The 57,256-nt window shown below is 64.9% G+C and carries 53 protein-coding genes; 36 read left to right on the forward strand and 17 right to left on the reverse strand.

All coding sequences use genetic code 11. The features are described from left to right. The 5 genes from M9890_04395 to M9890_04415 form a co-directional block, all read left to right on the forward strand. Positions 1-516: lysylphosphatidylglycerol synthase domain-containing protein (locus tag M9890_04395; GenBank protein MCO5176201.1), on the forward strand; the 516-nt coding region annotated here is incomplete at its 5' end. Continuing rightward, positions 516-3,200 (forward strand): hypothetical protein, encoded by a 2,685-nt coding sequence (locus M9890_04400; GenBank protein ID MCO5176202.1) that lies wholly within the window; start codon positions 516-518, stop codon positions 3,198-3,200. The genes M9890_04395 and M9890_04400, both read left to right, overlap by 1 nt. A 1-nt stretch (position 3,201) precedes the next feature. Beyond that, on the forward strand, positions 3,202-4,014 hold the full coding sequence (locus tag M9890_04405) for a class I SAM-dependent methyltransferase (GenBank protein ID MCO5176203.1): 813 nt from the start codon (positions 3,202-3,204) through the stop codon (positions 4,012-4,014). Positions 4,015-4,030: 16 nt separating this feature from the next. Continuing rightward, the gene (locus tag M9890_04410) at positions 4,031-4,963 is read left to right on the forward strand and encodes an alpha/beta hydrolase (protein MCO5176204.1); all 933 of its coding nucleotides are present in this window, start codon (positions 4,031-4,033) and stop codon (positions 4,961-4,963) included. Beyond that, positions 4,960-5,778: a class I SAM-dependent methyltransferase gene (locus tag M9890_04415; protein MCO5176205.1), complete on the forward strand. Its 819-nt coding sequence runs from the start codon at positions 4,960-4,962 to the stop codon at positions 5,776-5,778. Before M9890_04410 ends, M9890_04415 begins: the two co-directional genes overlap by 4 nt. Here M9890_04415 and M9890_04420 read toward each other — a convergent pair. Together M9890_04420 and M9890_04425 are read right to left on the reverse strand one after the other, a co-directional pair. Continuing rightward, complete coding sequence (locus M9890_04420) at positions 5,775-6,524, reverse strand: PIG-L family deacetylase (GenBank protein ID MCO5176206.1); 750 nt, start codon at positions 6,522-6,524, stop codon at positions 5,775-5,777. The two genes, M9890_04415 and M9890_04420, sit on opposite strands and share 4 nt — an antisense overlap. 43 nt (positions 6,525-6,567) lie before the next feature. Next, positions 6,568-7,779, reverse strand: coding sequence for a hypothetical protein (locus M9890_04425; GenBank protein MCO5176207.1), 1,212 nt, complete (start codon positions 7,777-7,779; stop codon positions 6,568-6,570). Positions 7,780-8,046: 267 nt separating this feature from the next. Between M9890_04425 and M9890_04430 the strand changes: the two genes are divergently transcribed. From M9890_04430 to M9890_04450, 5 genes are all read left to right on the forward strand, one after another. Beyond that, entirely contained in the window at positions 8,047-10,164 is a 2,118-nt protein-coding gene (locus tag M9890_04430; protein MCO5176208.1) for a helicase-associated domain-containing protein, read from the forward strand. A gap of 164 nt (positions 10,165-10,328) precedes the next feature. Beyond that, positions 10,329-11,081 carry a DUF3386 domain-containing protein gene (locus M9890_04435; GenBank protein MCO5176209.1) on the forward strand — a complete coding sequence of 251 codons (753 nt, stop codon included), beginning with the start codon at positions 10,329-10,331 and terminating at the stop codon, positions 11,079-11,081. A 208-nt stretch (positions 11,082-11,289) separates the two neighbouring features. Continuing rightward, positions 11,290-12,423 (forward strand): ABC transporter substrate-binding protein, encoded by a 1,134-nt coding sequence (locus tag M9890_04440; GenBank protein MCO5176210.1) that lies wholly within the window; start codon positions 11,290-11,292, stop codon positions 12,421-12,423. Between the two features lie 4 nt (positions 12,424-12,427). After that, positions 12,428-13,549, forward strand: a complete 1,122-nt coding sequence (locus M9890_04445) for an iron ABC transporter permease (protein MCO5176211.1) — start codon at positions 12,428-12,430, stop codon at positions 13,547-13,549. A 3-nt stretch (positions 13,550-13,552) separates the two neighbouring features. After that, positions 13,553-14,407: a heme ABC transporter ATP-binding protein gene (locus M9890_04450; protein MCO5176212.1), complete on the forward strand. Its 855-nt coding sequence runs from the start codon at positions 13,553-13,555 to the stop codon at positions 14,405-14,407. On the opposite strand, the gene M9890_04455 is transcribed toward M9890_04450, so the two are convergent. From M9890_04455 to M9890_04465, 3 genes are all read right to left on the reverse strand, one after another. Continuing rightward, positions 14,404-15,390, reverse strand: coding sequence for an ABC transporter permease (locus M9890_04455; GenBank protein ID MCO5176213.1), 987 nt, complete (start codon positions 15,388-15,390; stop codon positions 14,404-14,406). The two genes, M9890_04450 and M9890_04455, sit on opposite strands and share 4 nt — an antisense overlap. Continuing rightward, positions 15,387-16,397 (reverse strand): ABC transporter permease, encoded by a 1,011-nt coding sequence (locus M9890_04460; protein ID MCO5176214.1) that lies wholly within the window; start codon positions 16,395-16,397, stop codon positions 15,387-15,389. Before M9890_04460 ends, M9890_04455 begins: the two co-directional genes overlap by 4 nt. A gap of 183 nt (positions 16,398-16,580) precedes the next feature. After that, the gene (locus M9890_04465) at positions 16,581-16,943 is read right to left on the reverse strand and encodes a RidA family protein (protein MCO5176215.1); all 363 of its coding nucleotides are present in this window, start codon (positions 16,941-16,943) and stop codon (positions 16,581-16,583) included. A 127-nt stretch (positions 16,944-17,070) separates the two neighbouring features. Between M9890_04465 and M9890_04470 the strand changes: the two genes are divergently transcribed. The 5 genes from M9890_04470 (at position 17,071) to purD (ending at position 21,995) form a co-directional block, all read left to right on the forward strand. Next, complete coding sequence (locus M9890_04470; GenBank protein MCO5176216.1) at positions 17,071-17,991, forward strand: hypothetical protein; 921 nt, start codon at positions 17,071-17,073, stop codon at positions 17,989-17,991. A gap of 77 nt (positions 17,992-18,068) precedes the next feature. Further along, positions 18,069-18,785, forward strand: coding sequence for a M48 family metallopeptidase (locus tag M9890_04475; GenBank protein ID MCO5176217.1), 717 nt, complete (start codon positions 18,069-18,071; stop codon positions 18,783-18,785). Between the two features lie 19 nt (positions 18,786-18,804). Next, a complete protein-coding gene (locus M9890_04480) occupies positions 18,805-19,017 on the forward strand; it encodes a hypothetical protein (GenBank protein ID MCO5176218.1) in 213 nt (70 codons plus the stop codon). Between the two features lie 102 nt (positions 19,018-19,119). Next, complete coding sequence (guaA, locus tag M9890_04485) at positions 19,120-20,715, forward strand: glutamine-hydrolyzing GMP synthase (protein ID MCO5176219.1); 1,596 nt, start codon at positions 19,120-19,122, stop codon at positions 20,713-20,715. Between the two features lie 8 nt (positions 20,716-20,723). After that, positions 20,724-21,995 carry a phosphoribosylamine--glycine ligase gene (gene purD / locus M9890_04490; protein ID MCO5176220.1) on the forward strand — a complete coding sequence of 424 codons (1,272 nt, stop codon included), beginning with the start codon at positions 20,724-20,726 and terminating at the stop codon, positions 21,993-21,995. On the opposite strand, the gene M9890_04495 is transcribed toward purD, so the two are convergent. Further along, positions 21,992-22,513 carry an NUDIX hydrolase gene (locus M9890_04495; GenBank protein MCO5176221.1) on the reverse strand — a complete coding sequence of 174 codons (522 nt, stop codon included), beginning with the start codon at positions 22,511-22,513 and terminating at the stop codon, positions 21,992-21,994. The two genes, purD and M9890_04495, sit on opposite strands and share 4 nt — an antisense overlap. Before the next feature lie 229 nt (positions 22,514-22,742). Here M9890_04495 and M9890_04500 point away from each other — a divergent pair, with 229 nt between their 5' ends. The 3 genes from M9890_04500 to M9890_04510 all read left to right on the forward strand — a co-directional run bounded on the left by M9890_04500 (position 22,743) and on the right by M9890_04510 (position 26,420). Beyond that, positions 22,743-25,157, forward strand: a complete 2,415-nt coding sequence (locus M9890_04500) for a VanW family protein (protein MCO5176222.1) — start codon at positions 22,743-22,745, stop codon at positions 25,155-25,157. A gap of 454 nt (positions 25,158-25,611) precedes the next feature. After that, positions 25,612-25,971: a hypothetical protein gene (locus M9890_04505; GenBank protein ID MCO5176223.1), complete on the forward strand. Its 360-nt coding sequence runs from the start codon at positions 25,612-25,614 to the stop codon at positions 25,969-25,971. Next, complete coding sequence (locus M9890_04510) at positions 25,971-26,420, forward strand: hypothetical protein (protein ID MCO5176224.1); 450 nt, start codon at positions 25,971-25,973, stop codon at positions 26,418-26,420. The genes M9890_04505 and M9890_04510 overlap by 1 nt, the downstream gene beginning before the upstream one ends. Position 26,421: 1 nt before the next feature. Here the strand turns inward: M9890_04510 and M9890_04515 are convergent, their stop codons facing one another. Then, on the reverse strand, positions 26,422-27,150 hold the full coding sequence (locus tag M9890_04515; GenBank protein ID MCO5176225.1) for a ubiquinone/menaquinone biosynthesis methyltransferase: 729 nt from the start codon (positions 27,148-27,150) through the stop codon (positions 26,422-26,424). A 26-nt stretch (positions 27,151-27,176) separates the two neighbouring features. Next, positions 27,177-28,070: a 1,4-dihydroxy-2-naphthoate polyprenyltransferase gene (locus M9890_04520; protein MCO5176226.1), complete on the reverse strand. Its 894-nt coding sequence runs from the start codon at positions 28,068-28,070 to the stop codon at positions 27,177-27,179. A 121-nt stretch (positions 28,071-28,191) separates the two neighbouring features. Here M9890_04520 and M9890_04525 point away from each other — a divergent pair, with 121 nt between their 5' ends. The 6 genes from M9890_04525 to M9890_04550 all read left to right on the forward strand — a co-directional run bounded on the left by M9890_04525 (position 28,192) and on the right by M9890_04550 (position 33,635). Continuing rightward, entirely contained in the window at positions 28,192-28,893 is a 702-nt protein-coding gene (locus M9890_04525) for a class I SAM-dependent methyltransferase (protein ID MCO5176227.1), read from the forward strand. Between the two features lie 153 nt (positions 28,894-29,046). Next, a complete protein-coding gene (locus M9890_04530) occupies positions 29,047-29,550 on the forward strand; it encodes a pyridoxamine 5'-phosphate oxidase family protein (protein MCO5176228.1) in 504 nt (167 codons plus the stop codon). Next, a complete protein-coding gene (locus tag M9890_04535) occupies positions 29,547-29,906 on the forward strand; it encodes a nuclear transport factor 2 family protein (GenBank protein MCO5176229.1) in 360 nt (119 codons plus the stop codon). Before M9890_04530 ends, M9890_04535 begins: the two co-directional genes overlap by 4 nt. A gap of 563 nt (positions 29,907-30,469) precedes the next feature. After that, positions 30,470-31,132, forward strand: coding sequence for a hypothetical protein (locus M9890_04540; protein ID MCO5176230.1), 663 nt, complete (start codon positions 30,470-30,472; stop codon positions 31,130-31,132). A gap of 181 nt (positions 31,133-31,313) precedes the next feature. Then, positions 31,314-31,751, forward strand: coding sequence for an OsmC family peroxiredoxin (locus M9890_04545; protein MCO5176231.1), 438 nt, complete (start codon positions 31,314-31,316; stop codon positions 31,749-31,751). Positions 31,752-31,898: 147 nt separating this feature from the next. Then, on the forward strand, positions 31,899-33,635 hold the full coding sequence (locus tag M9890_04550; GenBank protein MCO5176232.1) for a M14 family metallopeptidase: 1,737 nt from the start codon (positions 31,899-31,901) through the stop codon (positions 33,633-33,635). A 368-nt stretch (positions 33,636-34,003) separates the two neighbouring features. Here the strand turns inward: M9890_04550 and M9890_04555 are convergent, their stop codons facing one another. Further along, positions 34,004-34,930, reverse strand: a complete 927-nt coding sequence (locus M9890_04555; protein ID MCO5176233.1) for an LLM class flavin-dependent oxidoreductase — start codon at positions 34,928-34,930, stop codon at positions 34,004-34,006. Positions 34,931-35,022: 92 nt separating this feature from the next. Then, positions 35,023-35,535 (reverse strand): DinB family protein, encoded by a 513-nt coding sequence (locus tag M9890_04560; GenBank protein MCO5176234.1) that lies wholly within the window; start codon positions 35,533-35,535, stop codon positions 35,023-35,025. 184 nt (positions 35,536-35,719) lie between these two features. Between M9890_04560 and M9890_04565 the strand changes: the two genes are divergently transcribed. The 7 genes from M9890_04565 to M9890_04595 all read left to right on the forward strand — a co-directional run bounded on the left by M9890_04565 (position 35,720) and on the right by M9890_04595 (position 44,771). Next, entirely contained in the window at positions 35,720-36,760 is a 1,041-nt protein-coding gene (locus tag M9890_04565) for a cell wall metabolism sensor histidine kinase WalK (GenBank protein ID MCO5176235.1), read from the forward strand. Then, entirely contained in the window at positions 36,753-37,511 is a 759-nt protein-coding gene (locus tag M9890_04570; protein ID MCO5176236.1) for a response regulator transcription factor, read from the forward strand. Before M9890_04565 ends, M9890_04570 begins: the two co-directional genes overlap by 8 nt. A 298-nt stretch (positions 37,512-37,809) precedes the next feature. Continuing rightward, positions 37,810-39,120 (forward strand): Glu/Leu/Phe/Val dehydrogenase, encoded by a 1,311-nt coding sequence (locus M9890_04575; GenBank protein ID MCO5176237.1) that lies wholly within the window; start codon positions 37,810-37,812, stop codon positions 39,118-39,120. A gap of 2 nt (positions 39,121-39,122) precedes the next feature. After that, positions 39,123-39,656, forward strand: a complete 534-nt coding sequence (locus M9890_04580) for a hypothetical protein (protein ID MCO5176238.1) — start codon at positions 39,123-39,125, stop codon at positions 39,654-39,656. Positions 39,657-39,775: 119 nt separating this feature from the next. Next, on the forward strand, positions 39,776-40,948 hold the full coding sequence (locus tag M9890_04585; GenBank protein MCO5176239.1) for an FAD-binding oxidoreductase: 1,173 nt from the start codon (positions 39,776-39,778) through the stop codon (positions 40,946-40,948). Beyond that, complete coding sequence (locus tag M9890_04590; protein MCO5176240.1) at positions 40,945-42,243, forward strand: MFS transporter; 1,299 nt, start codon at positions 40,945-40,947, stop codon at positions 42,241-42,243. The genes M9890_04585 and M9890_04590 overlap by 4 nt, the downstream gene beginning before the upstream one ends. A gap of 425 nt (positions 42,244-42,668) precedes the next feature. Then, a complete protein-coding gene (locus M9890_04595) occupies positions 42,669-44,771 on the forward strand; it encodes a hypothetical protein (GenBank protein ID MCO5176241.1) in 2,103 nt (700 codons plus the stop codon). 180 nt (positions 44,772-44,951) lie between these two features. Here the strand turns inward: M9890_04595 and argF are convergent, their stop codons facing one another. The 4 genes from argF to M9890_04615 all read right to left on the reverse strand — a co-directional run bounded on the left by argF (position 44,952) and on the right by M9890_04615 (position 51,093). Then, complete coding sequence (gene argF / locus M9890_04600; GenBank protein MCO5176242.1) at positions 44,952-45,944, reverse strand: ornithine carbamoyltransferase; 993 nt, start codon at positions 45,942-45,944, stop codon at positions 44,952-44,954. A 473-nt stretch (positions 45,945-46,417) separates the two neighbouring features. Then, on the reverse strand, positions 46,418-49,270 hold the full coding sequence (locus tag M9890_04605; protein MCO5176243.1) for a S8 family serine peptidase: 2,853 nt from the start codon (positions 49,268-49,270) through the stop codon (positions 46,418-46,420). A gap of 281 nt (positions 49,271-49,551) precedes the next feature. Continuing rightward, positions 49,552-50,394, reverse strand: coding sequence for a hypothetical protein (locus M9890_04610; protein ID MCO5176244.1), 843 nt, complete (start codon positions 50,392-50,394; stop codon positions 49,552-49,554). A gap of 60 nt (positions 50,395-50,454) precedes the next feature. Further along, complete coding sequence (locus M9890_04615) at positions 50,455-51,093, reverse strand: ArsR family transcriptional regulator (protein ID MCO5176245.1); 639 nt, start codon at positions 51,091-51,093, stop codon at positions 50,455-50,457. Positions 51,094-51,302: 209 nt separating this feature from the next. Between M9890_04615 and M9890_04620 the strand changes: the two genes are divergently transcribed. The 4 genes from M9890_04620 to M9890_04635 all read left to right on the forward strand — a co-directional run bounded on the left by M9890_04620 (position 51,303) and on the right by M9890_04635 (position 52,665). Beyond that, positions 51,303-51,599 carry a hypothetical protein gene (locus M9890_04620; protein ID MCO5176246.1) on the forward strand — a complete coding sequence of 99 codons (297 nt, stop codon included), beginning with the start codon at positions 51,303-51,305 and terminating at the stop codon, positions 51,597-51,599. A gap of 71 nt (positions 51,600-51,670) precedes the next feature. Next, entirely contained in the window at positions 51,671-51,934 is a 264-nt protein-coding gene (locus M9890_04625) for a hypothetical protein (GenBank protein ID MCO5176247.1), read from the forward strand. After that, positions 51,931-52,284: a cupredoxin domain-containing protein gene (locus tag M9890_04630; GenBank protein MCO5176248.1), complete on the forward strand. Its 354-nt coding sequence runs from the start codon at positions 51,931-51,933 to the stop codon at positions 52,282-52,284. Before M9890_04625 ends, M9890_04630 begins: the two co-directional genes overlap by 4 nt. 63 nt (positions 52,285-52,347) lie before the next feature. Beyond that, entirely contained in the window at positions 52,348-52,665 is a 318-nt protein-coding gene (locus tag M9890_04635) for a hypothetical protein (protein MCO5176249.1), read from the forward strand. 53 nt (positions 52,666-52,718) lie between these two features. Here the strand turns inward: M9890_04635 and M9890_04640 are convergent, their stop codons facing one another. From M9890_04640 to M9890_04650, 3 genes are read right to left on the reverse strand one after another with little or no spacing between them, the layout of a single operon-like run. Continuing rightward, positions 52,719-54,149, reverse strand: a complete 1,431-nt coding sequence (locus tag M9890_04640; GenBank protein ID MCO5176250.1) for a hypothetical protein — start codon at positions 54,147-54,149, stop codon at positions 52,719-52,721. Positions 54,150-54,164: 15 nt separating this feature from the next. Next, positions 54,165-54,371 (reverse strand): tetratricopeptide repeat protein, encoded by a 207-nt coding sequence (locus M9890_04645; protein MCO5176251.1) that lies wholly within the window; start codon positions 54,369-54,371, stop codon positions 54,165-54,167. A gap of 33 nt (positions 54,372-54,404) precedes the next feature. Further along, positions 54,405-56,057 (reverse strand): tetratricopeptide repeat protein, encoded by a 1,653-nt coding sequence (locus tag M9890_04650; protein ID MCO5176252.1) that lies wholly within the window; start codon positions 56,055-56,057, stop codon positions 54,405-54,407. Positions 56,058-56,274: 217 nt separating this feature from the next. On the opposite strand from M9890_04650, the gene M9890_04655 reads away from it, so the two are divergent. After that, the coding region (locus M9890_04655) for an NAD(P)/FAD-dependent oxidoreductase (GenBank protein ID MCO5176253.1) at positions 56,275-57,256 on the forward strand (982 nt) is incomplete at its 3' end.

Below are 57,256 nucleotides of genomic sequence, written 5' to 3' on the forward strand. Positions count from 1 at the left end.
GCTCTTCTGGTGATCGGCCCCCAGCCATTCATGGACGCCTTCGCCGGCTACGGTCACACGGCGCGAATCGCGCTGATCGTCGGCGCGATTGCGCTGATCGCGATCGTTGTTCTCATCGGTCGCGAGCGCATGCGGCGTGGCATTGCGCGGATTCGTGAGGCATTCGCAGCCATCGGCTCGCGCATCGATCGACCGGCCGTCGCCTGGTGCACGGCGACGCTCTGGCTGTTGCAGGCAGCGGTGATCGCCAGCCTGCTCTGGGCGCTCGGCATGAGCCTGTCGCTGACGGCCGTTCTCTCGCTCTCGACGATCCCGCTCCTGCTCGGTCAGGTCGTGCCGCTTCCCGGTGGGCTGGGAGTCCGCGAGGCGGCGATGGTCGCACTGGCCGTGTCGGTCGGGATGAGCAGCGGCGAGCTACTTGGCTTCGCGATCTTGCAGCGCGTGCTGCTCGTTGTCGCGCTGCCGGTCGCACTGCTTGCGGTGCGCATCGCGCGGCGGATCGGAGTGGTTGCCTGATGCTGCGCCACCTGCCGACCGACACGGCGACCCGCAGGCTGCTGACGCTGTTCCTCATCGGCGGGGCGATTCGCCTGCTGGTGATGCCGTTCACGCTGCACTTCGATGCCTATCAGATCTACTCGCGGGCTGCGGAGGCGGCGTATCAAAACCAGTGGTTCGGCTTCACCAGCCAGTTCCTGATTCAGGAGTTGCACAACGTCTGGCTGCTGCTGATCCGTCCGTTCCTGCCGGACAGCGCCGACATCTGGTCACCGACTGCATCCACGCTGGGCGTCGGCGCGAGTCGGGCGGACTTCGAGCGTTTCCTGGCCTACGACCACCTGTTCCGACTCATCTTCCTGATGAAGCTGCCCTACGTCGTCGCCGACCTGACCTGCGCCTGGCTGCTGACGCGCCTCGTCGCCCCGGCTCGCCGGGTGGCCGTCGCCGCGTTCTGGCTGCTGAACCCGATCGTCATCTTCTCGTCGGCGATCTACGGGCGCCACGACAGCATCGCGATCCTGCTGGTGCTGCTGTCGCTGCACGTCGTGCGTGGCGGATCGGACGCGCGGCGGGTGGCGGGACTCGGGCTGCTCGGCGCTGCGACGCTGATGCGCTTCTTTCCGATCGTCATCGTGCCGTTCTTCCTGCTGGCGTTCCGGCGCTCACAGCGGCAGTTGCTGCTCTTCCTCGGACTGCTGGCCGGCATGGTCGGGCTGGTCGAGATCGCCGGGTTGGCTACCTCCGGCAAGAGCACGATTCTGACGGTGTTGAACACCTACGAGCATCTGCAGTACTGGTTCGATGCCGGCTTTTACCTGCGCTTCGACGACTGGATCCTGCTCTTCCCGGTCGTCTTCGCCATCTTCGTCTTCTGGGCGTCCGAGCGCGGCGTGACGGCAGACGAGTACCCGCGCTTCGCCGCAGTGGCTTACCTGCTTGTCTTTGCCCTGACGTTCTTTCACCCGCACTACGCCATCTGGCTGGTGCCGTTCCTGGCCCTGACGATCGCCTGGACGCCGCGCATGGTCGTCTATCACGCGATACAGGTCGTCTGCGTGCTGGTCTATTCGGCGCAATGGGGCGCGTGGACGACCTGGAATCTGCTGGAGCCACTGCTTGGGGATCGCGTCGCCAGCCTGCCTGATCCGGTCGAGGCGATCTCGGCGCAGATCGACCCGCGCATGTTCTTCGGCCTGTTTCGCTCGCTGCTGACTGCCGTGTCGCTCTGGATGGCCTGGCAGATTCTGCGCGGCCTGATACAAACATCAAACGGGCGCGGCAATGGCGTGCTGCGCCCGGACCCGGAGCGGATCGCGAAGCGGTCGCTGATCGTGCCGGGGGTGCTGCTGCCGCTGGTGCTCGTGACATCCGGCTGCACAACGCAGGTGACAGGATTCAGCAGCCCGGTCGCGCACGACTACAGCGGCCTCGCCTGGCAGCCGCTGACGCAGTCGGTGGAGCAGCCATTCCTGGCCGGGTCCGGCATCGCGGCGGCGGTGGCTGACGATCCGAAGACAACGCCGGCTGAGCTGCAGGCACGACAGGCGGCGCTGCCGGAGGACGTACGTTCCGGCGATCTGACTGAGATGCGCGTTGCTCTGCGCCTGGCCGAGGACACCGGAGGCGCGTGGCAAACCGGCGCGCAACTGGCGCTGCGCTACGCTCCGGAGCGTGACGAGCGCTTTCCGGAGCGCGATTTCAGCGCCTGGGACGCCGACGACATCTGGCTGCCTGGCGATGGCTTCACCGTCAGCCAGTCGTTCGTCGCGCCGTACGACGGGCTTGATGGCGTGACTATTCGCGTCGCCACGTTCGGCGGCGACCTCGCGGCGGGTCCGGCGACCGTTGGCGCTGTGGATGCTGAGTTGCGCGCGCTGCCGATCGACGGCTCGCTGCTCGCGACGTTGCCGGGCGGTACCTCAGTCGAGGCGCTCGGTTCTGCCGAAGGTTGGGCGCGAGTCCGGATCGATGATGGCCGCGAGGGCTTCGTCTCGCTCGCTGCGCTGGCGACGTATCAGCCGCCACTCAGCCAACCAGTAGGTTCGCTTCACGCCACGTTGCTGGATGCTGACGGCGCAGTGGTCAGTGAGACCGAGATTTCGGCCAGTGACCTGCATGACAACAGCCATCTGACGATCCGATTCAATCCGGTTGAGGAGTCGGCGAACCAGACGTTCAGCATTCGGCTGGATGTGCCGCCCGGCGTGACAGTCCGCGCGACCGAAACGGATGTCTACGCAGACGGCGAACGGTCCGACGCAGCGGGTGATCTCATCTTCCGACCGGAGTTCGTTGAGCCGCCGCCGCTGGTGCAGGTGTCGGTTGATGCGCTGCCGCGCCGCGACGGCTGGCTGGTACTAGACGACACGCCGTCCGTCCGAGCCGGTACGATCCTCGCGCTGATCGTCAAACCGGGCGCTGGCCCGGACGCGGACATTTTGCAGATTGGCATCACCGCCGACCGCGCGCCGTACGGCGGCTGGGTCGCGGATGGTGTCGATGGTGTCGGAGCGCTGGGCCTCCGGACGGTCTATGAGCGACCGATTGACGTCGGCGCGATCCTTGGCTCGGCGGGATCCGAGCTGCGCGCAGGAGCGCGTGCCGATCTGTTGTTTGCGGGCGTGTTCGTCCTGGCGTTGATTGGGCTAGCGGCGATGTCGACGCTGACCTTCCGTTCGTCCCTGAAGGGAGCGCGCTGACGTGGTTGTCGATCGATCCCGGCGGCGTTGCCTCCTCTGTGGAGTGTCTTTCGAGGGTCGCACGTTCCTCTGCCGCGCATGCTCCGACCGCTATCGTGGCCAGCCGGTGCCGCCCGAGGTGCGCAAGGCGTTCTACGAAGCGCTCGACCGTGAGTACCCGGCGCGCTCGAACACTTACGGCGCGTACAACGAGCCGACGGCGCTGCTGGCCGAGATCGAGCGGTTGCCGCGCGATGTCCGCATCCTTGAGCTCGGCGCAGGTGGCGGATTCCTGGCCTCCCGGCTGACCGCAAGTGGCTTCACGCGCCTGACGCTGAGCGACCTGACGGCGACCTCGCTAGCGGCCCTGCGCACCAACGCGCCGGACGCGCTCCTGGTCGGCGCGGATGCCGAGCAACTGCCGTTCGCCGACGCTGCATTCGACGTTGTCATCTCCAGCGACGTGATCGAGCATCTACCGGAGACTGAGCGGCACATCGTCGAGGTCGCCCGCGTGCTGGTTGTCGGCGGGCGTTACTATCTGAAGACGCCGAACCGCGTCATGGCCGATGCGTACTATCGCTTGCGCGGGCTGCACGATGCCTACTTCTGGCATCCCAGCATGTTCTCGCCGTCGGAGCTGCGCGACGACTTCGCGCGGCACGGCTTCGACGTGCGACTGCTGGCCCAGCCGCGGCTGACCGATGCGCAGCTCGCCAAGCTGCCGGGGCCGCGCGTGTTGCGGCCGATTGCGGGACGCGTCCCGCTGCGTTGGCTGCCGCCGATCCTGCGCCCGCACCTGGAGGCCGTCGCGACCAAGCGAAACATCGAGTGAGCAGAGAGGCTCAGTCATGCAGACAACAACCCAGTCGCTGTCTTTCTCCTGGCGCGATCTGTCGCTGGTCGGCACGCTGCATCTGCCGGAAGGCGATGAGCCTCACCCGGCGATCGTCATGCTGCAAGGCTCCGGCGAATCTGACCGTGACAGCTACGGCTACTTCCCGCCGATCCGAGACGCGCTGTTGCGTCGCGGCATCGCAGTCTATTCGTTCGACAAACCGGGCATTGGCGAGTCGAACGGCGACTGGCGTGGCTACGCGCTCTACGATCGCGCCGACCAGGGTATGGCGGCGATCGAGGCGGTGCGCGGCGCAGACGGGATCGATTCGCAGTGCGTCGGTGTCTGGGGTCACAGCCAGGGCGGCTGGATCGTCCAGATCCTTGCCGCCGACCATCCCGAGCTGCCGTTCGCAGTCGCCAGCGCCGGCCCCGGCATCGATGTCACTGCCCAGGACCTGTACGGCTGCGAGCAGCTGTTGCGTAAAGCGGGGTTGTCTGACGATGAGATCCAGCGTTCGCTGGCGGAGTTCGAGGCGGTCCACCATGCGGCCATGCGTGGCGACGACTTCACAACCGTCCAGCAGATGTTGCAGGGCGCGAAGGACGAGCTGTGGTATCAGTACCTGCCTATCGAGGATGCGGAATTCTGGCAGATGATGGTCGCCTTCACACAGGAGGCCTACGACCCGCCTGCGACGCTGGCGCGCATTCAGGGCCCGTTCCTGGCGGTCTTCGGCTCGCTCGACCCACTCCTCCCGGCGCGCGAAAGCGCCCGCATCTGCTCCGAAGCGCTGGACGCGGCCGGCAACGCGAACGGGACGGTTGCGCTGTTCAGCGGCGCAAACCACCGGCTACTGATCGAGGAGACGGGCGAGTTTGCCGGTGGCTATCTCGATCTGCTGGGTGCCTGGGTGGCGCGCTTCGCGGGGGTGGCGGATTCGTGAGCAGCATTGAGCGTACATCGAGCGGCGGCATGCGCTTCACCGGCGAGCGGGTCATCCCCGAGATGCCGGAGATGCGTGTCACGTTCATCCAGAGTCTCGCCGCCTATGAGTACGCGGTGACGATGGCCGACGATGCTCGCGTCATCGACGCTGGTTGCGGCGAGGGTTACGGGTCGGCGTTGCTTGCCGAGCGCGCGGCCTTCGTACTCGGGCTCGACCAGTCTGCCGAAGCGGCTGCCTGGGCGGCCGGGAAGTACGGCACGAGCGACCGGCTCGGCTTCGCCGCTGCGGACGTGACGGCGCTGCCGGTGGCCGATGGCGCAGTCGACCTCGTCTGCTGCTTCCAGGTCCTTGAGCATTTGCCTGACCCGGCTGCATTCTTGACCGAGGTGCGCCGAGCGCTGGCTCCCGGCGGCGCGCTGGTGCTGACGACGCCGAACCTGCTCGTAGCCGGGGCCCGGCCGAATCCGCACCACGTCCAGGACTTCAGCCCTGCCGCGCTGGAAGCCACGCTGCGCTCGGTCTTCGAGGATGTCGAGCTGCTGGGCGTCTTCGGCAGCGACTCCGTGGCTGCCTATCGCTCCAAGAACGACAGCGTCGTCAGCAAGATCGTCCGGCTGGATGTCCTCGGCCTGCACCGCCGCATTCCCGCCCGCATCGCCGAGCCGATCCACGTCGGCCTGACCCGTATCGTGCGGCGCGTGCTGAATCGCGGCAACCGCGATCTCGTCTCGACGTTGACGACCGCCGATTTCCCGGTTCGCGGCGGAGACGTCAGCCGGGCGATCGATCTGCTGGCGGTCTGTCGACGCTAGTCCACCTTCAGGTACTTGAACGCCTCGGCGTACTCCATCGCATCAGCGCCGGGGAACGACTTGAAGCGCGCGAATGCCGCGGCATCGCGTGCCCAGCCGGTCAGGGCCGAACGGAAATCCCAGTCGCCCATTTGGCTCTTGTGCGCCGCAAGCGCATTGAGCTTGGTTTCAAGGTGCGCGCCGATATCGATGAACGTGTCGCATTTCGCCAGCGACGAACCGATGTAGACCTCGCCGACCTTGTGTGGCTCCAGACCCTCGGCCAGCAGCTCCGGGAAGGTGAGGCGGTCGCGGGCAGACGGGAAGACCGCCGCCAGCGTGGCTTCGCCCATCGCCAGGTGGTCGGGATGCTGGATGTACTCGGAGCCCTCCCAGCGCGCCGTCGGGTCCTGACAGAAGACGACGTCTGGCCGCACCTGCCGGATGATGCGGGTGAGGTCGCGGCGCATCGCGAGATCCGGCACTAGCTCGGCATCGCGCATGCGCATGAAAACGATCTCGCTGACGCCGAGGGTGTCGGCGGCGACCTTCTGCTCGGCCTCGCGGGTTGCGACCAGCTGCTCGCCGGTCATGTTCGGGTCGTCGCTGCCCTTGTCGCCGCTGGTGCCCAGCACCAGGATGATCTCGTCGCCTTCGGACGCCCAACGTGCCATCGTGCCGGCGCAGCCGAATTCGGCGTCGTCCGGGTGCGCCATCGCGACCATGACGCGGCGCGAGGTTCGTGGTTCGGTGTGTTCCTCAGTCAATCTGTGTCCTCCGTGTGTTGCTCGCGCCGTTGCTGGCGCGTGACTAATTGAAAGCCGTCGCGCCGCGCGCGATGCGGCAGACGGCGAGTGGGCTTGCCGTGATGGTCTGCTCCAGCGTCGGCAGGGCCGAGCGTTCGATCAGCACGAGCGCCGCCCCGCCATCACCGCCACCCATCATTCGCGCGCCATATACACCCGGCACCCTGCGCGCTGCTGCGACGAGCGCTTCTACCTTCGGATGGCTGATGTCGTAGAGCGCGGCCGAGGATTCGCCCGACGAGTTCATGATCCGACCCAGCTCGACGAGGTCGCTCGCCGCAATCGCCGCCTCCGCTTGCTTGACGCGCTCGACCTCCTGCACGACATGCCGCAAACGCTGGTCAAGCGGAGCTGGCAAATGCGCGGCGGCAGCTTCCAGCTCCGACGGCGCCAGATCGGCCAGCGCGTTGATCTGATAATCGGCGTGCTGCAGGAGCTGGAGAGCCCGCGTGCATTCGGCAACCCTGGTCGGGTAGCGCGACGTTCGCAGCGAGTGTGGCACGCCCGAATCAATGACAACAAACACCGTGTCGCCCTGCGGTGGTGTGAGCCGTTTGATCTGTTCGCGCTGGTTCGAGAAGCGCAGCAGACCGCCAACGATCGATGTCACCTGATCGAGCAACCCAACCGGGATGCCGAGCCGATGCTCGCCGGCTTGCGCGATCTGCGCGATGCGGAACCTGCCGGAGTTCGACGCCGTGATCCGATCCAGCGCGCCGACGAGCGCGACGAACAGCGCCGATGACGACGCCAGCCCCAGCCCGAGCGGGATCGTTCCGCGGTAGTACAGCGCCGCACTGGTCAGCTGCATGCCGCCTTGCAGCGCAGCAGCCACGGCTGCACGCGGAAGCGCGTACCAGTCGGGCGAATCTGCCAAAGGGCTATCGGGCGCGTCCCGGATGCTTCCGAGCGGTTCGCTCATCGTCTCGCGACCAACGTCGGGCGCGGCCACCGTCAGCATGCCGTCGTCGCGGCGTTGCGCCGCGACGGCGACCCAGCGATCGATCGCAGCCGAGACCACGTTGCCGCCGTTGTAATCGACGTGGTTGCCGACGATCTCGATCCGACCGGGGGCCAGAATCGTCACGTCCGGCGCACTGCCCCAGATCGCCGTCGCTCGCCGACGCACGGGAATCGCAAGATTGGCATCGGCCGGGACGTAGCCGAAGCCATTGTCAGTCTCGATGTCGCCCTGTTCGCGGTTGTTCCCTGACATGGGGCTGATATTAGCAGTTGCTGTGAGATGCGGGGGCGTTGTTGGGTGTGCATCGAGCAGTCGCAATCGTTCGTCCTCTGAGTCGGACTGCGTCGGGCGGGTGGGCCGACGCCGATACGTCCGTACGACGATGTCGGCGTCGGCTCTTTCATCTACGTGCTCTCCATGCTGGAGCTGTTGCGCCATTCATCGACAACCAGCGTATTTCCCTATACTTCAGCACACGCTGCTGTAACGCCGAGGCCATCGTGTTGAGGAGGGCTGACGATGCGAAACCTGCTGGGTCGCTTGCTGCAACGCTCGTCGTCTGACCTCGAACGCATCGCTGCGGCGTGGGCGGTTGAGCTGAGTGGTCATGAGCGTCACGCCGATGTCTCATTCCTCTACCGCACGATGACTGACATCTGGGCCTTCCGGGATGTCTGGGAGCGCGTCTCGCCGGTCGGCAAGCGGTTGTTGCAGGTGCTTGATGTCCACGATGGCGCAGCCTGTCCGCCGGATGAGCTGGCGCGCGAGGCGGGCATCGAGCGCGAGGCGGCGGCGCGTGAGCTGACGGTGCTCTACGACTGTGGACTGATCGCCGCCGAAGAGGCTTCCACCGACGCCGCGCGGGGAGAGCGACCGGTCTTCCTGCCGCGTGAGACGGGCCTGATGATCGAGCGGATTGAGGCCGAGCAGGCTACCGATACGCGCTGGGATGCACCGCTCGATCAGTTGCTGGCGACCGTGCCCTACCCCGAGCTGGAGGAAGCGGCGACAGCCTGGGGGGCGCGCGTGATCCCCGCCATGCACGCGCGCGGCGAGCTGGTCGGGCTGTTGCAAGCGCAGCTGTCGCGGCCGGAGCGGGTCAGTCGTCAGATTTCCACGCTGTCGCAACCGGCCCGCAACATCTGGGCGCGGCTCAAGACGGCCGGCGGCACCGTGCCGCTGGATGAGCTGCTGGCCCCGGCGGACGTGCCGCTGCAGACACGGCGGCGCATCCTCCGTGAGTTGGCGGCGTCGTTGCTGGTCTGGCACAGCTACGCGTCAGATGGGAGCCGGTTGGCGGTCGTGCCGTCAGCTATCCTCAATCCACCGCCGGTGGAACAGGAGCCGCCGCCCGATCTGCTCGTAGTCGACGATGGCGATGTCGTCGAGCCGGAGTGGCTCTTTCCGTACGCGGCGACCTGGGATGTATTGACGATCCTGCGCGATGTTGCCAACGCCGCGCCGCGCTGGCGCGCGCTGGCTGACGGCGATCCTGCTATTCTGCGCCGCTTTCGTCGGCGGCTCTGGTGGGCGGATCGCGAGACGCACGACCTGCCGACTGGCTACGTCCCGTTCATCGTCCGTACTGCCGCGCTGGCCGGCATTGTCCGCGAAGATGATGGGCGCGCCGTCCTGGGTGAGGATGCTGGCGGCTGGCGGGAGCGCAGCTTTGCGGCAGCGAGCAAGCGGCTGGTTGCCGCCTGGTTGGTGGCAGAGGACTGGGTCGAGGGCCGCGAGCGCGTCGATGCCATGCTCTACGGTGCGTCGTGGCCCGCTTTCCGCGAGCGGCTCATTACTGCGCTCGGCGAGCTTGACGAAGGTCAGTGGTATGACCAGGAGCGCTTCATCGAGCGCCTGCTGAAAACGCACCCCGACCTCCTGCGACAGGCATCGGTTGTTTCAGTCGGGTCGGTGCCGCGAGGCGGACGCGTCGATGGCGCGAACGCGATCCAGGACCGTCGCGAGCAGATCCTGACCCTCGTGACTGGCACGACCCTGGAAACTGCCTGTGTCTGGCTCGGCATCATTGAGCGTTCGACGATCCTGCAGGACCGTCGCGCTGTCCTGCGGCTGACTCCGTTTGGGCGCTGGGTCGCCGGGAAGCGGGTTGAGCCGTCGGCACCGTCGATCGGCCCCGCGCCAATGGCGGTCGGTGCCAGTTTCCAGGTGCTGCTCTATCGTCCCACGCCGCGCCGCGTCTGGTCCCTCTCGGCGATAGCTGAATTGCAGTCGCTTGATCGCATCTCGACCTGGGGACTGACCGCCGAGGCGTTCACCGGAGCGCTCGCCGGTGGGCTGGTGCTGGCGCAGGTCGTCGCCTACCTGGAGCGCCAGAGCGGTGCGCCGCTGCCACAGAACGTCGGATTCACCCTGGCCGAGTGGGATCGCGGCTATCGGCGTATCTGGCTACGGCGTGCGGTGCTGCTGGTGTCGGAGGAGGGCGAAGAGGGCGAGCCGGTCGTCGCGGCGCTCAAGGAGGCCGGGCTGGAGCCGGAGCTGCTCGCAGATGGTCGCATTGCGTTGATCTATGACGAGCCGGACGCCGGCGAACGACTCTACGGCGCGGCAACCCGCGCCCTGCGCGAGCGCGGCTTCGCTCCGCTGGCCGATCCCAAGTCGGTGCCGCGAAAGCGCTAACGCGGACCCAAGTCGAGCGACTCTTCCGTCATCCACCTGTGAACTTCCCTTGACTCCCCATGCTCGCTGAATTACCCTATATCCGATCAGGATAGTCGGGATTATGCCGTGCCTCCCAATGATGGTGAAGAGCGCTCGGCATCAATACAGGAATGAGGGTGACGGTGGGCACGTCTGAAGCAGGAGTCCAGAACTCCGAACGCGCACATGAGCTGATGAGGCAGGCGCACGACTCGGGCTATCGATTCCCGGAGGGGTTCAACGGCTTCCGCGCGAAGCTGTCGTATCAGATCGGCATGACGGAGGCCGAGGCTGATCTGATTGTGCGGGGTCCGCACATGATCGAGATCACCGCACCGGACGGCGTGGAAGTCAACCCGTGGGTTCGGCGCGAACTGATGTCGATGGCCGGACACCGCTGGCATCTCCCGTACGAGGAAGCCGACGGGAAGCACGTCCTGACGCTCGATCCGGATGGCGACGAGGACCCGCTCGGTCAGCGCATCGGTGTGCGCAACGACTCGTACGACTCCTCGTATCGTGTGGCCAACGGGCGCGTCGCGCAGGTCAATCGCAAGGTCGGGCCGATGCGCTTCTCGATCTGGATTCAGGGGCGAGTCGACACCGGCGATGGTCGCGAGCTGCCGAACTACTTCACGGTCAGCTACTGGGATGCCAAGTCCGGCAAGTTCCAGCGCAGCGACATCTACACCGATCGCTATGCGGATGTCGATGGCGTCTGGCTGCCATTCGAGCGCCGCATTGTCACGGCGGACGATGACGGCATGCGATCCCAGCGGCTCGCGCTGACCGATCACCAGTTGCTGACTGCTGAAGAGGCCGGAGCGGACGCGGAAGCGCCGTATCACCACGTCCATCAGGAGTCGGAAGCGGCGTCACAGCCCGGCGACGAGTAAGTGAGACGGCGGCCGACATGAGCCGACCGCCGCACGTGTGGAACAGCACCATGTTCGCAGGATGGCCGCTGCAACGGTCATCCTGCTTAGCCACCAGCCGCCTCCGCGATGAAACGGACGACGGCCATCGGCGTGATGCTGCGGTTCGAGTGTAGCACCCAATGCGGGAACCTCGGATCGGGCATTGTGCCGTCGAAAGGATGAGCAGATGCTCGCGCGTCCCCTCCGGTTGATGCGCTCCCTCCTGGTATTGATCCTGATCGTCACGTTCGTCGCCGCCTGCGGTGGGGACGACGACGACAGCACTGCTGCCGCGACAGCGACGTCGCCGGCAGCTGCCGAGGCGACGTCGGCTCCGACCGAGCCGCCGGCCGAGCCGACCGAGACCGCCACGCCAGAGCCGCCTGAAGCGACGGCAACAACGCCACCTGCCTCGCCAACAACCGCGCCGACGGCGACAGTCGAGCCGACAGTTGAGCCGACTGCCGCATCGGGCCAGTCGCTGCCGGTGACGGTTACTGATGCCGACGGCGTCGAAGTGACCGTGACCGACACCAGCCGGATTGTTGTTCTGTCCGGTGACGTGGCTGAGATCGTCTGGGCAGTTGGCCTGGGTGATTCGGTCGTCGGCACCGACATCAGCGCGACCTATCCGGAAGGGGCCGCTGCGCTGCAGAACATCGGCTACCAGCGCACACTGGCCGCCGAGGGTATTCTCTCGCTCGATCCAACGCTGATCATCGGTGGCGCGGCTGCCGGACCGCCCGAGGTCATCGAGCAGTTGCGCGCGACCGGTGTGCCGGTCGTGATCATCGCTGACGCGACTGGCCTGGACGGTGTCGGCTCCCGCATCCGCTCGGTTGCCGAGGCGCTGGGTGTTGCGCCGGTCGGCGACGAGCTGGCGACGACCGTTGACGGTGAGATCGCGGACGCGCTGGCGCTGGCTGAGACGGCCGAGAGCGAGCCAACCGTCCTGTTCCTCTATGTGCGCGGCACATCGACGCAGATGATCGGTGGCATCGGCACGACCGCTGACATCCTCATCGACGCCGCCGGTGGTATCGACGCCGGGTCGGCAGCCAACATCCAGGGCTATCAGCCACTCACCGCCGAATCGCTGGTGACGGCGAACCCCGATGTTCTCCTGCTCCTGACGGCCGGTCTGGAGTCGATCGGCGGCGTTGATGGCCTGATGCAGATCCCGGGCGTCGCCGAGACGCCAGCCGGTCAGAACGGCAACGTGCTCGACTTCGACGATCTCTACCTGCTGAGCATGGGCCCGCGCACCGGCCAGGTGCTGCACGACCTGATCCTCGGGCTGCATCCGGAGCTGGGGCAGTAGGGTCATGGTGGCAGGCACACACCAGCCCGCATCATCCACGAAAACGCCCGAACGGGCCGGCGATACCATCGTCGGCCCGCCGGCCAGCGCCCGTATGGCTGGTCGGCGAGCCATCGTGCTGGTCGGCAGCAGTGTCGCGCTATTGGTCGCCTTCCTGCTGAACGTCGGCGTCGGAGCGGTGTCGATCAGCCCGATTCAGGTCGTCGGTATCCTGCTGTCGCACGCCGGTATTCAGACGGACATCGCCTTCACTCAGCAGCAGGACGCGGTGCTCTGGGCGATTCGCCTGCCGCGAGTCACTCTGGGCCTGATGGTCGGTGGTGGGCTGGCGATCTCCGGTGCGGCGTTGCAGGGTGTCTTCCGCAACCCGCTCGCCGAGCCGGGACTCGTCGGCGTCACCAGCGGCGCGGCGGTCGGCGCGATCGGGATGATCCTGCTGGGTATCTCGCCGTTCGGACTGCTGACAATCCCGATGGCTGCGTTCGTTGGTGGGGCGATCGCCACTGGCGTCGTCTATCTGTTGGCGCGGCAGGGCGGCCGGACCGAGGTCGTTACGCTGATCCTGACCGGCATCGCCATCAACGCGATCGCTGGTGCGGCAACCGGTTACCTCACCTTCCTGGCATCTGATCAGCAGTTGCGCTCGATCGTGTTCTGGTCGCTCGGCAGCCTCGGTGGCTCGACCTGGCCGGCGGTGCGCAGCATCGCGCCGTTCTTCATCATCGGTGTCCTGCTCATGCTGCGCCTGTCGGCCTCGCTGAACGTCCTCGTCCTCGGCGAGAGCGAGGCGCGTCATCTGGGCGTGAACACCGAGCGGGTTCGCATCGGGGTGATCGCGATCGCGGCGATGCTCTCGGGCGCGTCGGTCGCTGTTGCCGGCATCGTCGGCTTCATCGGGCTGGTGGTGCCGCATCTCATCCGCCTGATCGCCGGGCCGGACCATCGGCTGCTTGTACCGGTCTCCGCGATCGGTGGCGCGGCGCTGCTGATGATGGCCGATCTAGTCGCGCGCACGATCGTCATCCCGACCGAGCTGCCACTCGGCGTCGTGACGGCGACGATCGGCGGGCCGTTCTTCCTCTGGCTGTTGCACCGCACGCGGCGGGCGCAAGGTGGATGGGGGTAAGCAATGCTGGATGAGAGCGTATCGGCAAACACCGCCGTGCTGAGCTGCGAGCACCTGTCCTACGCCATCCACGATCAGGTACTGGTGGACGATGTGCAGCTTGGCGTGTCGCCGGGTGAGGTCGTCGCGCTGGCCGGGCCGAACGGAGCCGGTAAGTCGACACTCCTGCGGCTGCTGGCCGGCGATCTCGCGCCGACGTCTGGCGTCGTCAGTCTCGGCGACGAACCGCTGCGCAACATGAGAATGCGCGATCTGGCGCTGCGTCGCGCCGTGATGCCGCAGCAGCACGTCCTGCAATTCGCCTTCACCGCCTGGGATGTCGTCATGATGGGCCGCTCGCCGCACGGCACTCGCTCGGAGCCGCCCGGCGGCAGTGCAGACGTCGAGATCGTCGTCAACGCGATGCGCCGTACCGAGACGGACTATCTGGCGGAGCGGACCTATCCCAGCCTGTCGGGCGGCGAACAGGGCCGCGTCACGCTGGCGCGGGTGCTGGCGCAGGCCACGCCGATCCTGCTGCTTGATGAGCCGACGGCGGCACTCGATATCCGCCACCAACACCTCGTCATGGAGGTCGCGCGCGAGCTGGCCAACAAGGGTGCGGCGGTGCTGGCCGTGCTGCACGATCTGAATCTGGCCGCCGCCTATGCGGACCGGATCGCACTGCTGAATCACGGATGTGTCGCCGCCATTGGCTCGCCGTGGCATGTCCTGACCGCAGAGCGCCTGACTGAGGTCTTTGACTATCCGGTATCAGTGAGTTCGCACCCCACGCACGGCTGCCCGCTGGTGATAGCGTTGCCGGGCGATTCGGCACGGCAAAGAGACGTTGCGACACTGGCCGCGATGCGTGCCTAGATCGATTTGGTGCGCGGGTCCAGATAGTCACGCAGGCCGTCGCCGATCAGGTTGAAGCCCAGCACGGTGATCGAGAGCGCGATACCGGGGAAGGTGATGTACCACCAGGCATCGCGGAAGAAGTTGCGACCGTCCGTGATCAGCCGCCCCCACTCGGGCGTCGGTGGTTGAGCGCCGAGTCCGATGAATGACAGCGACGAGGTCGCCAGAATCGCGTAGCCAATATCAAGCGTCATCTGAATGATTATCGGGCTGACCGAGTTGGGCATGATGTGCCGCACCAGCACGCGCCGATCGGACGCACCGGACGCACGCGCCGCCTCGATGAAGTCGCGCGACCGGATCGTCAGCACCTGCGCGCGCACTAACCGCGCGTACCACGGCCAGTAGACCGCCGCGAGGGCGATGACCGCGTTGCGCAGGCTCGGGCCGAGAGACGCCGAGATGGCGATCGCCAGAATCAGCGCCGGGAAGGCGAGGAACATATCGGTGAAGCGCATCAGGATCTCGTCGACCATGCCGCCCGCATAGCCCGCAACCGCGCCGATGACTGTCCCGACGCTGACGGCGACAGCGAGGATGACGACGGCGATGATGAGCGAGTACTTCGCGCCGGCGACGACGCGCGAGAAGACGTCGCGCCCGAGGTCGTCGGTCCCGAACCAGTGCCGCGCCGACGGCGGTTGAAACTTCTCCAGGATGCAGGAATTCGTCCCGCCGCACTTCGGCGCTGTCGGGTGATATTCCGGCCCGCGCGATTGCACCAGCGCCGTGCCGAAAATCGTCATCAGCAGGAACACGAGGATGATGACGGCCCCTGCGACGTTCAGCCATTTGCGACGGAAGAACAGCCGGTAGAACTTCTGCAGGCGCAACCGGAAGGTGGCTTCCTCCTGGAATGCCGCGCGCCGTTCGGCTGCTGACAATGGCTGCTTCGCGGGGTCGATGCTTCCGGGGCTGGACACCGAGTTGTCAATGCTCATGAAAAATTGATCCTCGGATCGATGACGACATACAGCACATCGACGACGAGATTCACGAGGACATACACCACCGCAATCAGTAGCGTCGTCCCCATGATCGCGTTGTAGTCGAACTGGTTTACGCCGGTCACAGCGTAGCGACCGAGCCCCGGCCAGGAGAAGACGATCTCCACCAGCACCGCGCCGCTGAGCAGGATGCCGATCTGAAGACCGACGACCGTCAGTGTCGGCAGCAGCGCGTTCTTCAGTGCGTGGCGAACGATAACGGCGCGTTCCGCCAGTCCCTTCGCCCGGGCTGTGCGGATGTAGTCCTGCCCCAGGATCTCCAGCATGCCGCCACGGACCATGCGCGTCACGACCGCAAGCGATCCATAACCCAGGACAACAGCCGGCAGGAACAGGTGCTTGGCCGCCAGCCAGAAGAGGTGCAGATCGCCGTGCAGCAGCGCATCGACGGTGTAGAAGCTGGTGATCTGGCCGGGCGGGTCGACTCCAATTGGCAGCCGTTGACCGTCCGGTAGCCAGCCGAGCTTGCTGAAGAACAGGAACTGGAGCATCAGCGCCAACCAGAACGACGGCATCGCCAGACCGCTGATCGAGACGAGCCGACCGATGTTGTCAATGATGCTGTTTGGCCGGACTGCAGAGAGAACGCCAAGTGGCAGCCCGACGATTAGCGACAGGACGAACGCGGCGAACGCCAGCTCGGCGGTGGCCGGCAGGTACTGGCGCAGGTCGTCGGTGACCGGGCGGCGCGTGCTGGTGGAGTCGCCGAGATCAAGCGTCAGGATTCCGCGCATGTAGCGTACGTACTGCTCGGGGAGCGGGTCGTCGAACCCGTACTGCTTGCGGATCTTCGCGACCGATTCGGCGCTGGAGCGCGGCCCGGCGACGAGTCGCGCCGGGTCGCCGGGAATGACCCGTGACAGCCCGAACGTAATGAGCGACAGCCCAAACAGAACGAACACGAGAAATATGAGACGGCGAACGATGAGTCGGAGTACCAACTTGGCAGACTCCTCGCCATACGAGAGGCTCGCGTTGGAGCAATCGCTCCCCCGCAGGCTCCTGAATATTGGGATGGTTCGTTCTAACAGGTACGCGAAACGAGGTCAAGAGTCTACGACATCTGAGGAGGAGCCACCCGACGCATTGCGATTCGCGTCGGGTGGTGCTGGAGTGATTACAGGCTAGTCGCCGGCGAGGGCGATGCAGGCAAAGCCGCACTTTGCCTGAGTCGGCACACCGAAGCGTGCGGTGTGGCGGGCAGGCTTCCCGTTCGGAAAATGCTTCTTGTACTCCCGATTGATCTCATCATAGTCGGCGGAGTTGGTAATCAGGAATGTGACCTGGATGACATGGTCCATCGTCGTGCCGGCTTCCTCCAGCACGGCCTTCATGTTGTCCAGCGCCGCGGCGGCCTCTTCGGTTGCCGTCCCGTGGATGCCGGCGGAGATACCCGACACGAACACCAGCCCGGCTGCCTTTGTCGCCCGTGAGAACGGACGCGCCTCATCCTCTGTCGGCTCGCCAAAGAATTCGATTCCGTGCATCGAACACGACCCTTTCTTCCTGCGTTCGGTTGTGAGTAGTTGCCGCGCATCATGCCAGCCCGCTGGGGCGCAGGCAAGTCCGCAGCTAGAATCGCAGGCAGGTTGGAGCGAGATGGAGTGTGAGCCGGTGAGTCGTGTCGCGTCGGAAGTCCTGGAAGCACTGCAGCGCCGCTACCCGCAGGCGGCGGTCGAGGCGCAACCTGACGGGGGCGTTGCCGTTGTCGATCGTGATGGTTTGGCTGCGAGATACCGGATCGTTTCGCCGGATGCGCTGGAGCAGGTAGAGCGCACGGCCCGCATCCTCCGGAGCGGAATTCTGCGGTCGCTGCCCAGGAGCGTGGCTTCCGGTGCGATCGAGGTGGTCTCAACCGCGTCTCGCGGCGACGTTTTGCTTGCGCTTGATGCCCCACGACTCTCGGAATCGAACATCGACGCAGCATCAATCCGGCAGATCCTCGGCGCGCTGGCCCGGATGCACGCGGTGTTTGCCGGATTCCCGGCGCGATTGACGAGCAGCCTCGGCCTGCTGCCACTCGGCCAATGGCTCTCGCTGGATCGGCCAACTGAGGAGTCGTCTGGAGCGGTCGTCGATGGCTGGCGACGCTGCGCGGAGCGGATCGGCGGCTCGTGGGCGCAGATAGACGCGCTGCTGGCCCGCCCGGCCCCGCTCGTTGAGGCGTTGCGCGATTGCCAGCCGACGATCGTCGTCGGCAATATCGTCCCAACCGAACTCTCTGTTGAAGACGAGCGCGTCGTCCTGCACGACTGGACGCTCGCCACGCGCGGCCCGGGTGCGCTTGATCTCGGACTGTTCGTCGCGGCGGCTTCCGGGCAATCACCGCTCTCCATCGCCGAGTGCGTCGAGGTCTACCGCGTCGAGCGTGCGGCGGCTGGCCGCCTGCCCGCTGACGGCGAGCGCTGGGAGCGCGAGCTTGCCCTCGGCTTGCTCGCGGGGTTCCTGCGCTGCGGCTGGCAGCTAAGCGCCGACGCGGACACGCTGGCTGAGTGGCAGATAATCGTTTCCAACGCTTGCGACGCGATTGGTTGACGCTCTGGTGGCGGCGCGTGCGGCGGACAGGTACGGTTTCAGTATGACGAATTGCGCCACGCCTGATCTTTTCAGACATGCCTGAGCCAACCTCGATACAGGTCGAGCTGAGTGGCCGATCTGTGCCGATCACACTGCGCGTCAGTCCGCGCGCGCGGCGACTGCGCATGCGCGTGCTGCCTGGTGTCGGCGTTGAGGTCGTGCTGCCGCGCGGCGTCAGTCCGGACGACGCGCTCCGCTTTGTGCGCGCCGAATCTGCCTGGGTGCTGCGTCAGGTCGATGCATTAGCAGCACGCCCGCCCCTGCTCCAAATTCGCGAAGGTGCGCAGATACCGTATCAGGGCGGGACGCTCGTGCTTGTCATGAGCGAGAGCAGGCGCATTCGCCGTGTTGGCAATTCGCTGCACATCCCGTCTGGCAGCGATCACGCGGCGATCGAGCGCTGGTACCGCGCCCAGGCGCGGCGGATCTGCACCGAGCAGGCAACCGTCTTCGCGGCAACGCTGGGCGTCGGATTCGGGCGTATCGCCATCAAGGACACCAGCACACGCTGGGGTAGCTGCTCGACGAAGCGCAACCTCAACTTCTCGTGGCGTTTGCTGCTCGCGCCGCCCAAGGTGCTGCGCTACGTCGTCGCCCACGAAGTCGCCCACCTGCGCGAGATGAACCACTCGCCGCGATTCTGGGCCGTCGTCGAGACGCTCTGCCCGCAGTACCGGGAGCATCGCAGGTGGTTGCGGACGCACGGCGCTGATCTGGCAGCCTGGCCACGGGTGGCGCAAGAACACTCGTGAATGCACGAAAGGACATCTCGTGATCGGTCGAATGCTCAGCCTGCCGTTCGTCATCCTCTGGAGGCTGATTTCGCTCGTTCTCAATCTCGCCGGCCGTCTGTTGACGATCCTGATCGGCCTCGTGCTGGTTGTCGTCGGCGTGCTGCTGTCGCTGACGATCATCGGCGCGATCGTCGGTGTGCCGCTGATCATCCTCGGCCTCAGGCTGGTCGTGCGCTCGTTGCTGCCTTAACGAGCAATCTGTTCGGTACCGCTTCAGTAGGTACCGCTTTGACAGGTACAATTCCGCCGACAACACTCGCTATGCGCAACGACCCGCAGAGGAGCCATTGTGATGCAGGCTGAAGCCACCACCTCGTCGGCGACCAGTTCCCACGCTACGCCGACACAGGTCGATTCGGCGATCGTGATCGACTTTGGCAGTCAGACAGCACAGGTCATCGTTCGCCGCGTTCGTGAGGCAAACGTCTATTGCGAGCTCGTTCCCTGGGACGCCGACGCGTCGGTGCTGGAACGACTCCAGCCGAAGGGCATCATCCTCTCCGGCGGCCCCGAAAGCGTCTACGCCGAGGGCGCACCGCAGCTCCCGGAATGGGTGATCGACAGCGGCCTGCCGGTGCTGGGCATCTGCTACGGCATGCAGGCGTTGGCGCATGCGCTCGACGGCCGGGTTGCCGCGTCGGAGCATCGTGAGTTCGGGCCGGCGCGCGTCAGCCGCGTCGCCGATCATCCGTTCTTCCGCGACCTGCCGGAATCATTCGATGTCTGGATGAGTCACGGCGACCGGATCGAGGAGGCTCCGTCCGGATGGCAGCCGTTGGCTCAGAGCCCGAACTCGCCGATGGCGGCAATGGGCACTGAGACGCGGGTCGGCGTGCAGTTCCACCCCGAAGTCGCCCACACGCCGCTCGGACGGATGATGATCCGCAACTTCCTGTTCGACATCTGCGGTTGCACCGGCAACTGGTCGTCCGGCTCGTTCATCGAATCGACGATCGCCGGCATTCGCGAGCGAGTCGGCGAAGATCGCGTGCTGTTGGCGCTCTCCGGCGGTGTCGATTCTGCCGTCGCGGCTGCGCTGATCCACCGCGCTATCGGCGACCAGCTAACGCCCGTCTTCGTCAACAACGGCCTGTTGCGCGAGGGCGAGCCGGAGATGGTGCAGGAGGTCTTTGGCCGCCACTTCGGCATGAACCTCGTCTACGTCGATGCGACCGACCGCTTCCTCGGTCGGCTGAAGGGCGTGAGCGACCCGGAGCAGAAGCGCAAGACGATCGGCGACGAGTTCATCCGCGTCTTCGAGCGCGCCGCCGTCGAGCAGAGTGGAACGCGACCATTCCGCTATCTCGCGCAGGGCACGCTCTATCCCGACGTCATCGAGTCGGCCACGCCCGACAACAAGTCCGCCCACAAGATTAAGACGCATCACAACGTCGGCGGACTGCCCGAGGATCTGGCGTTCGACTTAATCGAGCCGCTGCGCTTCCTGTTCAAGGACGAGGTTCGCGAGGTCGGGCGTGCTTTGGGCCTGCCACGTGACATCGTCGAGCGACAGCCGTTCCCGGGGCCGGGGCTGGCTGTGCGGTTGCTCGGCGAGATCACCGCTGACGACCTCACGATTCTGCGGCGAGCCGATGCGATCGTCCGGCAGGAGATCGAAGCTGCCGAGCTGGATGATGACGTCTGGCAGTACTTCGCCGTCCTCCTGCCGGTGCAGTCGACCGGCGTGATGGGCGACTACCGCACCTACGCCAAGGTCTGCGCAATTCGGGCCGTGACGAGCGAAGACGCGATGACGGCCGACTGGGCACGCTTACCATACGATCTGTTGGCGCGGATGTCGTCGCGGATCATCAATGAGGTAAACGGCATCAATCGCGTTGTCTACGACATCTCCAGCAAGCCGCCGAGCACAATCGAGTGGGAATAGTCGTGTCGATGAATGTCCTGGTCGTCGGACCCGGCGCGCGTGAGCATGCGCTGATCTGGAAACTGGCTCAGAGCGACCGCGTCGAACGCCTCTACGCCGCGCCCGGCAATGCCGGTACGCACGATCTCGCAGAGAATCTGCCGATTCCCGTCAGCGACATCGCCGGGATCGTCGACGCTGCGAAGATGCACGCGATTGATCTCGTCGTCGTTGGGCCGGAAGCGCCGCTGGCCGACGGACTGGCTGACGCTCTGCGTGCTGAAGGGCTGGCTGTGTTTGGCCCCTCGGCGGCGGGTGCGCAGATCGAGAGCAGCAAGGCATGGGCGAAGGATCTCATGGTCGCCGAGGGCGTGCCGACGGCCCGCGCCGTCACCTGCGATTCGCTGGCGGCTGCGCTGACTGAGCTGGAGGAGATTCCCGGTCCGGTCGTCATCAAGGCGGACGGACTGGCTGCCGGGAAGGGCGTCATCGTCTGTACCGAACGCGACGAAGCAGTCGCCGCGGTGCGCGCGATGCTGATGGAGCACAGCCTCGGCGCGGCCGGCGCGCGTGTGCTGATCGAGGAGTGCCTGATCGGTCCCGAAGTCTCGCTGCTGGCGCTGACCGATGGAACGACGATCGTGCCGCTCGTTCCGGCCTGCGACTACAAGCGCGCGTTCGATGGTGACGACGGCCCGAACACCGGCGGCATGGGTGCCTACACGCCGACGTCGCTCGTCCCACCGGAGGTGGTCGACGAGTTGGTCGAGACGATCATCGCGCCGGTCGTGCGCGGCATGGCCGCCCGCGGCATCGAGTATCGCGGCGTCCTCTACGCCGGCCTGATGATGACACCCGACGGACCGCAGGTGATCGAGTTCAACTGCCGCTTCGGCGACCCCGAGACGCAGGTGATCCTGCCGATGCTGGACGCCGACTTCGCCGATCTGTGCCTGGCGACGGCCGAGGGCCGCCTCGGCGACATCGCGCCGCCACGCTGGCACCCCGGTGCCTGCGTCGGGGTCGTCCTCGCAGCCGGTGGCTACCCTGGCGCGTACGCGAGCGGACGACCGATTCGCGGACTGGATGCGCTGCCGGACGGTGGCGTCGTTTTCCACGCCGGTACGTCGAGCCGCGATGGCGACACGGTCACAGCCGGTGGCCGGGTGCTGACTGCCGTTGCACGCGGCAAGGATATGGCGGCGGCCCGCGAGCGCGCCTACGCCGTCGCCGCCGCGATCAACTTCGACGACGCCTTCTATCGTCATGACATCGCTGCGCGCGAGGTTGCGGGGGACTAGCCGCGCAGGTGTGCGTAGATTGACGTAATCGTCTTGGCGTCGGCGATTTCACCCGAGGCGATCAGCGCCGGGACTTCGTCAGGCGTGACTTCCACGATCTCAATCTCTTCATCTTCTTCAGGAGTCGCGCCGATCTCGTGCAAACCTGTCGCTCGATAGGCAATCAGCTCTTCATTGCACCAGCCGGGGCTGACCAGAAAGCGCACCAGCGGCTCGACACTGTCCGCCTGTAGCCCGACTTCCTCGTGCAGCTCGCGTACGGCGGTCGTCAGCGGGTCCTCGTTTGGCTCGCACGTACCGGCCGGTACCTCCAGCAGCGATCGCCCAATGGCGTAGCGAAACTGACGCACCAGCACCATGCGCCCGTCATCGCGGACCGGTAGAATCGCAACCGCGCCGGGATGCTCGACGACTTCGCGCGACCCGATGCGGCCGGAGGGGAGTTCGACGCGGTCGACACGCACGCGGATGAGCTTGCCATCGAACGCCAATTCAGACGAAATACGCTTTTCGGTCATCGTCTCTGTATCTCCAGACATAGCGGGCAAAAGAACGTACGCATCGTATCGCGAATCTGAAAACGTGAGGCGATTCCGTGCCATTCGCGATATGGTTAACTACACTGGCCATGCGCGTCGGCAGCTCTTTGCGTTGTCGCGTCCGGTGCGCCCTGCTGCCGCCGTCGCTGAATTTGCACCCTGGCAGGGTGGGCATGATTTGTCGGTCGACGAGATACGGGAATCTAGAGTGAGTGTCGTAGAAGATCAGCAGCGTGCCGGTCTGTCGTGGCGTTTGCGGCTGGCGCAGGAGCGCCAAACCGCAGCGGCGCGCGATGAAAAGACCGGGCAACGAGCTCGCCACACCATACAGGCATTGTTGATTCTCGCTATTCCGGCGTTGTTGCTGCTGGTCAGCGGCGTGCTTGCCGGCCTCCCCGCTCGCGGAAGCGAAATCGAACGTGGCGTCCATGTTGGTGGCGCAGCGCTGCCCAATGGCGACCGCAGTGCGGTGATGGCCGAGCTGGACACACGCTTCGCCGCCTTTCTCGAACAGCCAGTCACCTTCCGCCTGGACGATCGCACGATTGAGACGACTCCCGCCGATCTGGGCGTGACCTTCGATACCGCGGCTACCTACGAACGCGTGCTGAATGTCGGACGCGGCAACGTGGTGAGCGCAGGAGCTGAGCGTCTGGCGGCACACACCTGGGGCGTCGACGTTGCGCCAATCTATCGTTACGACTCCACCAAGCTCGCCAGCGTGCTTTCCAGCCTCGGCGAGGGTCGGGTCACCGCGCCGGTGAACGCCACCTTCTTAATCCAGGGTAGTTCGCTGATTGTCAGCCCCTCTGCCGATGGAACCGGCATCAATTCGCGCGACGTTGAGCGCCAGTTGCGCAGCGCGATCACGGGCCTCGCCGCCGGCGACATCAACGCAAGTGTCATCACCGTCAAGCCAACAACGACGACCGCCGCGCTGGAGTCGATTACCGATGAAGCGGTGCGGGCGCTGAGCAGCACGTTCTACCTGTCCGATGGCGGCGAGTACTGGCAGATTACTCCGCAGGCGCTCGCCTCGGCGATCGGTGTTCGCGACGGTCATCTGGCGCTGAACCCGCTGGTGATGGACCCGATGCTTGACACGCTGGCTCCGTCGATCAACCACGACTCGAAGGACGCCGAGATCCTGCTGCGGGAGGACGGCGTCTTCTATATCAATGACGAAGTGCCATCTCGCGCACTCGACTTGCGCGCCAGCCGCCTCGCGATTCAGCAGGCGCTGGCCTCCGACACTCACACGGCGGCGCTGGTCGTCAACGAAGAGCAACCCGCCATCACCACCGCGACGCTCGATCCACTGCTGGCGCGAGCAAACGACATCGTGTCGCGCGGCATGGTCGTGACCTGGCCGGACGGCGAGCAGGGCCTCGATGCCCACGCGTTCGCCGATACGCTGCGCATCGACCCCGTCGCGCAATCGGTGACGGTCGATGACGATGCAATGTTCAAAGTCATTGAGCCGATCGCGCGCTCGGTGAGTCGACCCGCTACCGGCTATCGTTGGAAGGACAACACGATTGTCGCGCCCGAAGGCGCGCTCCCTGGCCGGACAGTTGATATCGCCTCCAGCGTTCGCGCCGTGACGCGTAACACACTCGGCGGCGAGGGCCGTACGGCACTGGTCGTCGACGAGCAGCAGGATCCGGCCTCGGGCGATTCTGCCATCGTCATCAACGAAGTCCTCGGGTCGGCGTCGACCTACTATGGCAGTTCCAGTTACAACCGCCTGACGAATGTTGAGGTCGCAGCGGCGGCACTGGACGGCGCGCTGGTTGCGCCGGGCGGTACGTTCAGCTTTAACAACGCCATCGGCGGCACCGCGACACTCGATGACGGCTATCAGGTCGGCTTCGGCATCGTCGCCGGTGAGAATGGCGTGCCGCGCACGGTACCGTCTGTCGCCGGTGGCATCTGCCAGGTGTCGACGACGGTGTTCCAGTCCGCATTCTGGGCCGGCATGCCGATCGGCACACGCAACTGGCACCTCTACTGGATTCCGAACTATGGCAACGGCCCCGGTGGCCTGACCGGCCTCGATGCGACCGTCGATCCGGACTATGGACTCGACTTCACCTTCTACAACCCGACCGATAGCTGGCTGGCGATTCGGGCGGTGGCCGATGGTGAGTGGCTGACGGTCGAGCTGTGGGGCACCGCGCAGGGCTGGCAGGTCGAGGTTGACGACCCGGTCATATCGAACGTCGTCCGCGCTGACCCGACGATGGTCTACCAGCCGAGCGATCAGCTGGGTTCGGGTGAGCAGATCTACGTCGAGCACGCCGAAGACGGCTTCAACGCCGCCATCCATCGCGTCGTCAAGGATCAGGACGGCAACGTCATCGACGACACAACGTTCAATAGCTACTACCAGCCGTCGCGCAACGTGACGCTGGTTGGGCCGTCGGTCACGATCCCTTCGCCGGACACCTCAACACCTGAGGTTGAGGACACGCCGCCGGTCGTTGAGGAGCCGGTGGTCGAGGACGAGGAAGAGACCACGCCGGACGTCGAAGAGCCGGTCGCCCCGGAGACGACCGTTGAGGCCGTCCCAACCGAATCGTCCTATGACGATGGCAGCGAGGTTCCGGCCCCGGTCGAGTAGCCCGTCGCGAGACACAGGACGCGCGAACTTGCGCGCGGTGAAGCTGCCGGCGGTGGTAGCCTCGTCCGCTCCTTGTCATTCCGAATGCATACGCGAGATCTCCCACCTGCATTGGAGCGAATCGAGCGGGTGGGAGATTCCTCACTGCGGTTCGGAATGACAGGACAAGAGGGTGGCTGTCGGCCCGGACTTCTCGCCATTGCTGGCATTGCCGACCCGCTGGACTGGCATCCTCCATGTTCGCCTGTCATCTTGAGGTCGCAACCGAAAGATCTCCCACCCGTCCGACACAGTCCAACGCAGCGCAGGAGACAGCCTGCGAACCCACTGAGCCACGCGGCATACATCAACGCGGCGACAATTCAGTGACGTTCCTCATAGACCGACGATGACGCGAGTCGTACGCTTCGGGATGGATTGAACGACGGACCTGAAATCTGAGGAAGAGATCGGGATGGCGAATACAGAGAGCCTGCCGCAGCCGGGATCGATGCGCGAGCAGGTGTTCGGAACTCCGGCCGAGCGGCTGGAGCGGGCGAAGCGCCGCCTGCGGATTGTGCGCTGGTTTGCGCTGGCGGACCTGCTCCTGCTCGTGGTGCTGACCGCAGCATCGTTCGCCGGCAATCGCGAGCTGGTCGGCATTCTCGGGCCGATCCACGGCGCGAACTTCGTCCTGCTGCTGGTACTGGTCGGGACGGCCGCCGCTGACGGTCTCTGGAGCTGGTGGTTCCCGTTTGCGGTGCTCATCACCGGCGGACCTCCGGGCGCACTGATCGGCGAGTGGATCGTCGGTCGCCGATTGGGGCGGGCCTGATGGATCTGGATACGACGCTCACCTGGCTTGTTCGCTACGGACACGTCGTCTTCGCAGCCGGTTGGCTGGGGGGATACGCCGCGCTCGCGCTAGCCATCGTCCCGCTGCTGGAGCGTGACCGGAGCGCTGGTCTGGCGCGTCTGGCAGTCGGGGCGGCACGGACGCTGACCTACGTCGGCGCAGTCACGATGTTCTTCGGTGTCTTTCTGGTCACGCGCACGCGCGGACTGGAGAACCTGATCGGTGGCGAGTGGGGCACGATCGTTATCGCTTGCATCGTCATCGCTGTCGGGCTGGTCGGCATCGGCGACGGGCCGCTGCGTCAGGGGCTCGTCACGCTGGTCGATACCGGCGATGGCACCGCGGCGCGGCGCTGGGCGATGGTTGGCTTCGTGCTGACCGTCATCGCGATTGGCCTGATGACCCGCGCGGTCTACGCCTCAACCTAGCTCAGGCCGGGCGGCGCGCGCGGTGGATCGCGATCAGGCCAAGGCCGAAGGTGCGGTACTGGATGTCGGTGAATCCGGCCCGACGCATCGTCGCCGCCAGCTCCTTCGGGCTGGCGAACGCCGCCGCAGACTCCGGCAGGTACGAATAGGCGTCGCGATCCCCGGCGACCACCTGTCCGAGGATGCGCGCGACAACGCCGAATCCGGCGCTGAGGACGCGCCCGATGACGCCATCGCGTCGCGCCGCCTCCAGGCAAACGACTCGCCCGCCCGGAACCAGCACCCGCAGCATCTCGCTGAACGCCCGCTCCTGATCAACCACGTTGCGCACGAGGAAGCCGCTAGTGACGCAGTCGAACGACTCGTCGGCGAACGGCAGCGCCAGCGCATCGGCCACCGCGAAGCGCATGTTCGTGATGCCCTCGCGCTCGGCGCGCGCCTCGGCACCGGCCAGCATCTCCGGGACGAAGTCGGCGGCGACGACTTCGGTCGCGCCGAGCCGCTGCAGCGCGAAGGCGATGTCGCCGGTGCCCGACCCGAGGTCGAGCGCGATCGCGCCAGTTGGGTTGGCCGCACGCGCCGTCACGCGCTTCCAGTAGCGGTGCCGACCGGCCGTCATCAGGTCGTTCAGCAGGTCGTAGCGCCCGGCGATGCGTGCGAACATCGAGCGCACGTAGGCGGCCTTTTGCTCGGGCGGCGGCAGGTGTGCTCCGGATTGCGTGGAAGACATGTTCGCGCGGTCTCCTGTTCGGAATCTCAGCCGATGGTCGCCAGTGCGATCCCGACCGCGTAGAGGCAGCCGAGGACCAGGTGCAGACGGGCGATGCCTTTCACAGCGGGGTGCAATGCGGCCGGCACCGTCGTCGTCTGAAAACGCCGGATGATGCCGGGCGCGAGTGGCAGGGAGAGCAGCGCCAGCAACGCAGTCCACGGCACGACGCCGGCGAACGCCGCCGTAACGATCACAACGTACGCCCCGCCCAGCAACGCCGCCAGTACGCCGATGCCAACACGCCGACCGGCGACGATGACGAGCGTACGGCGGCCCTTCGCCGCATCACCGACCATGTCGCGGATGTTGTTACCCAGCAGGATCGCGGCGACGAGGAACGACACCGGCAGGGCCGCAACAATGACCTGCGCAGTAATCGTCTCCATGTGGACATAATAGCCAAGTCCGACGAGCAGCAGCCCCATCAGCACAAACACCTGCGCCTCACCGAACGGCGTCCAGGCGACCGCCTTTGGTCCACCGGAGTAGAGGAACGCGCCCAGCACCGACACCGCGCCGACAGCCAGCAACCACGGCGTCACGGTGACGACGAGATATAGCCCACAGAGCAGCGCCAGCGCGAGCGTAACCAGCGCGCCGCGCAACACAGCGCGGTCGGTCAGATGGCCAAACACGATGCTGCCGGAGTTGCCGACCGATTCGTGCGTATCGAGGCCACGATGGTAGTCCTCATACTCATTGAGCATGTTCGTCGCCGCCTGAATCAGGATCGAGCAAATGAGCATCGCCGCGAATCGATCGGCGTAGAATGTGCCGTCCCAGGCCGCCAGCGCCGCGCCAACCAGCACCGGCACAGCGCCGGCCGTCAGCGTGAACGGGCGAATCAGCGGAAACCAGTTGGCGATGTGTTGACGCACTCGCGTGTCCCTTGTAGCGTGCTGCCACGACAGGTCCGGCCGGCCGCGCGAGCGACCCCGACCTCCACCAGCGTAGAGTATGGCCCGTCGCGATCGTGAGTGGCGAGGAAGTGTGAGTTCAATGGCGAGCGAGATCCTGCGCGAACAGCAGGACTATTACAACAAACGGTCGAGTGAATACGACGAGTGGTGGCTGCGGCAGGGGCGCTACGACCGCGGCGAGGATGAAAACACCGTCTGGTTCGGCGAACAGGCGGAGGTTCGCGAGGCGTTCGCCGCACTGCCGTGGGCGGGCGATGTCGTCGAGCTGGCCGGCGGCACCGGCATCTGGACGCTCTGGCTCGCCCCGCGCGTTCGCCACATCACCGTGCTGGACGGCTCGCTGGAGATGATCGCGATCAATTCGGCGCGGCTGGAAGCGGAGGGTCACACTGGCCGCGTGTCGTATCGCCAGGTTGATTTGTTCAACTGGCACCCGGAGCGCCAATACGACGGCCTGTTCGTCGGCTACTTCCTCTCGCACGTCCCGGAAGCGATGTTCGACGAGTTCCTGGGCAAGCTCGCCGCAGCGCTGAAGCCGGGCGGCTACTTTGCGATGATTGACGGACGTCGAGACGAGCGCTCATCGTCGCCGGACCAGCCACCGCCGCCCCCGGAGACGGAGGTGATGACGCGCCGCCTGAACAGCGGCGAGACCTTCCAGATCATCAAACGCTACGACGAGCCGGAACCGTTCACCACAGCGCTGGATCAGGTCGGCATCGACGCCGATGTGCGCACGACCGCGACGCACTTCATCTATGCCACCGGTCGCAAGCGCTAGCCACTATCGCTCCTTTCATAACAGGAGTATGCTGGCGACAGACGCATCATTGGCATGAGAAGAGAACGCGAGAAAGGGGAGAGCGGCTCAATTCATTGACCATAGTCTTGCCTTGCATCACACACCTGCACACATCCGAAGGAGAGGCAGACCATGACCACCACCGCCAGGCAGGGCGACCTCGCCCTCCTGAACGACACGATCGCCCAGCAGCTCCTCCAGTCGCTGAACCCAGCCCGTCTCGCCTACATCTGGCACGACGGCACACCTCGCGTGACGCCGATCTGGTTCCACTGGGACGGCGAGACCATAGCAGTCGCCGGCCCGCCCGACGCCCCGAAGCTTGAGGCCATCCGCGCCCACCCACAGGTCGCACTGACGATCGACGATGCATCCAGCTGGCCGTACCGCGTACTGTCAATCCGCGGGACCGCAACCGTGGACCTCGTCGACGGCGTCGCGCCGGAGTACGACGCCGCTGCCCGGCGCTATTTCGGCGAAGAGCAGGGCAGCGGCTGGGTTCAGATGATCACCCAGATGATGTCGCAAACTGGCCGCGTGCGCATTCAGCCAACCTGGGTTGGTATCCTCGATTTCGAAGCGCGCTTCCCCGAAGCCATCGCCCGACGCATGCCACAACCGGGAGCGGAAGCATGAGCGACGAGACCAGCGCAGCAACCCTCGCGACGATCGAGCGCTTCAACGAAGCGTTCAACCGCCACGATGTTGACGCCGTGATGGCGCTGTTCACCGACGATTGCATCTTCGAGAACACGTCGCCGACACCGGACGGCGAGCGCTATGTCGGGCAGGACGCTGTGCGCGCATTCTGGGAGCAGTTCTTCGCCTCGTCCCCGCAGGCGCACTTCACCGCCGAAGACATCTTCGCCGGCGGCGATCGCGCCTGCGTCCGCTGGCGCTACGACTGGGGCGCTGGCCACGTGCGCGGCGTCGACGTCTTCCGCGTCGTCGATGGCCGCGTCTCCGAGAAGCTGGCCTACGTCAAGGGTTAGATGCGCAGCCTGTCGCTTTCATTTCACGCCCAGGGTTAACGGCTCAGCCGAGAGATCTCTTCTCTGTTGGACTGCGTCCGGCGGGTGGGAGATCTCTCACTGCGGTTCGAGATGACAGGACAAGTAGGAGGTTGCCAAACCAGGTGCTCGTCATTGCCGGCAATGGTGAGCACAGCGACCCGACAGCCACCCACGTCCTCTGTCATTTCAAGGCCGCAGCAGAGAAATCTCCCACCCGTCCGACATAGCCCCACGCAGAAGAGCGTCCTCGCATGCGCGCTCAATAGCTTGACGCAGTGTTTTTGTCAGGCGAGTGAGCCGCCGCCGATACTTTCGTAGGGACAGCGCTGGCGCTGGCAGACTGAGCGCCGCCACCTACGTACTATGCGCAATCACCATGACATAAACAATCCGACAGAAATACGTAACGTGTGCATTCTAGACTTGCGAAACGCGTAATACATTCACGTACTCTATACGATTTGAAACAATCCTTGTGCTCCTAGTCTTTGAAGTGCGGGGGATTCCCGCACAGCGAAGCAGCGAAAGACAGGAGCACCACAATGGCAACTCGATCGACGGCAAACCACCCGGTGCAAGGCGGCTTCCACGATCTCGGAATCCTTGCAGCAATCGTCGTCACGTTCCTGATCGGCATGGCGCTCGGCAATGCCGTCCGACCCGTCAGCATCTCGAGCTGGTTTGATGATGACTCCGCCACCGTCAGCACAACCAAGCCCATTGCGGCACACGTACCGGACCTGGCTGGCGAGGGCGTCATTCAGGCGCAGCAGGAAGGCGTTGCCGCCGTCCAGTCGCAGCCCATCGAACGTCGCCAGGGGCCGGCTGCACTCGATGACGACCCGATCGTCGCCCACACGCCAGAGTTCGCCGGTGAGGGTATTCTCCAGGCGCAGCGTGAGGGCGTCGCCGCTCCACTGCCAATGGACAGCTACGAAGCGAAGCTGCAGCGCCAGCAGAAGCTCTACACGGACAACGGTCAACTCTATCCGCCGGTCGTAACGACCAATGCCACGGATACGGCGGCCCCGTTCAGCGACCCAATGTTCATGAACCAGAACCTCTACCTGCCGGGAACAACGACGACCGCGACGGAGAATTCCGTTTCGCCACATGACTTCCGCTTCATTGAGGAAAACGTCTATCTGCCAACGTCAGGCTCGGTGAATGCCGGAGGCGGGCGATTGACCGGACAACTCCGCTAGTCATCGTCAGACTCGGGGCAACGACGGCCCAAGATTCACCAGAAGCGCCGACGATCAACGACGATCGTCGGCGCTTGTGCTTGTTGACTTTCACAACGCTTGCGTTGCGAATCGTCGGATTGTTCGATACCCTGCCCATAGCGAAGACGCGTTTGAATGACCCGACATAAGGAGGACTGGGATGGCCGGAGCTACCAAGACCGCAAATGTCAGCTGGAGCGGCAGCCTGATGGATGGCAAGGGCACCATCAACAGCGTCGGCAGCGGCGCGATCTCGAATCTCGGCGTGACCTGGAAGAACCGCGCCGAGGCCGAGGAGGGCACCAGCCCCGAGGAGCTGATCGCCGCCGCCAACGCCGCCTGCTTCGCGATGGCTCTCTCGGCCGGCCTGGCCGGTGGCGGCCACGCGCCGGAGAAGCTCGACGTCACCGCGAAGTGCACCTTCTCGCTCGATGGCGGACCGAAGATCACGACGATGGATCTGCACGTCGTCGGCACCGTCCCCGGCATGAGCGCCGAGGAGTTCAAGGCGGCCGCCGACGGCGCAGGTGTTAACTGCCCGGTGTCCAGCGCACTCAAGGGCAACGTGACGTTCAACGTCACCGCCGAGCTCGCCTAGCAATTTCACGGAGGGCGATCCGCTCGGGCCGCCCTCCGTCCCTCCCGCCCGTTCTCATCTTCCTCACCACACCCGATTGTCCGCAGGTATCGGCTATCATCGCGCCGACCAATCGTGGGCATCTGATGGATGAAGTGGGCGAACGCCATGACACAACCAAACTTCACAGAATTGCATTACCTTGCGACGTCCGCCGAGTGGCGTCCCGATCGCTACTACACCTGGGATCTGCTCACTGAGCTGCTGAACGAGTGGGTCAGCGCATATCCCAATCTGGCAACCTGCTCCAGCATCGGCCGCAGTGGGGAGGGTCGCGACATCTGGGTCGTCACGCTGACCAATCAGGCGACCGGCCCCGATCTGGAGAAGCCTGCCTACTACATCGACGCCAACATCCACGCCGCCGAGGTCATGACGTCGTCGGTCGCGCTGGCAACGATCCACTATTTGCTGACCCGCTACGACTCCGACCCGGTCGTCCGTCGGCTACTGGATGACACGGCGCTCTACGTCATCCCGCGCATTGCCGTCGACGGTAGCGACCAGTTCCTGACCAGCAGCGCCGCCGAGCGCTCGGTCGCCCGACCATTCCCTCATGGCCTGCCCGACTCCACCTGGGACGGGTTGCAACCGCAGGATATCGACGGCGACGGGCTGATCGGCTCGATGCGGATCAAGGACCCGTCCGGGCCGTGGAAGATCTCGGCGCGCGACGACCGCATCATGCGACCACGCAAGCCGAGCGAATACGGCGGTGAGTACTACTTCGTGCTACCGGAGGGGTTCATTCGCAACTGGAAGGGCGGCGCGATCAACCTCGCGCCGTCGCAGTCAGCACTCGACTTCAACCGCAACTTTCCAGCCGACTGGCAGCCGCACTGGCAGCAGCCAGGCTCAGGTCCGCACCCGCTCAGCGAGCCAGAGACGCAAGCGGTCGCCGACTTCCTGCAATCACACCCCAACATCCACGGCGCACAACTGCACCACACCGCCGCCGGCATGATCCTGCGCGCCTCCGCGAACTACGCCGACGACCAGATCCCGCGCTTCGACCGCCGCGCCTACGACGCGATCGGCGCGATGGGCGAGGCAACCACCGGCTTCCGCTGTTACTCGCCATTCCACAGCAACCCATACCAGCCCGGCAAGCCATCCTATGGCGTCGAAAGCGACTGGCTCTACGACCACCTCGGCATCCTGTCGTTCATGACCGAGCTCTGGGGCCTCGCCCACCGCGCCGGTGTCCGCAGCGACAACTTCCTCGACCTGGAGGAGAAGCGCACCGTGGAGCAGGACCTGCAGATCCTGCGCTTGCTCGACGAGGAAGCTGATGGACGTGGCGTGGCGGCCTGGAAACCCTTCGACCACCCACAGCTCGGCCCGGTTGAGCTGGGGGGCCTCGAAGTGAAATTCGGGCTGATGAACCCGCCCGGGCCACTGCTGGCCGAGGAGATGGAACGCGCCGTGCCGTTCGCCATCGAAGCGATGGGCACCGCACCACGCCTGCGCGTCATCGACGCCGGAGCCGAGCAGGTCGCGCCGGGCACGTACCGCGTCTGGCTGACGATCGGCAACGACGGCTTCCTGCCGACCTGCGGCAGCGAACGCCACCGCACCTCCGGCGCAGGACGTCCGCTGCTCGTCGAGCTCGCGCTGCCAGACGGAGCGGCGTTGCTGCCGGGCAGCCCACCTGCCGCCCAGGAGCGCGAGCACCTCGCCGGGCGTGTCAGCCAGTACACCAGCCTGCACCTCGGCGGTGGCTACCCAAACATGAGCCGCGATCACATCGAATGGCTCGTCACCGCGCCCAAAGGCACAACGCTCGCCATCACCGCCCGCGCCGAAAAGGCCGGCGTCTGCCGCACCACGGTTGTCGTTGGCTAGAGAGACGGCCGCGAACCCCGTACGGACAGGACCTGGCCTGTCCTCGCCGTGAGGCGACTCTCCCGCGTCGAATGCTCGTGTCTCGGCGCATCGCCACCGCGTCACCCTGGTACCGGGGCGTATCGCATACGCCCGTTTGGCCGACTGATCCGAACCGATCGGCAGCCACGATGTCCGGGTGCATCTGCTAGCTGGTCGTGTTTCTGGCCGGGCGTATGCGATACGCCCCTACATTTTGGGGCCGATGCGGTGGTGATACACCGAGCCCCCCCACCAACCAGGTGCAAGGTCGCCTCACGGCGAAGGACAGGCCGGGTCCTGTCCGAACCCATTGGCGGCCGTGCTCCACTTCGTATCGCCCCATTTGCCTACTTGAACTGCGGCATCACGTCGCTGATGAAGACCTCAAGGGCGGCCCAGTCCACCGGCGGGCGGAAGGCGATGTTGAGGGCGGTGACGCCGACCTCCTGATACTTCGCGATGCGCTCTGCAACTTCGGCCGGGCTGCCGGAGAGTTGGCCGGACGGCGTCTGATGCGGCGTCTTGCGCTTCATCTCTTCCTCGGCGGCACGCATGACCTCGGGGTCGTCTGACGCGGCCATGAAGAACCCAAGCTGCGTCGCCATCTTGATCTCCGCCGGGTCACGCCCTTCCTTCTCGCACCAGTTGGCCAGCACCTCGGCCTTGTGCTTGAACGCGCCGGGACCGACGTAGGGAATGTTCCAGCCATCGGCGTAGCGCGCTGCGATGCGGGCCGTTCGCTTCTCACCCAGGCCGCCGATCCAGAGCGGGATCGTGCCGTTCACTGGCCGTGGGTTGATGTAGGCGTTGGTGAAGTCAAAGTGAGCGCCGTGGTGATCGGTCACTTCCTCGTTGAGGAAGCTGCGCATGACCTGCATGCCCTCTTCGACCAGATCAAGCCGTTCCTTCGGCGAACCGAACTCGTAGTTGAACGCCTCGAACTCCGGCACGTGCCAACCGGCACCGAGCCCGAACTCGAACCGGCCGCCGGAGAGATGGTCGATCGTCACCGCGGACTTCGCCAGCAGGCCGAGATTGCGGAACTGCGTCGCGAAGACCATGCAGCCAAGCTGGAGATTCTTCGTCTCCGACGCCAGCGCGCCGAGCAGCGCGACAGCTTCGAAGTGCGGGTCGGCATCACTCGTCGCGCAGTAGAAGTGATCCCAGATCGAGAGCCAGCCGAAGCCGTTCTCGTCCGCCAGCGTCCAGAGCCGCCGCATATCATCGATTGAGATGTTCTGCTGCCCGACATGAATTCCGAAGGTAAGTCCCACAGGCCGATCCTCTCCATATCACGTCCATCGTTCGGGCATCGTAGCCGCGTCGGTGCCGATGTCAACGCCAGCAGCGCGCAGCCACCAGCGGGCTATTCGGTAAGAACGAGCCATTGCCGCCTATCGATCAGCTCGCGTACGACGTCCAGATGGCCGGTGTGCGCCGCGGTCTCAGTCATGACATGCAGGATGATCTCGCGCACCGTGTCCAGCCGGAAATCGCCGAACAGGTCGCCCGGCCACCAGGCCGGTGGCGCGTCCGGAACGGTGCACTCGATGATGGCGTTGGCCAGCGCAATCTCGTTGCGATAGGTCTCGAAGACTGATTCGGTCGAAACGCTCTGGTCGACCTCCCACGGGTTCGGCGTGGCTTGCAGCTGGTCGATGACATCCTGCTCACCGGCAACGACCGCGCGAAACCAGAAGCGCTCAACATCGAGCGCCAGGTGATTCACCAGCCCCAGGCTGGTCCAGCCAGATGGCAGCATCGGACGACGCAGCGCGTCATCGTCCAGCCCATTCAGAATCTCGATCACGTGGTGGCGTTGGCCTTCCAGGTAGGCCAGCAACGCGCGGACTTCGGCATCTGGTGATGTCTGAACCATGATCCGCCTTTGCATGCGTAACGGGTACAACTCTCTTCATATACCACGTTGCTCACACACGCTTCGGTTGTGTGAAAATCGCGGAACGCTGATGCCAGGATGGCCCACGGTCGAACAGGATGGTCGGTATACTCGCAGTGTGAGGAAACACAACGGGCCGGTGATGAGTCAGGCGTGGCAAACCATGCCGACGGACACAGACTCAATCTATGATCTGGCGACGGCGCTGCTGGCGACAACGAGCGTCGATGACGTGTTGGCCATTGCCCCGCCGCTCCTCGCTTGTGCGCTCGGATTACAGACTCCACCGCAGATCGACCTCGATACATCCACACGACCGAACGCTGGTCAGATCGCACTGATCGCCGACGGCAGCCATATCGGCTCGCTGACGATCGCGGGCGGGGACACGCCCGACCCGCAGCACGCTGCCGCAATCGCCAACCTGCTGGCGACGACGATTGCCGCGCATCGCAGGACGCTCGCCGATACCGAGCGGCAGATACAGGAGGCGTCGGCGCTGAAGCTCGATCTGGTGTCAATGCTCTCTCACGAGATGCGCACCCCGCTGGCATCAATCAAGGGATTTGCCTCGGCGTTGCGCATTGAGGGCGCTGGTTGGGACGGAGCAACCCGGGACGAGTTCCTGCGCACGATCGAAGACGAAGCCGACCACATGACCCGTCTCGTCGAAGACATCCTCGAATCAGCGGCGATCGACGCCGGTCTGTTGCGCGTCACGATCAGGCCGATCCAGATCCCACCAATCGCTCGCCGGGTCATCGACCGCATTAGCATCCAGAGTGATCGCCATCGCTTCGTCCAGATGTTTTCCAATACATTTCCAATCGTCGAAGCCGACGCCGGCCGGATCGAGCAGGTGCTCACCAACCTGATTGATAACGCGGTCAAGTACTCGCCGGATGGTGGGCTGATCGTCGTTCGCGGTGAACGCCGCGCCTCCGAAGTCATCATCAGCGTCGTCGATCAGGGCATGGGCATCGCTCCCGAGCACCTCAATAAGCTATTCGAGCGCTTCTATCGCGCCTCGCCCGAGCACCGTCAACACATCATCGGCACCGGCCTGGGACTGCCGATCAGCGAATCAATCGTGCGTGCGCACGGCGGGCGGATCTGGGCGGAGAGTGTTGTCGGCAGCGGCACGACGTTGTCATTCACCCTGCCGATACATAGCGCGGCAGCCGCAGGTACCGGTAATGCCTAATATGCTGCCTGATCCATCCGCGATGCTGCAGGCACCGGCGGGCGCACGCATCCTGGTGGTTGAGGATGAACCGGCGCTCGTGCGCCTGCTGCGCTCGATCCTCGAAGCAGCGCATTATCACGTCCGTGTTGTCCCGGAAGGCGAGCGCGCGCTGGAGCAGATCACACTCGATCCGCCCGACATCGTCCTGCTCGATCTGCTGCTGCCCGGTAACCTGGATGGCTACGATGTCTGTCGCCGCATCCGCGAATTCTCGATGGTGCCGATCATCATCGTCTCCGCACGCACCCACGAAGACGAAAAGATCCTCGGCTTCGAGGTCGGCGCAGACGACTACATCACCAAGCCGTTCAGCGCCCGCGAGCTGCTCGCCAGGGTCAAGGCAGTGCTGCGGAGGACGCGCGTCTCAGCTGCCATGCCGCCGCGCATTCACATCGGCGACATTGAGGTGGACATCGCCAGCCATCAGGTCGTCAGCAGCGCCGCGCCGATCCATCTCACGCCAACCGAGCTGAAGTTGCTGGTCGTGCTGGCGCGCAACGCCAACAAGGTCGTGCCGCACTCAATCCTGCTGACCGAGGTGTGGGGGCCGGAATACCGCGACGAGGTCGATTACCTGCGCACATACGTCCGCTACCTGCGCCAGAAGCTGGAACCCGACCCGACAGCTCCGCGCTATCTCGTGACAACGCCGGGCGTCGGCTACCAGCTCATGACCAATAGCGAAAGCAGCTCCCCACTGCGATCGTGACACGCTGGCACATAGCAATGCGGAACTTGCGGCACACACACTGCCCGACATTGCTGCGGCAGCCCACCTACTGCACGGTTTATTGCGTATTGCGCAATGCTCGCCGCTGCATGCCCGACCGACGGAAACTGTGGGAAACAGAGAGATTCATGCGATTCTGACAAGCATGTTGGCAAATTCTCATGGTTTTCCCATATCTCGCGCCGGGAATCTCATGCGGCTCTCATGACGCTTTGCGCAAGATAGGAACAGCGCCATCTGAACGTGGCGCGCCGTTAGCGACGAATGAGAGAGAGACATGCAGACAACCACCGCCGACAGGTCCACCGTCGCCCATCAATCCGCCGGATCAAGCCTGCTGCACGATGCCATGGCGCAGGTCCGCGCGGCTGGAGAACGTCTCGGCATTTCCGCCGGGATGCTCAAGCTTCTGGAAACGCCTGAGCGTGAGCTGGCGATCTCCATGCCGATCGAGATGGATGACGGGCGGCTGGAGGTCTTTCAGGGCTACCGCGTGCAGCACTCGCGGCTTCGCGGTCCCGCCAAGGGCGGTGTTCGCTACCATCCCAATGTAGACCTTGACGAGGTACGTGGCCTCGCCAGCCTGATGACCTGGAAGTGCGCGCTGCTGGACCTGCCCTACGGCGGTGCCAAGGGCGGCGTGACCGTCGATCCGGGCAAGCTGTCGAAGCGTGAGCTGATCGAGCTGACCCGCGCCTACGCCGCCGGTCTGACGCCGGTCATCGGCCCTCACGTCGACATCCCCGCGCCGGACGTCAACACCAACGACGCCACGATGGGCTGGTTCGTTGACGAGTACGAGCGCCAGGTCGGCAAGTTCGAGCCGGCGGTCGTCACTGGCAAGCCGATCGCACTCGGCGGCAGCGAAGGTCGCGGCGAATCCACTGGTCGTGGCGTCGCCCACGTCGCGCGCCAGGCGATGGAGCGGCTCGGCATCACGGTTGAAGGCGCAACCATCGTTGTCCAGGGCTACGGTAAGGTCGGCTCCGACACCGTCCGCTTCCTGAACGAGATGGGCGTCAAGATCATCGCGATTAGCGACGTCAGCGGCGGACTGTACAACGCCGAAGGTCTGGACATCGCCCGCATCAATGCCCACGTCGCCAACCATCCGAAGCACCTGCTGGAGGGCTACCCCGGCGAAGACGCCGAGCAGATCACCAACGATCAGATTCTCACGCTCAGTTGCGATGTCCTGATCCCGGCTGCCCTCGAAGGCCAGCTCACGATCGACAACGCGCACGACGTCAAGGCCCGCCTGATCGTTGAGGGTGCCAACGGCCCCACCACGCAGGAGGCCGCTGCCATCCTCGCCGAGCGCGGCATCAAGGCTGTGCCGGACATCCTGGCCAACGCCGGCGGTGTCGTCGTCTCCTACTTCGAGTGGCTGCAGGGCCTGCAGGGCGAGCGCTGGAAGCTTGATGATGTCCGCACCCGCCTCGACGATCGCATGCGCACCGCCGTGGAGCAGGTCTTTGAGCGCGCCGATGCGGAGAGCGTCACCTTGCGTGAAGCCGCATTTCTGATCGCAGTTGAGCGGGTTGTCGGCGCAGCCAAGCTGCGTGGATATTCCAGCGCGGAGTCCTGAGCATGGCCGGCCGGGAGTACCTGACTGTCGATCTGGTAGACACGACCAACAACATGATCGACGCTGCGACAGCGGTAACGACCGGCCGACTGCACCTGAGCGCCGCGCGCGATACCCGCGCGCGGCTGCTCAAGGGCGATGCTCTTGCACTGGGCTACTTTCGCTTCGAGCTCGGGCGACAGATCGCGGCGGCATTGCTGTCGATGGACGCGCACGTCATCGCCGTCTATGAAGAGCAGGACGTGCCCGAAGCCGAAGACGTTCTCCCGGAGAGCGTGCCGCTCGATGAGCCGCTGCGCCTGTTCATCGAGGTCGAGCACGAAACCCCCGTACTCCGGACAGTGATCGACGCGCTGAACGAGGCCCTGAGCCAGACGATCGGTGAGCTGCTCCCGCAGCCGTCCGACGGCTACATCGCAGCAATCGTCATCGACGATCACAATCGACGGCTCTTGCGTCCGCACACGAACGGCTATCGACCGGCCCCGATCCTCCTCGATTCACGCGCGCTGCGAGCCGAGGAGATCACCAGCTAACTTCTGACCGATCTGACCGCTTGACCCCCTGCGTTCATCGGCTCCCCATTGACGCCACACCCATTCGCTGCGACCCTTGCCAGTCTGACGGGCACGAACCGTCAGAGGGGGAGGGATGAATGAACACCACGACGTCAACGTACCCGTCGTCGGTCTCGGTTGTCGTTGTTGGCGGCGGTGTCGCCGGCACGGCTGCCGCCTGGCAGTTGGCCCGTCGCGGCATCGATGTCGCGCTCTTCGAGCAGGAACATCTCGCCTGGGGAGCGACGGGCCGCAACGGCGGTCAGACCGGCGTCGAAGCCAACTACGGCAGCGGCATCGTCGAACATCGGCTGCGCTCGCTCGAGATCCTGCGCGAGGCTGAGCGCGAGCTTGGGGAGTTTGAATACGATCAGTGCGGTCGCCTGCGCCTCTGGCTCGGCGCGCCCGGAGAGCGCGACCTGCCGACGCCGGAGCAATTCGCGGCGACGGATCATCCGCTCGGTGACAAATACCTGACCGGCGATCAGGCGCGCGACCTGCTGCCACTGCTTTCCGATGAGGTGCTGGCAGCGCGCTGGGTGCCGACGAGTGGCCGCCTCTGGCCATTCAAGCTCGTCCATCGCTTCGCCGAGGGCGCAACGCGCCACGGCGCACGCATCTTCACTGGCGCGACGGTCGAGCGGCTCGTAATCGCCGATGGTCGCGTGCAGGGCGTTGTCGTGGACGGGCAGACGGTCCGCGCCGAATGGGTGGTCAATGCTACGAACGCCTGGTCGGGGCCGCTGGCTGCAACCGCCGGGCTGAACCTGCCGGTCATGCCCTGGCGTGGCCAGATCGTCGTGACCGAACCGCTCCCGCCAATGCTCAATTTCACGATGGGGCACTTCGTCTACAACAGCTCAAATTACTGGCAGCAAACACGCGACGGGAAGTTCGTCATCGGCGGCTCGCGTGTCCTCGACACGGTCGGCCGCGATAATCTGCACGATCGCAGCGTGACCCCCGACATTCTGCACAAGACACTCGCGATGCTCGTCACGGCGCTTCCATCACTGCGTGGTGCTCGCATCGTCCGTGCCTGGGGCGGAACCATGGGCTTCACACCGGACGGCAACCCTTATATTGGTGAGACCGAGCTGCGGCGCGGCCTGCTGCTGACCTGCGGATTTAGCGGTTCAGGCCTCAGTTGGGCACCGGTTGCCGGAGAGATCCTGGCGCAGATCGTCGCACGGGAGCCGATGACGCTCTCGCTCGACCCGATCCACCCGGATCGCGCCACCGGCAATCTGGTCGAAAGCTCCGCCGCATGAACGCGAAACCAAAGACACGCTCCAAGCCGGCCAAGGTCTTCTATGGTTGGTGGATCGTGGTCGCCTCTGCCGGCGTCCAGATGTTGCAAGCCGGTCTGTTGCAGCAGGCCTACGGCGCGTACGTCTCAGTGCTGCTGAACGAATTCGGCTGGAGTAAGACGGCGCTCTCGTTCGGCTACTCGCTCCAGCCGGTGCAGAGCGGACTGCTCGGCCCGATACAGGGCTGGATGATCGACCACTGGGGACCGCGACGAGTCATGCGCATCGGCATGCTCATGTTCGGCTGCGGGTTCATCCTCTTCAGCCGGATCGACTCGCTGATCGAGTTCTACGGTGTCTTCGTCATGATGGCCGTCGGCTCCAGCCTGGCCGGGTTCATGTCGATCACGACGACGCTGGTGCAATGGTTCGAGCGTCGCCGCGCGACGGCAATGAGCCTGTCCCAGACCGGCATGAGCATCGGCGGCATGCTCGTGCCGATTGTCGCCTGGTCGCTGGCAACCTACGGCTGGCGGCAGACGGCATTCATCTCGGGCATCATCATCATCGCTGTCGGCCTGCCCCTCGCTCAGGTCATGCGCACCAGCCCGGAGCAGCACGGGTTGCGACCGGACGGCGCGGTCGACGACGACCTGTCTCCCGCCGGTGCAGCCGTGACGACCTCGACCGGCGACATCGCGACCCGCATCGACTTCACCGCCCGCGAGGCAATCCATACACGCGCGTTCTGGCTCATCTCGTTTGGCCACGCTTCGGCGCTGCTGGTCGTCTCGGCCGTGATGGTCCATCTGATCCTGTATCTGGAGCAAACCCGCGGACTCTCACTCGGCTCGGCAGCGACAATCGTGGCCGTGTTGACGCTGATTACGGCGATCGGGCAGATCGTTGGTGGTCTGCTGGGTGATCGCTTCCAGAAGCGCAAGATCGCGGCGCTGGCGATGTTCGGCCACTCTGCCGGCCTACTGGCGCTGGCCTGGGGCGACGCTTTCGCCTGGGTCATCGTCTTCACGCTGGCACACGGCGTCGCCTGGGGCATGCGCGGGCCACTGATGCAGGCGATGCGTGCCGACTACTTCGGCCGCCGCAACTTCGGGACGATCATGGGCTTCTCCAGCCTCGTCATCAACGTCGGCATGGTCTCCGGCCCGCTGATCGCCGGTGGCATGGCCGACCACTTCGGCAATTACGAATACGGCTTCACCGTGCTGGCCATCTTCGCCGCACTCGGCTCGATCTTCTTCGTCTTCGCCACACCACCGCCACCACCAGAGCGCTCAAACGGAGGCCTCGTATAGGGATAACGCTCACGCTGTCTCCCGGCGTAAGGCGATACTCCCCTCCTGGATGACGGCGGTCTTGGCACATCACAACTGCGTCGGTTGCGATATGTAGGGGCGTATTGCATACGCCCGGCCAGCAACACGACCATCCAGCATGGGCACCCGTACACCGTGGATGCCGTTCGGAGCGGGCCGAGGTGCCAAACGGGCGTATGCAATACGCCCCTACACACCGGGGCCGATGGAGGGGGTGAAACGCCAAGACCGCCGTCATCCAGGAGGACAGAGCCGCCATGGCCCGGGTGTCCCTTGGGCGCTGGCACCCCGCGAGGACAGGATCCGGCCTGCCCGTTCGGAAAGATCACATTGTCGCCGCTGGCCAAACGACCATACGCTCCTCACTCCACTGTCTGGCACGCGACATGCAACCGCAACGCGACATGGAGACGCCACGGGTAAGCACGCGGTGGTCCAAGCTTTTTGGCTGGTCGGCAGCTATTCTCGTGCTGCTCGGGCTGGCATTGGCAACCGTCTGGCCAGCGCCGATCGACAGCGGCAAGCTACCCGGCGTCTATCTCGCCAGCGACCTGCAGCTCAGCCACTGGTCCAGCGCGCTGACGATCAAGCAGGCGTTCGCACGCGGCGACATCCCGCTCTGGAACGATCATTACGGCGGTGGGCGTCCACTCTCCGGCGATCCGCTCGCGGCGCTGTGGTATCCGCCGACACAGCTCTTGCGGCTGTTCTCCGTCCGCGACTATCTGCTGCTGACGGTCATCGGCCACCTGCTGCTGGCTGGGGTCGGGATGCTGCTGCTGGCGCGATTCGCGTTCGGCATGCCGAAGCTTCCGGCGCTGTTCGCCGCCGTCGCCTGGCAGGCGACGCCGCGGCTCGTCGCGCACCTCGGTGCTGGTCACCTGACGATGGTGCAGGCCGTCGGCTGGCTCCCCTGGGTCGCGCTCACGGCCTGGCTGGCGGTCAGGAATCCCGTCCGCTGGGCACCGGCGCTGGCCGCCTGCCTGACCATGCTCATCCTCGCCGGTCATCCGCAGATCACCTACTACGGACTGCTGATGCTGGCCGGCGTCTGCGCCCGGCTCGTCATCCAGCGCTGGTGCACGGCCGGGCGGGGCGACGCCCTACGCTCGGCTGCCGGACTCTTCGCAGCCGGCGTCATTGCGGCGCTGATCGCCAGCGTCCATCTGGTGCCGATGCTCGAATTCACCCGCCACTCCACCCGCGAGGGCGCGGTCGGGACGACGGACGCGACGACCGTCTGGCCGGCACTCAAGGCACTCGCCGGTTTCTGGATGCCCTCCGGCGTGCCGCATGAGGCGATGTTCGATCCGGGGCGGGCGGTGTTGATCCTGGCGCTCATCGGCCTCGTCGTCGCGGGGCGACGGATTGCACTACCGTTCCTGCTCGGCCTCGCTATCATCTTCGGGCTTGCAATCGGCGTCGATTCGCCAGTCTTCAAGGTCGCTCGCCACATCCTGCCCGAACTCGCCAGCTTCCGCGGCGTCGCGCGGGTCTGGTTCCTCGGGTTGCTCGGCATCGCCATCCTTGCCGGCTTCGGCGTCGCTGCGATCCTGCGGCGCGTCGACAACACCTCGCCAACGGCGGCTCGTGTGCTCGGTGTAGTCGGGCTGATGGCATTGGCAGGTAATCTCGTCTGGACAACCCACCACCTGACAAACGTCGCTGAGATCGGCCCGTACGTGACCCCCGACGATGCCGAGATTGCCATCGCAGCGGCAGCCGATGGCGGCCGCATCTACGGCGCGCAGCGCAACGTCCGCCAGCCGGTCGCCGTCGCGCTCGGACTGGAAACGCTCGATGGTCAGGACCCGCTGCTGATCGAGACGCACGTCCGGTTGATGAGCCAGGCCGGCGACTACCGCTGGAAGGGCTACGAGCTGTCGGTTCCACCGTTCCAGGTCTATGAGCCGGACTACTCGACCTACCAATACCCCGACCCGGACCCTCAACTCCTCGCCCTGCTCGGCGTGACCATCGTCGCGTCGTGGTTCCCGATCGATAACCCGCACCTGCAGGAGGTCGCCTACGTCGACAACACACACATCTACCGCATCACGCTCGACAGCACGCCGGCGCGCCTCTATCGCCCACTCGTGGAGGGCGAACCGCTTCGCCGCAGCGGCATGCAACGGCTCGACACGTCGATCAACGTGGTATCGCAGGAGAGCGAGCGCAGTGTCTTCACCTGGACGACGACGGAAGAAGGCTGGCTCATCCTCGGTTGGCCGGCTTACCCAGGCTGGCACGCCGAGCTGGATGGCAAACGCGTCGAGGTCGAGACAGTCGATGGCACGCTACCCGCCGTCTGGTCACCCCGCGGCGTGCACCGGCTGGAGTGGGTCTACGACCCCGCGTCAGTCCGCTTGGGCGGGGCGTTGTCCATCGTCGGGCTAGTAGTGCTGCTCTGTTGGACTGCTGCCATCCTCTGGCCGTTCAAACGCGTCCAACGCCAACTGCACCCATCTCCCACCCACCACCTCGAAGGTAACCGCGTCGGTGAGTGAAGGGGATCCAACGCGTTCGCTTGCTACCAGTCGCAGGAGCGTCGCCATGGCCCAGAGGGCACCCCGCGAGGACAGGTCGGGCCTGTCCCTACGGAGCGAAACGGGCCGCGTAGATAGCGCCACATCCCGCGCGCCAGAGTGGCGGCGGGGAAATGCGCGGTGCGGGTTGGCGCAGATGGTCTAGTCGGCGGCGACCTTGTGCTCGGCGGTGGCGGCTGAGGGCAGCGACGGCTGAGCCGCGCTGCCCTTCAGCTGTCCCTTGAGCAGTGCATAGAGAACGGCGTGCGAGGTGTGCAGGCGGTTTTCAGCCTGGTCGAAGACGATCGACTGCGGACCGTCGATGACCTCGGCGGTTACTTCCTCACCGCGATGGACCGGCAGGCAGTGCATGAACACGGCGTCGTGGTTCGGCAGGTCGGTCATCAGGCCCTGAGTGACGCGATAGGGCGTCAGGTCGGCGTAGGCCTTGGCCCGCGTCTCCTCGCTGTCGCCCATCGAGAACCAGGTGTCGGTGTAGACGGCGTCCGCCTCCCAGACTGCCTGGTAGGGATCGGTGGTCAGTTCGACGGTCGCGCCGGTGATCTTGGCGATCTCCTTGGCGTTGGCGGCGATCATCGGATCAGGGCCGTAGCCGTCGGGGGTCGCAGCGGTGATCGACAGTCCGGCCATCGCCGAGACCTCAAGCAGGCTGTTCAGGACGTTGTTGAACGCGCCGACGTAGGCGAGCTTCTTGCCCTTGAGCGTGCCCCACTTTTCCTTGAGCGTCATGATGTCGGCCAGGCTCTGCATCGGATGATGCAGGTCAGTCAGCGCATTGATGACCGGAATCGATGCCTTCTCAGCCACCAGCTTGACATCGTCGTCAGCGTACGTGCGGATGACGAACGCGGAAGCGTAGCGACTGACAACCATAGCCGTGTCTTCGAGCGTCTCGCCACGACCGATCTGCAGATCAGCGGAGTTGACCGACGACGGGATGCCGCCCAGACGCGCAACAGCCGTCTCGAACGAGAACCGGGTGCGGGTCGATGGCTTGGCGAAGTAGAGCACCACAGTCTGGCCAGTCAGCAGACCGTGATGCTTCATGGGGTCCTTCTTCAGCTCGGAAGCGAGGTCGAGCACCAGGTTCATATCGTCAATCGAGAGGTCCGAGGTTCGCAGCAGGTCTTTCATCAGTATCTCCGGTAGCTCCAGGCATCAGTGCGAGTGACAGATCGTCAGCCATGAGTCATGGCATCCTCTGCCTGAGTCGCCTGGCGGAAACCGGAAACAGACCGGGGTGCCGGGCGTCAGGCGTAGCGCCTGCACCTGATGGCACACGCACCCGTCACATGTGTTGATGTGATGAAAGCCTGCGTTGTGGAGAAGATAGTGTACGTTGGGTTCATGACCGGCTCCAGACGAATCGAAACGGACGACGAAAACAACAGCTCGCGGTTACGCGCGCCTGCTTCGCCTCGTCCTTGATTCGCGGAACGTCAAAGTCACGAAATCCCCTCCCATGGCATCGCGCCATGAACGACACCGAACGACTGTATCACCACATCGACCACGAGTCAACACCCGCAACCTTGCCAGTGATTCCACGGCAACGTCGCCGTTCGGCTTCCTTGCTGGGCAAACGCTGCCCGATCAGCGAGGCAGCATCAGCGCATCGTGAAGTTGATCGTGGTTCCGTCGCTATCGCCATCCGGGTCGTGGTTCCCGGACGCGTCATACGCCAGTGTCGCGTGTGTCACCGAATCGACGCTGAAGCTCGCGGCCCTCGTGCTCGACGGCAGCGTGCCCGACGAAAGCGTGCAGATCCCGGCCGTGCCGGTGATGCATGACACACGGGTCGACCACGCCCCCTGCCGGAATGTCCCACTGACAGTGCCGTTTGCGACCGCGCCGCCGTCGCTTGTCTCGACTCGGACGCTGACGGTCAGGCTCGCCCAGAACCAGAAGCGGGAATAGGCGCCGTCCAGATCGCCGATACGCATCGTCGCCGCCGGTGCGGCCACATTGACCGTTTGGCTGGTTTGCGTGCTCGCGCCTGCGTTGTCCGTTACGGCGAGCGTCACGGTATAGCTTCCCGCGCTGGAGTACGTGTGATTGGCGGTTACGCCGCTGCCGGTCGAACTATCACCGAACGTCCAGTCATACCTCGTTATCGAGCCGTCGGGATCTCGCGAGCCGCTCGCATTGAAGGCGCAGGAAAGTCCGTCGCACGTCGCCGTGAAAACCGCCTCTGGCGACGAGTTGATGTTCTTGACGTCCACCGTGATGGCCGCACTCGTTGTCGACTGATTGGCGGTATCGGTTGCCGTCGCCGTCAGAACATGTGCCCCATCGCCGACACTGCTCGAGGTCCATGAGACACCCCAGCCATCACTGCCGTTCGTATCGACACCAATTGAGGCATTGTCGACGAAGAACGCGACCTTCGTGACGCCGACATCATCGCCAGCGGTTGCCGAGATGTTGACCGAGCCAGCGACTGTCGTTGCCCCCGCCGGGCTGACTATCGCAACACTCGGCGGAGTATCAATAGCAACAGCGGACTCGACACTGACGGAATTGAGATTGAAGAGATAGCCGGGATTCGAGCCGCTATAGCCGAAGACAAGCTTGACTGTGTGCGACCCGGCCGGCAGAGCCACTGCACTGCTCATCGAATTTGCCCACGTCTGCCAGCCACCGGTGCTTGAGATCGCGATCTGTCCGGACACGTCAGCATCATCGACCAGCACACGAACCGTCGCGTTCGAATTCGGTGTGGCGACGCGGAACGAGAACGTGTAGTTGCCGGCCTCGGCGACCGTCGCGGCGTAAGAAAGCCATTCACCTGACTCGATCCAGCCGACATCGAAGCAGGCGGAGCCGTCGGAGCAGGCCTCCTTGTCGACATCATCGTCCCAGTACGCGCCACCTGAATTTCCGGTCGTGCTGTCGAAGAAGCCGCCATAGTCCTCGGCCTGGAATAAACCCGGCAACACGACCGGTCGAACGATCCTGACGTTCGTTGGGTCAGTGATCGTGCTGTCGTTGGTGGCATTGACTGCGCGCGCACGGATCGCGTGTGGCCCGGTGGCTGCGGCGCTGGTGTTCCAACTCAACTCGTATCGTGAACTGGACGCGTTCCAGGCAGCCGTGTTCCAGGTGCCTCCGTCAATGCTGATCGAGACGGAAAGTGACCCAGCCGACGCCGTCACATCATTCGCTGCAACCTGGACGAGGAGCGGAGCACCCGGATTCGTGACGATGCTGCCGCTCACAGGGCTGGCGATCATAACAGTAGGACCAGTCGTCGCCTGATCGCAGCTCCCTCCGACGGCCTTGCAGACGTTGATCCGCCCATTCGCCCAGCGGCTACCGGTCCCCGAGATCTTGTCGGCAGTAGATTCAAGTCGGCTGCGAACCGCTGTTTTGCTCGTTCCATACGGTGTCGACCAGAGTAGGCCAGCCAACCCGGAGACAAACGGCGCTGCCATCGACGTGCCACTCATCAGGCCATAGGTGCTGCCCATTGTCGTGGAGAGAATACTCTGGCCCGGTGCGGCAACATCCACCCAACTGCCAAAGTTCGAGAAGCTTGCCTTCTGGTCCTGGCTTGTGGTCGCGGCAACCGCGATTGTACTGCTGTAATAGGCCGGATAGAACGGCCTCGATGTGTTGCTGTTGCCTGCCGCAGCGACGATAACGACCCCCTTGCTCCAAGCGTAATTAATCGACGACTGCACTGCGTACGAACCGGATGATCCGCCAAGACTGAGGTTGATGACTTTGGCCCCGTTGTCGAGTGCCCAGTTGATCCCGGTGGTGATGTCCCCCCACGAGCCATTGCCGTCATCACCCAGCACCTTGACGTTGTAGAGCACACATGCTGGACACGTCCCGGCGACACCCAGACCATTACCCGTCGTCGCTGCCACAATGCCTGCAACGTGGGTACCATGTCCGTAGCGATCCTCGGCCGTCGAGCTGCTGGAGAAATTGACCGACTTCACGACCTTGCCGGCCAGGTCGGCATGGCTTGAGTCGATGCCTGTGTCGACGATGGCAACGGCCACACTTGGGCTGCCCTGCGTAACGTCCCACGCTGCGAACGCATCTATATCGGCATCCGCAGTGCCGCCAGTCTGGCCCGTATTCTCATATTGCCACTGCTCGCCAACGCGCGGGTCGTTTGGCATCGCGACAGCGCTATAGATGCCATTCAGTTCGGCATATTCAACCAGCGGGTTGCGCCGAAGTTGTTCCAGTCGCGAATTTTCGGTGCCACGCGACACCGATACAACCTGAACATCGACGCCGCGAACAGTCTTCCGAATCCGACCTCCCGAGTCGCGAAGAATACTGGCCATGTCCGACGACTGAACACCAGTCCGGAATTTCACCAGGAGCTCGCCCGGCACGAAGCCCGAGGCGGTGTCTGGCCTGGCGATGGCCGGAGTGGGCGCGGCGAACGTTACAAGCGCTGAGAGGAGGAACAACATCAGAGAGATCCGACGCAGCATCTGGCTGTCCTGACGCTATGGAGGATGGATGCTCGCGCGACGCGGGAGTAACGCGACGTGGTGCAGATCCGTCCGGGACGTTTCGGGCGACGCATCTCAGGATCTGAGCCCTGTCGAGTGGGGACATCCGTCCACATGCTCCAACCGGCCCGATGGATACGTCAGTGATACGCAGAAGTTACCTGCATCATAGAGTCGAATACCGCGTTTGTATAGCGTGTCACGAGCGACCAATTGATCCAGTCCGGGGCCTCGGACCAGGACTCATCATCGACCACGAGTCAACACCCACCGATGTCTGATCCAGAAGTTGCGAACGAAGGCAGCAAGGCATCACGGGCGTTTCGCCATGTTTCACGCGAAATAGCCGTCATGAGACCCATCTGGCCGTCGAACGGTCGCCAGCGGCTGCCATCGTAGCGCAGGGCCACACCGCCGGCCTCCTCGACCAGCAGGCAGCCCGGTGCGTGATCCCACGGCAGCGTCCGATAGTAGAGCGTGAGTTCGAGGACGCCTCGGGCGACATCGGTGTGATCCCAGGCAGCCGAACCGCAGGCCGCAGTCGCGGCGAACCGTGGTCGCGCGGCGTCGGCCACGCTGCGCATTGGCTCCGGCAGCATGCGCGTTTCAATCGCGCCACGCATCACCGCCAGCGGACGCTGCTCTGCGACGCTCACGCTGACGCCACCGAGCCGCGCACCGGCACCACGCTCTGCCGTCGCCAGCCAGCCGGCCACCGGCGCGTAGATCCACGACGCCACCGTCTCGCCACGCTGGATCAATGCGATCATCATGCCGAACTGCTCGTTGCCGCTGACAAACGCGCGGGTTCCGTCGAGCGGATCGATCGTCCAGACGAGGTGGTCGTTGAGTACCTGCACATCTGAAATTGGGTTGGTTGCCGACGACTCCTCGCCGTAGATCAGGGCTTCCGGCAGCAGATCGGACAACCGCGCGGCCAGCAGGCGCTCGGCATCGATGTCGGCGACGGTGACCAGCTCTCCAGCCGACTTCTCGCTGACATCCTCATCGGTCAGGTGTCGAAAGCGCGGCAGGATTGCTACGTCCGCGACCTCGCGCAGGAGATCGGCTACGTCGTCAATCAGCCCGTCGGGGATCAGCACGACTCCTCCGTCACGTTACGACGAACTCGACAGGCCAGTATCGCACACTATGGGGGATGGCTACTTGGTCGGTGCGCTGCTCAGCTGGAAGCAGCAGCGCGGCGGGTCGCTGGTCCGATCGCAACACTCACAGACCTGCAGGCCGGTGGCAGTGGCGAGCAGCGACTGCGCTAGCAGGCAGGCGTCGGGCGACTGGCTGACGACATCAGCCAGCGGGCAGGCACGCCCACGCAGCATGACAACGTCGCCGTCCGCTTCAACCTCTGCCAGACCACCGAGCGCGTCGATCGCCTGGACGGCCAGCGCCACCCGCTCATCGACGCTCGCATCGGCGGCAGGCGGGGCGGCCAATCGCTCCCCGGCGCTGAGCAGCATCTGGCGCGTCTCATCATCGCCGCGTTCTTCGCGGACAACATCGACGACGGCTGTCAGCACCGACGCGTACGCCTTCGGGAACAGCTCCTCGGCGGCGGGGGAGAGCTCGTAGGCATACGAAGGCTTCCCTGCGCCACGCCGCAAACCCTCCTGCTGCACGAGGCCGTCGCGCTCCAGCGTCGTCAGGTGCGCGCGGACGGCGTTGTCGGTCAGATCCAGCTCACCAGCAAGCTCGTTGACCGTGTGCGCCGATCGGCGTAGCAGCATCACGACGCGTCCCTGCGTGCTCGCGAAAAAACGCTGATCCCATCGCTGCCTGGCCATCGTCCGCCTCACTCTCGTCCTCATCGCTATCGTCAATGCCGTGTCTGCCGACTGGTATACGAAGAATGTCGCATTTTCGTCAAGTAAGTCAACAAACATCTTGACTTATTGTATTACGCGCCTATGCTGAGACCAACATCGATTATCGCGAGGCCATCGGAAGTTCCGGCCGATGGCCCAGGAGAAAGGATATGCATGTGCAGCGGCACGTGGTTGGAGACAGACCGGCATCGTGGCCGGCGTGGCTTTTCCGGATTGGGCTACTGATTTTCGCCCTCGGCGCCGCGGGTGATTTCCTCCACCACCTGCTGCCCGGCATCGCCGCCCAGATGACATTCGTGCTGGGCAGCGAAGGCGAACGCGCGCACCTGATCACGCTGGTCGGGATGCTGGTGGTCGCCGCCGCGCTCTTCGCACTGGCCGCCAACGACCGCGCTGCGACGGCGGCACGGCGCGCACGCCGGTCGCCGGGCGACCCATATTCCAGCAACTCACGTACTCACTAGCCAAATGAGAGAGGAGATCTTCCGATGCCGTATGGCAATGCCTGTAAACAGTTTCCCCGGCTTCTCTTTGTATGGCTGCGCACCTCACCGCGTTTCTGATCGGCGCGTTCTTCGCCCGCAAGGCATTGAGCGCCGGTCTGGCACCGATCGGCTGGGGCTTCGCGCTCTTCGCCGTCGCCGAGATCGTCTACATGACCTACCACCTCGACTGGACGATCTTCCTGTTCGCCCACACCGTCGCCGAAGTGCTCGACCTGAGCGCCTTCATCCTCATCTTCGCCGGCGTCCTGCAACTGGGCGGCCTGAGCCTTGGACGGGAAGAGACGCACGCATGAACCGCCTGACGTTCATGGTCGCGCTGGCCACAGCGTGCGTGCTTGCCCTGGTTCTCTCCGCTTGCGGAGGCGATGCCAGCGGCAAGGAGCCGGTCGCGACCAACCAGATCAATCTGCCGCCCAGCTATCGCTTCGATCCCGAGGTCATTACCGTCGCGGCCGGAACAACGGTCACCTGGACCAACAACGATCACTTCACCCACAACGTGCAGGTCGAGGACGGCGAGGTCATGATCATGAAGCCCGGCGACAGCGTCACTTTCACCTTCGACACACCCGGTACCTACGACTTCACCTGCACCTATCACCCCCACGATATGCAGGGCCAGGTCATCGTAACGACGTCGTGATACGCAGCCTGCTGCGCGAGGTGGACCAGCGATCTCCACCTCGCACACCGGAAGGAACCTGACATGTTCGACCAGACATTCTTCGGCGCGATCCTGCCGCGCGAGGCGACCCGGTTCGCCACCGAGCATCCTGATTCCGTCCCGGTCGTCTCCGTCCTGCTCACCGACACGACGCAGCTCGATGTCTGCCGCGTGCTGGGCCTGTCGGACCAGTGGGTTGCGCTGGCGCGCTTCCGCCAGCCGAGCATCTGCGACGATGTCGACATCGTCTTCGTGCCCTACCCGACGATCGCCAGAGTCACTATCGCCGTGCCGCACATCTCGGAACGGCAGATCGGCTTCGCGGCGACTGCGGCACTCGGCGAGCACGTGTCGGCATGAACCCCACTCGACGGGCAAGCGACCGGCAGGCGCTGGTCGCGTTCCCCCGTTCGTCAGGCAGCGTGCGTCATCCGGCAGTAGCACGACGCGCGGATCGGGATATCGGCGCGCGCAGCGGCGAGATCCAGCCGCTGGCGGATCATCGCCGCCAGTGCGTGCTTGCCCTGCCGGACCAGACATTCGTGGTAGCCGTGCAGGCTCCAGACATTCTCGGGGTGCTGATAGGCACGCGGCAGCGAGCCGTCCAGCCCGAGGTCGGCGCAATAGACCGCCTCGGCCTCCTCGACGTGGCCCTGCTCCAGCAGCAACGCACCGTAGGCGTGGCGCGTCGGCTGCATCCAGCCCCACGGCTCGTCGTACACCAGCCCGTCCTCCAGCTCAATCGAGCGCCGCAGGTGCGCGTAAGCGACGTCGTAATTCCCGCGCCGATATTCCAGCTCACCGGCCAGCATCTCGGCCGCGATCGCCAGGATGTCCTGGCAGGTGTTGTTGAACAGCGTGCGGGTCTCCGGGACGCGCGCAACGGCGTCATGGAACAGGCGCTGCTGCTCTTCGGCCTCAGCAACCTGGCCGGTCGCCGAGAAGGCCACGCCCTTGGCGTAGTGGTAAAGCGCCGTCGTCGTGCAGAACAGCTCGGGATCGTCCGGCAGCGGCGCGTCGATGATCTCTTGCCAGCGCCCGAAGCGGATCAGGACGTGCATCTTGACCGCCATGAAGCCCTCCAGCCAGTCGGCCATCGGCGGGGCTTCCATCTGCAGCAACTCAAGCGGGATCGTCTCGACCACCTCATCGGCAGTGCGCAGGGCGATTTCCGACTGGCCAATGAACATCGCGCCGTAGAGCTTGAAGTGGAAGTTGTGGACGCGGTAGAGCGTGTAGAAGTTCATTGCACCCTCACGCTCGCGGTACTTCTCGTCGGCAATGACCGCGTCGTGGTTCGAGGCGACGACCTGATAGTAGTGGCCGCAGAGCACGTCGATGTGAGTCGGCATGTGGCGCAGGTGGCCGGCATCCGGCACCAGATCGCGCAGCCAGTCTCCGGCGCGCAGAGCCAGCTCGGGGAACGGCGACATCTCCATCAGATGGATGTACATGTGCAGTACACCCGGGTGGACGCGGCACTCCGACGTCTCCAGCGCGCGCTCCAGGATCGCGCGCGCCTCGTTCGTGTCGGCACCCTCGGCGACATCGCCGCTGGCCAGATCCCAGAGCGCCCAGGGCGTGCGGTTCATCAGCGCCTCGGCGGTCAGCGCTGCGACATCCAGATCGTCGGGATAGGCGGCGTAGACCGCGCGCATCGCAGCCGCGTAATCGTCGGTCCAACTGGTGAAGTCTTCGACCGGCGTGTCGGACTGATAGCGCTGCTGCAGCGCCTCGATCAGCGCTCGCTCGACCGGCTGGACGCCATCCAGCAGGGCGGCAGCCTGGCGGGCAGCGGTGTGCGTGCGCTCGACCGTCTTCGGCAGTTCCGACGGGTCGTACATGTCCCAGGTCTTGTTTTAGTGCGGACCTCCGGCGTAGGCGACGCCCCAGTAGGCCATCGCACAGGACGGGTCGGCCCTGATCGCGCGCTTGAAGCAGCGCAGCGCCTCGCCGTGGTTAAAGCCATAGGTCCAGATCAGACCACGATCGAACCAGCGTTGCGCCTCGGGAGACGTCGTCGTGATCGAGCGAGAGTGGCTGCCAAGGTCATAGTAGTCAGTCATCGTGATCACTCCTCTATGAAGTGCCGCTGCGGCTCATGCCGCAGATACGGACCTGCAGAAGCAGGACGATTCGACCGGCACGTCGGCCAGGCCACGGGCGGCATCAAGACGCTCGAGAATCGCGGCGGCCTCGTCAAGCTTGCCCTGTCGTACCAGACATTCGTGGTAGCCGTGCAACGCCCAGACGTTGTCCGGGTGCTGGTGGGCGCGGGGCAGCGAATCATCCAGCCCCAGATCGGCCCGGTAGACGTCAGCGGCCTCATCGACCTGGCCCTGCTCCAACAGGAGCGCGCCGAGCGCGTGGCGCGGCGGCTGCATCCAGGCCCACGGCTCGGAGTAGAGCAGTCCGTCGGAGCGCTCGACCGAGCGGCGCAGATGGTCAAACGCCAGATCGTAGTTGCCCTTGCGGTACTCCAGCTCACCGGCCAGCATTTCGGCGGAAATGCCGAGGATGTCCCGGCAGGTGTTGTTCTGGAAGACGCGCGTCTCCGGGACGCGAGCGTAGGCGGCCTCGAACAGCCGCCGCTGCTCTTCGGCCTCGGCGACGACCCCGGTCGCGGCGAACGCAACACCGCGCGCGTAGTGAACCATCGCAGTCGAGACGCAGTAGAGCGTCGGATCGTCCGGCAACGGTGTGTCGATAATCTCCTGCCAGCGACCAAAGCGGATCAGCGCGTGCAGCTTCATCGAAAAGCGCGCTTCCAGCCGGTCGGCCATCGGCGGCGTCTGGACATGCATCAGCTCAATCGGGATCGCGTTGACCATCCCCTCGGCGGCCTCAATCGCCACGTCCGACTGGCCGAGGAACATCGCGCCATACAGCTTGAAATGGTAGTTGTGCGTCCGGTAGAGGGTATAGACATTCATCGCCCCCTCCCGCTCACGGTACTTCTCGTCGGCGACGATGGCCGCGCTATTGGAATCGACCACCGCCTGGTAGTCGCCGCAGAGCATGTCGATGTGGGTCGGCATGTGATGGAGATGACCGGCGTCCGGCACCAGACCGCGCAGCGCATCCGCCGCTGCCGCAGCCTTCTCCGGGAACGGCGACATCTCCATCAGGTGGATGTACATGTGCAGCACACCGGGATGGCGCATCCCGTCCGGCGTGGTCATGGCGCGCTCCAGCACCTGCCGCGCCTCGACGGCGCTCGAGTTGTGCGCCGGCTCACCGGTCGGGAGATCCCACAAGCGCCACGGTGTGCGGTTGATCAACGCCTCCGCGAACAGCGCCACCACGTCGAGGTCGTCCGGGAAGGCGGCGTAGACTGCGCGCATCGCGTCGGCGTAGGCGTCGCTCCAGACCCACAGATCGTCGGGCACCGTCGTCGACTGGTAGCGCGCCGCGATGGCCTCAATCAGCGCACGCTCGACCGGGCTGGTGGGTGGTGCGAGGGCGCTGGCCTGCTCGACGGCCGCGCCGGTCGTTGCCAGCATCTTAACCAGCGTCTCCAGATCGATGTGGTCCCAGTCGTAGTTGTAGTTCGGGCCCGCCGCGTAGGCGATGCCCCACTGCGCCATCGCGCAACGCGGGTCGGCATCGAGCGCGCGCCGGAAGCAGCGCACAGCCTCCTCATGATTGAAGCCGTAGGTCCAGATCAGACCGCGATCGAACCAGCGTTGCGCCTCTGGAGACGACGTCGTGATCGATCGGGAGTGGCTACCGAGGTCAAAGTAATCAGGCATCGGGTCTCTCCTTTGAAGCAGCGCAGTGTTGCGGCTGGGAAGGGCAATCGAACCATATGGATAGCCGTATAGTGACGGAGGAAGCCTGGATTGTCTACCGAGGGCCACCAATCGGGCCGAAAAAACGGTGTTGGTGGCATACCGTCTGCATGACATAAGGTGCCCGGTTCTGACTGAAGATGAGCGACCGGGAGACGCGAGAGGAAGCATCGACAGGATGAGTAGATCGATCGTGGTGGTCGGGGGAAATATCGCTGGTGGCAGGGCCGTCGAGGCGCTGCGCAAGGAAGGGTTCGACGGAGCAATCACGTTGATCGGCGCTGAATCCGATCTGCCGTATGAGCGCCCGCCACTCTCCAAGGGGTACCTGACCGGCGAGGTGAGTGACGGCGAATTCAGCGTCGCGACGACGGAGGGCTACGCCGAGCAGCAGATTGATGCTCGTCTGGGCGTACGGGCCACCAGCCTGCAGCCGGACGTGCAGACGGTGACGCTCGACGACGGCTCGACCGTGCACTACGACCAGCTGCTGATCGCGACCGGCGCATCGCCGCGACACCTGAACGTCCCCGGCAGCGACCTGCCCGGCATCCACTATCTGCGCACCGTCGCGGATTCGCGCAGCATCCGCGAGGATCTGGCGAAGGCGGAGCGGGTCGGCATCGTCGGCATGGGCTTCATCGGTGCCGAGGTGGCAGCGTCGGCCCGCTCGCTGGGTAAGCAGGTGACGATCGTTGAGTACATCGCCCATCCGCTCGTCCCGGCGCTCGGCGTGGAAGTCGCGGCGCGCATGGTTGATATCCATCGCGGCCACGGCGTCGCGATTCACAGCGGCGTGGCGGTCGTGCGCTTCGAGGGCGACCAGCGAGTTGAGCGGATCGTCGCGGCGGATGGCACGGTCATCGACTGCGACATGGCGATCGTCGCCGTCGGCGTCACGCCAAACACCGCCTGGCTGGAGAGCTCGGGCATCGCGCTGGACAACGGCGTCCTCGTGAACGAGTACTCGCGGACGAACCTGCCCAACGTCTACGCCGCCGGGGATGTGGCGAACCGGCAGAGCACACGCTACGGACGCCGACTGCGGGTAGAGCACTTCGACAACGCCAGCAACCATGCCGTCTCGGCAGTGCGGGTGATGCTCGGTCAGGACAAGCCGTACGACCCGGTGCCGTACTTCTGGTCGGACCAGTACGACG

Source organism: Thermomicrobiales bacterium, assembly GCA_023954495.1.
Classification (GTDB): domain Bacteria; phylum Chloroflexota; class Chloroflexia; order Thermomicrobiales; family CFX8; genus JAMLIA01.

Excerpts from the sequence above, each read along its gene's own strand:
- M9890_04400 (MCO5176202.1), top strand. The coding sequence starts at position 516 with ATGCTGCGCCACCTGCCGACCGACACGGCGACCCGCAGGCTGCTGACG.
- M9890_04410 (MCO5176204.1), top strand. The coding sequence starts at position 4,031 with ATGCAGACAACAACCCAGTCGCTGTCTTTCTCCTGGCGCGATCTGTCG.
- M9890_04425 (MCO5176207.1), bottom strand. The coding sequence starts at position 7,779 with ATGTCAGGGAACAACCGCGAACAGGGCGACATCGAGACTGACAATGGC.
- M9890_04430 (MCO5176208.1), top strand. The coding sequence starts at position 8,047 with ATGCGAAACCTGCTGGGTCGCTTGCTGCAACGCTCGTCGTCTGACCTC.
- M9890_04440 (MCO5176210.1), top strand. The coding sequence starts at position 11,290 with ATGCTCGCGCGTCCCCTCCGGTTGATGCGCTCCCTCCTGGTATTGATC.
- M9890_04445 (MCO5176211.1), top strand. The coding sequence starts at position 12,428 with ATGGTGGCAGGCACACACCAGCCCGCATCATCCACGAAAACGCCCGAA.
- M9890_04450 (MCO5176212.1), top strand. The coding sequence starts at position 13,553 with ATGCTGGATGAGAGCGTATCGGCAAACACCGCCGTGCTGAGCTGCGAG.
- M9890_04455 (MCO5176213.1), bottom strand. The coding sequence starts at position 15,390 with ATGAGCATTGACAACTCGGTGTCCAGCCCCGGAAGCATCGACCCCGCG.
- M9890_04465 (MCO5176215.1), bottom strand. The coding sequence starts at position 16,943 with ATGCACGGAATCGAATTCTTTGGCGAGCCGACAGAGGATGAGGCGCGT.
- M9890_04475 (MCO5176217.1), top strand. The coding sequence starts at position 18,069 with ATGCCTGAGCCAACCTCGATACAGGTCGAGCTGAGTGGCCGATCTGTG.
- guaA (MCO5176219.1), top strand. The coding sequence starts at position 19,120 with ATGCAGGCTGAAGCCACCACCTCGTCGGCGACCAGTTCCCACGCTACG.
- purD (MCO5176220.1), top strand. The coding sequence starts at position 20,724 with ATGAATGTCCTGGTCGTCGGACCCGGCGCGCGTGAGCATGCGCTGATC.
- M9890_04495 (MCO5176221.1), bottom strand. The coding sequence starts at position 22,513 with ATGACCGAAAAGCGTATTTCGTCTGAATTGGCGTTCGATGGCAAGCTC.
- M9890_04505 (MCO5176223.1), top strand. The coding sequence starts at position 25,612 with ATGGCGAATACAGAGAGCCTGCCGCAGCCGGGATCGATGCGCGAGCAG.
- M9890_04510 (MCO5176224.1), top strand. The coding sequence starts at position 25,971 with ATGGATCTGGATACGACGCTCACCTGGCTTGTTCGCTACGGACACGTC.
- M9890_04515 (MCO5176225.1), bottom strand. The coding sequence starts at position 27,150 with ATGTCTTCCACGCAATCCGGAGCACACCTGCCGCCGCCCGAGCAAAAG.
- M9890_04525 (MCO5176227.1), top strand. The coding sequence starts at position 28,192 with ATGGCGAGCGAGATCCTGCGCGAACAGCAGGACTATTACAACAAACGG.
- M9890_04530 (MCO5176228.1), top strand. The coding sequence starts at position 29,047 with ATGACCACCACCGCCAGGCAGGGCGACCTCGCCCTCCTGAACGACACG.
- M9890_04535 (MCO5176229.1), top strand. The coding sequence starts at position 29,547 with ATGAGCGACGAGACCAGCGCAGCAACCCTCGCGACGATCGAGCGCTTC.
- M9890_04540 (MCO5176230.1), top strand. The coding sequence starts at position 30,470 with ATGGCAACTCGATCGACGGCAAACCACCCGGTGCAAGGCGGCTTCCAC.
- M9890_04545 (MCO5176231.1), top strand. The coding sequence starts at position 31,314 with ATGGCCGGAGCTACCAAGACCGCAAATGTCAGCTGGAGCGGCAGCCTG.
- M9890_04550 (MCO5176232.1), top strand. The coding sequence starts at position 31,899 with ATGACACAACCAAACTTCACAGAATTGCATTACCTTGCGACGTCCGCC.
- M9890_04560 (MCO5176234.1), bottom strand. The coding sequence starts at position 35,535 with ATGGTTCAGACATCACCAGATGCCGAAGTCCGCGCGTTGCTGGCCTAC.
- M9890_04565 (MCO5176235.1), top strand. The coding sequence starts at position 35,720 with ATGCCGACGGACACAGACTCAATCTATGATCTGGCGACGGCGCTGCTG.
- M9890_04570 (MCO5176236.1), top strand. The coding sequence starts at position 36,753 with ATGCCTAATATGCTGCCTGATCCATCCGCGATGCTGCAGGCACCGGCG.
- M9890_04575 (MCO5176237.1), top strand. The coding sequence starts at position 37,810 with ATGCAGACAACCACCGCCGACAGGTCCACCGTCGCCCATCAATCCGCC.
- M9890_04580 (MCO5176238.1), top strand. The coding sequence starts at position 39,123 with ATGGCCGGCCGGGAGTACCTGACTGTCGATCTGGTAGACACGACCAAC.
- M9890_04585 (MCO5176239.1), top strand. The coding sequence starts at position 39,776 with ATGAACACCACGACGTCAACGTACCCGTCGTCGGTCTCGGTTGTCGTT.
- M9890_04590 (MCO5176240.1), top strand. The coding sequence starts at position 40,945 with ATGAACGCGAAACCAAAGACACGCTCCAAGCCGGCCAAGGTCTTCTAT.
- M9890_04595 (MCO5176241.1), top strand. The coding sequence starts at position 42,669 with ATGGAGACGCCACGGGTAAGCACGCGGTGGTCCAAGCTTTTTGGCTGG.
- argF (MCO5176242.1), bottom strand. The coding sequence starts at position 45,944 with ATGAAAGACCTGCTGCGAACCTCGGACCTCTCGATTGACGATATGAAC.
- M9890_04605 (MCO5176243.1), bottom strand. The coding sequence starts at position 49,270 with ATGCTGCGTCGGATCTCTCTGATGTTGTTCCTCCTCTCAGCGCTTGTA.
- M9890_04615 (MCO5176245.1), bottom strand. The coding sequence starts at position 51,093 with ATGGCCAGGCAGCGATGGGATCAGCGTTTTTTCGCGAGCACGCAGGGA.
- M9890_04625 (MCO5176247.1), top strand. The coding sequence starts at position 51,671 with ATGGCTGCGCACCTCACCGCGTTTCTGATCGGCGCGTTCTTCGCCCGC.
- M9890_04630 (MCO5176248.1), top strand. The coding sequence starts at position 51,931 with ATGAACCGCCTGACGTTCATGGTCGCGCTGGCCACAGCGTGCGTGCTT.
- M9890_04635 (MCO5176249.1), top strand. The coding sequence starts at position 52,348 with ATGTTCGACCAGACATTCTTCGGCGCGATCCTGCCGCGCGAGGCGACC.
- M9890_04640 (MCO5176250.1), bottom strand. The coding sequence starts at position 54,149 with ATGTACGACCCGTCGGAACTGCCGAAGACGGTCGAGCGCACGCACACC.
- M9890_04645 (MCO5176251.1), bottom strand. The coding sequence starts at position 54,371 with ATGACTGACTACTATGACCTTGGCAGCCACTCTCGCTCGATCACGACG.
- M9890_04650 (MCO5176252.1), bottom strand. The coding sequence starts at position 56,057 with ATGCCTGATTACTTTGACCTCGGTAGCCACTCCCGATCGATCACGACG.